This is a genomic window from Blastococcus atacamensis (assembly GCF_002938425.1).
GTDB lineage: Bacteria > Actinomycetota > Actinomycetes > Mycobacteriales > Geodermatophilaceae > Blastococcus > Blastococcus atacamensis.
On sequence record NZ_POQU01000019.1, the window covers coordinates 1 to 46018 of the forward strand.

Genomic DNA, 46018 nt, shown 5'->3' on the forward strand with positions numbered 1-46018 from the left:
TTCTTGTGTGTTTTTGTATCTTGTTGGTGACGCGACGTCAGATAGCCTGTTCTACACTCTCCGCATCGTCGGCAGTGTCTGATGTGTAGAATGGCTGTGGACGACGCCGGGGGACGGGCGGTCCATCGGTCACGCTGCCGCCATGAGCAGGCGCTACCTGAGCGGGGTCTGCCTCGGCCCGCACGCGGTAGCGGCCGGGGCGGCTTCCGGCAAGCAGCTGGAGTCAGGTCTCCACCGCCACCTGCTGCACGACGTGCAGGCCGACCCCGCGCTGACAGCGGTCCACCAGCTGTTCGCGCGGGGCGCTGCCCTGGTGCTGCCCCACGACGTCGTCCGTGGTCGTCGTGCCCCGGGAGTCCCCGTGGCGCCCAGCGGGCGGCGACGGGCGCCGTCCCCTGGGGGAGCGGCGCCCGTCACTGCACTGCCGTCGGCCTCGCGAGGAGGTCGACGTCTTTACTTGAAGACGTCCTTGACCTTCTCGCCGGCCTGCTTGAGATTGCCCTTGGACTCTTCCTTCTGCCCCTCGGCCTGCAGGTCGCGGTTGTCGGTGGCGTCACCGACGGCCTGCTTGCCCTTGCCGGAGACCTCTTCGATCTTGTCCGTCAGCTTGTCCGTGCCGCTCATCGCGCTACCTCCGTGGTCGTCGTCGATCGTGCGCAACCCACCTACCCGGTGGTCGAGCGCCCGACACCCGTGGCACGGATGGGCTGAAAGGCGTCCGGCGGACCCCGACCGGGGCTGGAAGGAACTGCGCGGACCGTCGCCGGGAGCGCGGAACTTATGGTTGTCGCGCGAATCGTGAGCCCAGGTCACAACTCGATGACGTCCGTGGACACCTTCTCCGAGGCGTGCCTAGGGTCCACCCGTCGCAGCCGGATGCGTGATCGTCCGGTTGCGTTCGGCTCGTGACCAGTCAGTCGTCCACACGCCCGTCGGGCCGTGGGACGACCTGTCCGTTCCCCCCGCCATGCGGGACGAGGGAGGCATTGCACGTGAACTTGAGCAAGCGCAGAGGTGCGCTCGTCGCGGCCGGCGTCGCCGCCGCGATGGTCCTGTCCGCCTGTGGCGGTAGCGACGACAACGGCGGCGGTGAGGGTGGCGGCGCGACCGGCGGCACCTTCAGCATGTACATCAACGAGCCCGAGAACCCGCTGGTGCCCGGTAACACCACCGAGAGCGAGGGTTCGCAGGTCGTCAAGTCCCTGTGGACCGGCCTGATCCAGTACGGCCCCGAGGGCGAGGTGGAGTACACCGGCGTCGCCGAGGACATCACCTCCGACGACAACACCACCTGGACCGTCAAGCTCAAGGACGGCTGGACCTTCCACGACGGCACCCCGGTGACGGCGCAGTCCTTCGTCGACGCGTGGAACTACACCGCCTACAGCCCCAACGCGCAGGGCGCCTCGTACTTCTTCTCGAACATCGAGGGCTACGACGCGCTGCAGGCCCCGACCGACGACGAGGGCAACGTCACCGGTGAGCCCACCGCGACGGAGATGACCGGCCTCACGGTCGAGGACGACACGACCTTCACCGTCACCCTCACCGACCCGTTCGCCCAGTTCCCCGTGACGGTCGGCTACAACGCCTTCTTCCCGCTCCCCGAGTCCTTCTTCGAGGACCCGGAGGCCGCCGGCATGAACCCGGTCGGCAACGGCCCGTTCAAGGCCGACGGCGAGTACGTCCCCGGCACCGGCATCACGCTGTCGAAGTACGAGGACTACGCCGGCGAGAACGAGGCGCAGGCCGACGGCGTCGAGTACAAGGTCTTCGCCGACCTGAACACCGCCTACACCGAGGTGCAGGCCGGCAACCTGGACATCACCCGGGACGTGCCGCCGGACGCCATCGCCACGGCGGCCGACGAGTTCGGTGACCGGTTCCTCGAGTCGCCGTCGTCGCAGTTCACCTACGTGGGCTTCCCGACCTACGACCCGCGCTACCAGGACAAGCGGGTGCGCCAGGCCTTCTCGATGGCGATCGACCGCAAGGCCATCACCGACGCCATCTTCAACGGCACGCGTGCCCCTGCCGACTCGGCCATCGCGCCGGTCGTCGACGGGTACCGCGAGGGTGCCTGCGAGTACTGCGAGGTCGACGTCGAGCGCGCCAACGAGCTCCTCGACGAGGCCGGCTTCGACCGCACCCAGCCGGTCGAGCTGTGGTTCAACTCGGGCGCCGGTCACGACGCCTGGATGGAGGCCGTCGGCAACCAGCTGCGGGAGAACCTCGGCGTCGACTACCAGCTGCGTGGAGACCTCGACTTCTCGCAGTACCTGCCCCTGGGGGACGAGAAGGGCTTCACCGGTCCGTTCCGCCTCGCGTGGGCCATGGACTACCCGAGCCCGCAGAACTACCTGGAGCCGCTGTACTCCACGGCCGCTCTGCCGCCGGCCGGCTCGAACTCCGCGTTCTACTCGAACCCTGAGTTCGACGAGCTGGTCGACGAGGGCAACCGCGCCTCGAGCAACGACGAGGCGATCGAGTTCTACAACCAGGCCGAGGACGTGCTCCTCGAGGACATGCCGATCATCCCGATGTTCTTCGGGCTCGAGCAGGCGGTCCACTCGGAGAACGTGTCCGGCGTCTTCGTCGACGTGTTCGGCCAGGTCGACACTTCCCAGGTGACCGTCAACAGCTGACGCTCGCCCAGCACGACCCCTGCCGCCGCCGGGGGTGCTGTCCGAACGGACAGTCGCCCCCGGCGGCGCGCGTGCGGGGCACTTTGGCACGATGTCTCCGCGTCACCGCTGAGCCGGTGACGCGCTCACCCGAGGGGGAACATGGGCCGCTACGTTGCGCGCCGCCTGCTGCTGACGATCCCCGTCCTGCTCGGCGCCTCGTTCCTCATCTTCGCGATGGTCTACGCCCTGCCCGGCGACCCCATCCGTGCCCTGGGCGGTGATCGCCCCCTCGCGCCGGCCGTCGTCGCGCAGCTGAAGCAGGAGTTCAACCTCAACGACCCGCTCGGCATCCAGTACCTCAAGTATTTGGGTGACATGGCGCAGGGCGACCTCGGCACCGACTTCCGCGGCCGGCCGGTCCTCGACACGATCTCCCAGCGGCTGCCGATCACGATCAAGCTGACGGTCGTGGCCATCGCCATCGAGGCCGTCATCGGCATCGCCGCCGGCGTGCTCGCCGGCATCCGTCGAAACAGCTTCTTCGACAACGTCGTCCTGGTGTCGACGACGCTGGTCGTCTCGATCCCGATCCTGGTGCTGGCCTTCATCGCCCAGTTCGTGTTCGGCCTCAGGCTGGGGCTCTTCCCGATCTCGGGGGTGCAGGAGGGCTGGTACAGCTTCCTGCTCCCGGGCTTCGTGCTCGCCTCCGGATCGCTGGCCTACGTCGCGCGGCTGACCCGGACCAGCGTGGCGGAGAACATGCGTGCGGACTACGTGCGCACCGCCCGGGCCAAGGGGCTGCCGAACCGGACCGTCGTCATCCGCCACACGCTGCGCAACAGCCTGATCCCGGTGGTCACGTTCGTCGGCGCCGACATCGGCACGCTGCTCGGCGGGGCCATCGTCACCGAGTCGGTGTTCAACCTCCCTGGCATCGGCCGAGCGATCTTCGACGCGGTGCGGGCCCAGGAGGGTGCGGTCGTGGTCGGCATCGTCACCCTGATGGTCTTCTTCTTCATCTTCTTCAACCTGGTCGTCGACGTGCTCTACGCCGTCCTCGACCCGAGGATCCGCTATGAGTGACCAGCAGCAGGCCGATCTGCGCAAGGACGAGGTCGAGGCCGGCACCACCACGGGTCTGGCCAGCCCGTCGGTCGACGTCACCAGTGATCGGCAGAACAGCCTGTGGAGCGACGCCTGGAAGCAGCTGCGGCGCAACGTCCTCTTCTGGATCGGCGCCGTGCTGGGGCTGCTCTTCCTGTTGATGGCGCTGTTCCCGAAGGTGTTCTCCCGCGGTGCCGATCCCCGCGACTGCAGCCTCTCCCGCTCGGGCCAGGCGCCCTCGTCGGAGCACTGGTTCGGATTCGACCAGCAGGGCTGCGACTACATGGCCAACGTCGTTCACGGCGCGCGGAACTCGCTGATCATCGGCCTGCTGGCGGTGGTCGTGATCCTGCTCCTGGGCGTGGTGGTGGGCGCGATCAGCGGTTTCTTCGGCGGGTGGGTCGACAGCCTGCTCTCCCGCGTGGCCGACATCTTCTACGCGCTCCCGCTGATCCTCGGCGCGCTCGTGGTGCTGCGCAGCGGCTTCCTCGGCCGGGGGGTCGTGGCGGTGGCGATCGCGCTGGCCGCCTTCGGGTGGATGACCGCGATGCGCCTCGTGCGCTCCCAGGTGATCGCGGTCAAGAGCTCGGACTACGTGGCCGCGGCCCGCGCCATGGGTGCGTCCAACGGCCGGATCCTGCTGCGGCACATCCTGCCCAACGCGATCGCGCCGGTGCTGGTCTACGCGACCATCACCATCGGCGTGCTGATCGCGGCGGAGGCCACGCTGACCTTCCTCGGCGTCGGGCTGCAGCGCCCGGCGATCTCGTGGGGGCTGCAGATCGACGCCGGTCAGCGCCTGCTGCGCGTCGCCCCGCACCTGGTCTTCTTCCCCAGCCTGATCCTGACCATGACGGTGATGGCGTTCGTCATGATGGGCGACGCACTGCGCGACGCCCTCGACCCGAGGCAGCGTTCATGAGCACCGCGTCGACATCCGCACCGTCCGGCTCCGCCCGCGCCGGGTTCGGCCCGATCCTCGAGGTCCAGGACCTGCGGGTGCAGTTCCGCACCGGGTCCGGTCTGGTCAACGCCGTCAACGGCGTGAGCTACACCGTGTCGGAAGGGGAGACCCTCGCGATCCTCGGTGAGTCCGGCTCGGGCAAGTCGGTCTCCGCGCAGGCGATCATGGGCATCCTCGACGTGCCGCCGGCGGAGATCACCAGCGGCCGGATCCTCTTCGAGGGCCGGGACCTGCTCACCGTGTCGGCCGAGGAGCAGCGCAAGGTGCGCGGTCCCGGCATCTCGATGATCTTCCAGGATGCGCTCTCGTCGCTGAATCCCGTCTACAGCGTCGGCTTCCAGATCGGGGAGATGTTCCGCGCGCACCGCGGCATGTCCCGCAAGGACGCCAAGAAGCGGGCCGTCGAGCTGATGGACCGGGTCCGCATCCCGGCCGCCGCGCAGCGGGTGAACGACTACCCGCACCAGTTCTCCGGCGGTATGCGCCAGCGCGTCATGATCGCCATGGCGATCGCGCTGGACCCGCGGATCCTCATCGCCGACGAGCCCACGACGGCGCTCGACGTCACGGTGCAGGCGCAGGTCATGGACCTGCTCAAGGACCTGCAGCGCGACACGGGCATGGGTCTGGTGCTGATCACCCACGACCTCGGCGTGGTCAACGAGGTCGCGGACAATGTCGCCGTCATGTACGCCGGTCGTATCGTCGAGCGGGGCACGGTCGACGACGTCTTCGGCGACCCGGCCCACCCGTACACCGACGGTTTGATGAGCTCCATCCCCCAGCTCGAGGCGAAGGGCGGGCGGCTGCTGCCGATCGGTGGCCAACCGCCGAACCTGGCCAACATCCCGTCGGGCTGCCCCTTCCACCCGCGGTGCCCCAAGCGCCGGATCGGCGCCGACGCGCTGCCCGGCCGGCACTGCGCCGAGGACGTTCCGCCGCTGCGGCTGGTCGTCCCGGGCCGCGAGGCGGCCTGCCACTACAGCGAGGAGGTCCTCGGTGCCTGAATCCACCGGCAATGCGGTCGCCCCGGGCGAGCCCCTGCTCGAGGTCAAGGACCTCAAGAAGCACTTCCCCCTGACCCAGGGCATCGTCTTCAAGCGCACCGTCGGCCACGTCCGCGCGGTCGACGGGGTGAACCTGACGCTGCGCCGCGGCGAGACGTTGGGCCTGGTGGGCGAGTCCGGCTGCGGCAAGTCGACCGTGAGCAAACTGCTGGTCGCGCTGGAGAAGCCCACGAGCGGGCAGATCCTCTACAAGGGCCGCGACGTCGCGAAGATGGGCGGCCGCGCGCTCAAGGACTACCGGCGCGAGGTCCAGATCATCTTCCAGGACCCGTACGCCTCGCTGAACCCGCGGATGACCGTCGGCGACATCGTGGCCGAGGGCTGGTCGGTGCATGCCGACATCGCCCCGCGCAAGGGCCGGCTGCAGCGCACCCAGGAGCTGATGGAGCGGGTCGGTCTGAACCCCGACTTCGTCAACCGTTACCCCCACCAGTTCTCCGGTGGTCAGCGGCAGCGCATCGGCATCGCTCGGGCCCTGGCCCTGCAGCCGGAGATCATCGTGTGCGACGAGCCGGTCAGCGCGCTGGACGTCTCGGTGCAGGCCCAGGTGGTCAACCTGCTCGAAGACCTGCAGGACGACTTCGGGCTGTCCTACCTGTTCATCGCCCACGACCTCTCGGTCGTCCGGCACATCTCCGACCGCGTGGCCGTGATGTACCTCGGCAGCGTGGTGGAGGAGGGCACCGACAGCCAGGTGTACACCTCGGCGTCGCACCCCTACACACAGGCGCTGCTGTCCTCGGTACCGGTCCACGAGCCGCACCTGCGCGGCCTCAAGGAGCGGATCCTGCTGCAGGGCGACGTCCCGAGCCCCGCGAACCCGCCGTCGGGCTGCCGGTTCCGCACGCGCTGCTGGAAGGCGCAGGACATCTGCGCCACCGAGGCGCCGGCGCTCGTCGACCGTGGACAGGGCCACCCCTCGGCCTGCCACTTCGCCGAGGCGCGCACGGTTGTCCCGTTGGAGGGTTGAGCGACCCAGCGGCTCGACCCTCCCAGGGGGCGGTGGGTGATCACAATGCGATCCGGCAGGATCGCACCGTGACCGCATCTCGCCGCCTGCTCCTCGTCCACGCCCACCCGGACGACGAGACGATCAACAACGGCGCCACGATGGCGCGCTACGTCGCCGAGGGCGCCCACGTCACGCTGCTCACCTGCACGCTCGGGGAGGAGGGCGAGATCCTCGTGCCGGCGCTGGAGCAGCTGGCGGCCGACCAGGCCGACCAGCTGGGCGGCTACCGGATCTGGGAGCTGCGGACGGCGATGGACGCCCTCGGCGTCACCGACATCCGGTTCCTCGGCGGCGCCGGGCGGTACCGCGACTCCGGGATGATGGGCGTGGCGTCCAACGGCCATCCGCGGGCCTTCTGGAACGCCGACCTCGACGAGGCCGTCGCGCACGCCGTCGCGGTGGTGCGCGACGTGCGCCCGCAGGTGGTGGTCACGTACGACGAGAACGGCGGCTACGGCCACCCCGACCACATCCAGGCGCACCGGGTGGCGATGGCTGCCGTCGCGGCAGCCGCCGACCCCGCCTACCGGCCGGACCTGGGCGAGGCGTGGACGGTCGCCAAGGTCTACTGGTGCTGCATGCCGCGGTCGGTGCTGCAGCGCGGCATCGACGCGCTGGCCGCCGCGGGTGACCAGACCTTCTTCGAGGGCGTGACCAGCGCCGACGACGTCCCGTTCGCCGTGCCCGACGAGCTGGTGACGACGGCGGTCGACGGCAGCCGCCATGCGGCGGAGAAGGACGCCGCCATGCGCGCGCACCCCACCCAGATCATGGTCGACGGGCCCTTCTTCGCGCTGTCGAACAACCTGGGCCTGGAGATGATGGCCGTGGAGTACTACCGGCTGGTGCAGGGCGAGCGCGGGCCTGCGGGGCCCGGCCCGGAGGGGTGGGAGGACGACCTCTTCGCCGGTCTGCCCGGATGACGTCGGTGCGCACTGCCGGCTGGGGGGTGTGCGCCGTCGTCGTCGCCGGGTGGCTGGCCGTGGTCGAGGTGTTCTGGCTGCCGCTGCGCATCGGGGGGATGCCGGTCCCCGTGTCGGTCCTCGCCGCGGTCGTCGGCAACGTGCTGCTCGTGCGGGTGGCGCTGCGCGTGTCGGGCTCGCGGGTGGTCGCGGTGCTGCCGGCGGTCGTCTGGCTCGCGGTCGCGGTGGCGGCCATGGGCCGGCGGGCCGAGGGGGACCTGGTCATCGTCAGCAACGGGCTGAACCTGACCTTCCTGGCGCTGGGCGTGGTCGCCGCCGCGCTCTCGGTGGGGCTGGTGCTGGGGGAGCCGCGCGGCCGGGTCAGCGCAGCGCCGGCGCCGTCCGGTAGTGGTAGCGGTGGTGCTCGGTGAAGCCCAGCCGCTCGTAGAGGGCCAGGGCCGGCGCGTTCGAGGCGGCGACCTGCAGCAGGCAGGCGCGCCCACCCCGCGCACGCGCGTCCGCGCCCAGCGCCGCCATCACCGCGATGGCCAGGCCGCGGCGGCGGTAGCGCTCGGCGACCGTCACAGCGCTGATCACCAGCCATCCGTCCTCCAGGACCCCGCGAGCGACCGCCGCGAGCGGCGCCGGCCGGTCGTCGAGGCGGACCGAGGCGAAGACCGGGCGGTTGCCGGTGCGGAGCACCGCCGCCGCAGCCGGGGGCAGGGCGGCCCCCCGGTAGCGGTAGCCGTCCAGCCAGGCATCGTCCGGCTCGGCCGCGAGGGTCACGGGGGTCGACGGTGGCCGCTCGGCCCAGCCGACGAGTGACGAGGCGAGCACGAGGTTGTCCTCGTCCCGGGTCCAGCCGGCGGCGGCGAACGCCGCGTCGGCCTGCTCGCCTCCCGGCATCGGGACGGCGGCGCACGGGCGCAGGCCCCGCGCGCGGTACCACCGGGTCACCTCGGCGACCGCCGACGACGGGTCCGACGGCGGAGCGCCCACGACGAGCACCGAGTTGGCGCGGCCGGTGAACCCTCCGCCGGCGCGCAGCAGCCAGTCGCCGTGCGCCTCCTCCTCGGAGCCGCGCCAGGTGCGGGCCGCCAGCCGCTCGAGATCGTCAACGGGAACCAACGGCAGCGCGGCGGACACCGCACGATCATGCCGCGCGGCTCAGGTGGCCGACGGTCCGCCCATCAGGGGGACGGCCGGGGCGGGGTGCGCGTCGAGCCAGCGGACCACCTGCTCGGCCGGCATCGGCCGGGCGATGTGGTAACCCTGCGCCACGTCGCAGCCCCAGGTGCGCAGCGCGGCGAGCGCGGCGGCGTCCTCCACGCCTTCCACGACCATGCTCATGCCCAGGTCCCGGCTCAGCTGCAGGGTGCTGCGCACGATCGCCGCGGCACGGGAGTCGGTCGTCAGGTGGGTGACGAAGCTGCGGTCGAGCTTCAGCTCGTCCACCGGCAGCGCGCGCAGGTATGCCAGCGAGGAGTAACCGGTGCCGTAGTCGTCGACCGACAGCCGGACGCCCAGGCGGCGCAGGCCGGCCATGACCTGCTGGCTGCGTGCGGCGTCGGACATGAGCACGTCCTCGGTGATCTCCAGGATCAGCGCCTGGGCGGGCACCGCGAACGCGTCGAGCAGCATCGCCACCTGGTCGGGCAGGGCGACGTCCTGGAGGTTGGACACGGACAGGTTGACCGCGACGGAGAGGTCGTGGCCCTGCGCGCGCCAGCCGCGGACGTCGCTCAGCGCGCGCTCCAGCACCCGGAGAGCCAGCCGGCGCATCAGGCCGGCCTGCTCGGCCAGCGGCAGGAACACGTCGGGGAACAGCAGGCCCCGCACGGGGTGGTTCCAGCGGACCAGGGCCTCCACGCCGGTGATCCGCCCGGAGCGCAGGTCCAGCTTGGGCTGGTAGTGGTTGTCCAGCTGCTCGCCGTCCAGGGCCGAGCGCAGCTGCTCCAGGGTCTCCAGCCGGTCCCGGGAGGCCGGGGTGCCGTCGGGCGCCCACACCTCGAAGCCCTGCCGGCCCCGCTTGGCCGCGTACATGGCGGTGTCGGCGCGAGCCAGCAGCAATGAGCGGTCCCGCCCGTGCTCGGGGCAGAGCGCGATGCCGACGCTGGCGTCCACGTGCAGCGGCATGCCGTCGAGCACGAAGGCCTCGCGGAGGGCGGCGCCGAGCTCCGCGCCCACCTCGCGTGCGCGTGCGACGTCGGCGTCGGGCAGCAGGACGGCGAACTCGTCGCCCCCCATGCGGGCCAGGAGGTCGCCGGGGCGCAGGGCTTGTCGCAGCCGGGGACCGACCAGGCAGAGCAGGTCGTCCCCGACGCTGTGCCCGAAGCTGTCGTTGATCTCCTTGAACCGGTCGAGGTCGATCATGAGCAGCGCGCAGCTGCGCTCGCCGTCGCCGTAGACGGTGGCCTCGACCTCCTCGATGAAGCGCCGGCGGTTGGCCAGCCCGGTGAGCGGGTCGTGGTGCGCCTCCGTGGCCAGCTGGGCCAGGCGGCGCTGCTCACTGGCGCGTAGCTCCGCGTTCTCGACGACGAGTGAACCCTCCAGCGCGACCTGCCGGACGGCGTCGCGCACCGACGGCGACCAGGAGCGCGCGGCGCCCACCGAGCCGGTGACCACCAGGCCGAGCAGGCGGTCGCCGGCCATCAGCGGCACGCTGAGGTAGGAGGCGAGGTCGAGGGCGCGGCACAGCCGCGGGTCGAGCAGGTCGCTGGTCGTGGTGTCCTCGACGAACAGCGGGGTCTTCTGCTCCGCGCTCATCCGCCACAGCGGGACCTCGGTGCCATGCCGGCCCACGAGCTGGGTCTGCACGACCTCCTTGTGCGCGTCGGGCCAGTCGACGTGCCGGACCTCGACGAGGAAGTCGTCGGAGTCGACCAGGTAGGCCGCGCTGCGGTGCGTGCCGGCGAGCTGCTGCACGGCGCGGGCGACGACCTCGGCGGCCTCGGCGACGCCGGTTGCGCCCGAGCCGTCGACCAGGAGCTGGCGGACGACGCGGGCGGTGTTCAACGAGGTGGCGCGGGCCTGGCTGGTCCGGGCCTGCTCGATGACGCCGCCGAGGTGCGCGCCCGCGGCTGCGGCGAGCCGGCGCACGTCCTCGGAGAACGGTCGCACGTGGGTGCTGTCCAGGGTCAGGACGCCGGCCAGCTCGGGAGCCCGTCCCAGCGGCACGGCGAGCGCCGACGCGATGGAGAAGGAGTCGACCCACCAGCCCGACAGCAGGCCGGAGTTCCGGTCGGCGGTCCGCGGCTCGCCGGTGCGGAGCACCGTCTCGGCCAGCTCGAGGGCCACGGGCGCGTTGCGGAACTGCTGCCAGGTGGCCAGGTCGCGGCGACCGTCGGCGTAGGCGGCCATGCTGGGGACCAGCCGGCCGTCCTCCAGCAGGAAGATGCACGCCCGCTCGACCTCGCCGAGCTCGGCCAGCTGCCGGCAGGCGGAGCCGAGCAGGGAGTCCAGGGACTCGGTCTGGGTGGCGGACTCGATGAGACCGAGCAGGACCGCGGCTTGGTCCAGCCGGCGCTGCTGGGAGCGGCGCGCCCACGCCTCGGAGAGGGCGGCGGCCAGCCGGGGCGTCGTCTGCCGCAGCAGGTGCGACGACGCGGCGGCTGCGGGCTCGACGGTGAGGACGCCGATGACCTGGCCGTCGAGGATGAGCGGCTCGCCGTGGGCGGAGCGGCTGCCCACCTCGGCCAGCTGCCGGTCGGCCGCTCGCCGGCCGTCCGCCCGCGCGGTCACGGACGAGCGGGTGCGGACGACGGCGGCGAGGAAGGGGGAGTCCGCGAGCAGTGCCGGGGTGATCAGCGCGGGGTGCTGCTCGACCGCCTCGGCACCCGGGCGGACGGCCCGGCGGAAGGGCACGACGAGTTCCGTGGTGGCCTCGTGCACCCACACCGACACGCGGGTGGCGCCCGATGCGGCGCGCAACCGGCCGAGCAGGCTCTCCAGCGCCGCCTGGGCGTCGTAGGGCGACGGCGACGCGCCGGCTCGCGGCGCAGCCTCGCGGTGCGTCTTCTGCTCGGGCACGTCGTTCTCTTCGGCCGCTGCGCGCGGGTCTTGAGCAGGGACTTCGGACCCACCCCGAAGGGGTCAGAGACGCATGAGGGGGGATCCCGCCGAACGAGCGGCGATCCCGGAGGTGATACTGGGTGCGCATCTGGCGCCCCCGGTCACCGGCCGAGGGCGCCGCCGATCGTCCCCGGGAGGGAACCCCGTGACCTACGTCATCACCCAGGCATGTGTCGACGTTCTCGACAAGGCGTGCATCGACGAGTGTCCGGTGGACTGCATCTACGAGGGCGACCGGATGCTCTACATCCACCCCGACGAGTGCGTGGACTGCGGCGCGTGCGAGCCGGTCTGCCCGGTCGAGGCCATCTACTACGAGGACGACGTCCCGGACAAGTGGAAGGACTTCTACAACGCCAACGTGGAGTTCTTCTCCGACCTGGGCAGCCCCGGCGGCGCCGCCAGGACCGGCAAGATCGGCAAGGACCACCCGCTGGTCGCCGCCCTCCCGCCCCAGGGCGAAGGTCACTGACCGCTCCGGACCCCGGCGCGCCACGGGCGCTGCCGGACTTCCCCTGGGACTCGCTCGCCGGGGCGCGGGCGCGTGCCGCCCAGCACCCCGGCGGGGTGGTCGACCTGTCCATCGGCACGCCGGTCGACCAGACGCCGCAGGTGCTGCGCGACGCCCTCGCGGCCGCCGCCGACGCACCGGGTTACCCGACCGCGCTCGGTACCGACGCGCTCCGCACCGCGGCGGCGGGCTGGCTGCGGCGCCGCCTGGGCGTGACCGTCGCGGACCCCTCCGGGGCCGACCCCTCGGTGATCCCGACGGTGGGCTCCAAGGAGCTCGTCGCCCTGCTGCCCACGCTCCTGGGCCTGCAGGGCGGTGCCACGACCGTGTTGTTGCCCGAGGTCGCCTACCCGACCTACGAGGTGGGTGCCGTGCTGGCCGGGCTGGCCGTCCGCCGCTGCGACACCCCGCCCGCCGAGGCGGCCGGGATCTCCCTGGTCTGGCTGAACTCCCCGGGGAACCCGCACGGGCGGGTGCTCCGGGACGACGAGCTGCGCGCCTGGGTCGAGTGGGGCCGCGCGCACGGTGTCCCCGTCGTCGCCGACGAGTGCTACATCACGCTGGGCTGGGACGTCACGCCCCGGTCGATCCTGCACCCGGAGGTCGCCGGGACGGACCACACCGGCCTGCTGGCCGTGCACTCCCTGTCCAAGCAGTCGAACGCCGCCGGCTACCGCGGTGGGCTGCTCTCCGGTGACCCGGCGCTGGTGCGCCGCGTCTGGGAGGTGCGCCGGCACCTGGGCCTGCTGGTGCCGGGTCCGGTGCAGGCCGCCATGGCTGCTGCCCTGGACGACGACGAGCACGTCGACGCGCAGCGCGAGCGCTACCGCGGCCGTCGCGAGCGGCTGCTGGCCGCTGTGCGTGGCGCCGGCATGCGCGTGGACCACTCGGAGGCGGGCCTCTACCTGTGGGCGACGCGTGACGAGGACTGCTGGGTCACGATCGACCGGCTCGCCGGGCTCGGCATCGTCGCCGCCCCGGGGAGCTTCTACGGTCCCGCCGGTTCCCGGCACGTCCGGCTGGCGCTGACCGCCACGGACGAGCGGATCGACGCGGCCGTCGAGCGACTCGGCGGCTGAGGAGCCGTCCGGTTCAGACCGGCTCGAGGTATTCGATCGTGGTGCCGGCGCCGACGCGACGGGCCGCGGTCAGGCTGAGCGTGGCCCGGCGGAAGACCTCTCCGGCGGTCAGGTCCGGCGTCAGCGGCGCGATCGCGGCCGACGCCGACAGGCCCGGGATGCCGAGGGCGTCGATGGCGGCGAGCAGGCGGGGGCCCACGACGTGCGCGGTCGACGCCGGGCCGGCCAGGACGATGCCGAACTCTGCGGCACCGGAGGCGCCCAGCCAGTCGTCGCCCCGCACGGAGCGGGCCAGCAGCGAGGTGACCTGCGCCAGCGTCGGTCGCGGGGTGGGCCAGCCGTCGTCCCGCCGCAGCAGGCCGATCACCAGCAGGGTCACCGGCTGCTCGGCGGAGCCGGGGAGCTCGTCCGCGAGCCGGCCGAGCAGCGCCTCGCGGGTGGGCAGCAGCACCGGCATGTCGGCGACCGCAGGGCCGGGGGCCGCGGGGGGAACCGCCTGGGGGAAGTCGTTGGATGCGATCGTCATGGGCCAGGTGTCGGAGTCCCCGGCCCTGTCGTTGAGCGTCGAAACCCGTCTGCCCCTCTGCCGGGGGAGCGTGTTCGTGCGCGATGTGATCAGGTGCACTCGAGCGTGCCGGTCGCCAGGGCAGTGCTGAGCTGCTGTGCCATGGGCTCCCACTGCTGGTACAGCTCAGGGAACGCCGAGCGCTGCACGCCGTCGGCGATCTCGGTGAGCCGGCCGGCCTCCCAGCCGGGGATGGTCACCAGCCGGTCGTAGAACCGGCCGGCCGCGTAGACCGGGTCCCGCACCTCCTCCGGGCTGCCCCAGCCCTGGGACGGACGCTGCTGGAAAAGGCCCAGCGAGTCCCGGTCGCCGTAGTCGAGGTTGCGCAGCCGCGACTCCTGCTGGGCCGTCGCCAGCGCGATGACGACGGCGCGCTCGGGCAGTCCCCGGTCCCGCGCGACCTGGGCGATGGTGGCGGCGTGGGTCGCCTGCTCCGCGGTCACCACGACTGAGCCGTCGGGCACGGTGCAGCTGCTGGCCGCGGGGATGTCCGGCAGCCGATCGGTGCCCCAGGCGACGCCGGCGAAGAGGGCGGCCGCCACGAGGAGCGCCGGCCACCAGCGGGCGATGCCCCGGGCACCGCCGGGCCGACGACCCCGTGCCGACGTGCGCGGCGATCTCCGGCCGCTGCGCCGCGCGCCGCCGCCGGAGGGACCGCGACCGGTGGACGGCCGTGGGCGGGTGGTGCTGCGGGCCCGAGCGGCGGCGGGATGCGTCGCGGTACGGGGGCTGGTCATCGCCTCCGACGATAGGCGCCGAACCTGTCCGTTCCCTGTAACGGCCATGCTTCAGGGGCCCGCGTTGAGCGTGCGAAGCGTGGGGGGAAGGGTGGTCCTTCTTCTAGTTGGCGTGCAGGTCGGCGTTCAGCTCGCCCCAGGTGCCCTCGCGCTGCAATGCCTCGAGTGCGCCGGTGACGCTGTTGCGCCGGAACAGCAAACCGTTGCGGCCGGAGAGCTCCTTGCCCTTCACCACCGAGCCGTCGGACAGCGTGATCCGCGACCCGGCGGTGACGTAGCAGCCGGCCTCGACGACGCAACCGTCGCCGAGCGAGATGCCGATGCCGGAGTTGGCGCCCAGCAGGCAGCCGCTGCCGATCGAGATGACCTGGGTGCCGCCGCCGGAGAGGGTGCCCATGATCGAAGCGCTGCCGCCGATGTCGCTGTCGGGACCGACGACGACGCCGGCGCTGATCCGGCCCTCGACCATGGAGGGGCCCAGCGTGCCGGCGTTGAAGTTCACGAAGCCCTCGTGCATGACCGTGGTGCCCTCGGCGAGGTGCGCGCCCAGCCGCACGCGGTCGGCGTCGGCGATCCGCACGCCGGAGGGGATGACGTAGTCGACCATCCGGGGGAACTTGTCGACGCCGAACACGGTCACGTGCCCGACGGCGGCACGCAGCCGGTGCGCGTTGAAGCCGGCCGCCTCGACCGGGCCCGCGCTGGTCCAGGCCACGTTGGTGAGCAGCCCGAAGATGCCGGTCATGTTCGCCTGGTGCGGCCGGATCAGCCGGTGCGAGAGCAGGTGCAGCCGCAGCCAGACGTCGTGGGTGTCCACGGCCGGGGCGGACAGGTCGGCGATGACGGTGCGCACGGCGATGATCTCCACGCCCCGCGTCTCGTCGCGGCGCACCAGGCCGCCGTAGTCGGGGCCGAGTTCGCCGGACAGCTCCAGGGCCCCGAGCCGGGTGGTCCCCGACGCGGCGCCGTCGGGCGCGCCGAGGCGCGGCTCCGGGTACCAGGTGTCCAGGACGGTGCCCGACGGGGTGACGGTCGCCAGACCGGCGGCGACGGCGGAGATGGGGGCGGACGCTGCGTCAGTCACGGCGACGACGCTACCGAGCAGTCGGTGACGTGCTGGAACGGCCTCGTCCGGAGGCAGGTGAGGTGCTGGAACGGCCCTGTTGCAGGGGCCCGCCTCGAGCTGAGGTGACGTGCTGGAACGGCCTCGTCCGGAGGCTCGCCCCGAGCCCGCGAGGGGTGAGAAGGACGAGGTCCTTCTAGGCTCGGCGGTCGTGAGTCCCCTCCCGCCGCTGGACCTGTCCGCCGACGTCCTGTCCCTCACCCGCGCGCTGGTCGACGCCCCCTCGGTCTCCGGCAGCGAGCAGGCTCTGGCCGACGCGGTGGAGACGGCGCTGCGGGCGCTGGGCGGCCTCGAGGTCGAGCGCATCGGCGACTCGGTCCTGGCCCGCACCAACCTCGACCGGCCCACCCGGGTGGTCCTCGCCGGACACCTCGACACCGTGCCGATCGCGGACAACGTGCCCAGCCGGCTGGACGAGACCACCGGCCGGCTCTACGGCTGCGGGACGAGCGACATGAAGTCCGGCGACGCGGTGATGCTGGCGCTGGCGGCGCGCTTCGGCGTCCCGGACGCGCAGCCCGCGCACGACCTCACGTTCGTCTTCTACGACAACGAGGAGGTCGAGGCGGTCAAGAACGGTCTCGGCCGGGTGGCCCGCGAGCGCCGCGGGTGGCTCTACGGCGATCTGGCGATCCTCCTGGAGCCCACCGACGGCGAGATCGAGGCCGGTTGCCAGGGCACGCTGCGGGCGGCGCTGCGGACCAAGGGCCGCCGGGCGCACAGCGCGCGGAGCTGGCTGGGGGACAACGCGATCCACGGCCTGGCCGGTGCCCTGGCGGCGCTGAGCGCCTACCAGCCTCGTGAGGTGGAGATCGACGGCTGCACCTACCGCGAGGGGCTCAACGCGGTCGGCATCTCCGGCGGCGTGGCAGGCAACGTCATCCCCGACGAGTCGTCCCTCACCGTCAACTTCCGCTACGCGCCCGACCGCGACGAGGACGCCGCGGAGGCACACGTGCGCGAGGTCTTCGCCGAGGCGATCGCCGCCGGCGCCACGCTGACCGTCGTCGACAACGCCGGAGGCGCGCTGCCCGGACTGGCCGAGCCGGCCGCGGCGGCGTTCGTCGAGGCCGTGGGCCGCCCGGCCCGGGCGAAGCTCGGCTGGACCGACGTCGCCCGGTTCGCCGCCTTCGGCATCCCGGCCGTCAACTACGGGCCCGGCGATCCGCAGCTCGCCCACACCCGCGAGGAACACGTTCTCGTCGACCGGCTCCAGCCGGCTCTGGACGCCCTGACCGCCTACCTCTCCGGGAGCAGCTCGTGACCACATCCCCCGACGGCCGCCGCCCTGGCCCGACCCGGCACAAGGGACCGGTCATGCTGCGCCGCGGTGAGCCCGACCCGCAGAACCAGGGCACCACCACCGACCAGCGGCTGCTGGACCGTTCGGGCGGATCCGACTTCCTGCACACCGACCCCTGGCGGGTCATGCGGATCACGTCGGAGTTCGTCGAGGGCTTCGGCCTGCTCGCCGAGCTCCCGCGGGCGGTCAGCGTCTTCGGCAGCGCCCGCACCCCGCGCGACCACCCGCACTACGCGGCGGGTGTGGAGCTGGGCGCCGCGCTGGTCGATGCCGGCTACGCCGTCATCACCGGGGGCGGTCCCGGCGCGATGGAGGCCGCCAACCGCGGGGCGTCCGAGGCCGGCGGCATGTCGGTGGGTCTGGGCATCGAGCTGCCGTTCGAGCAGGAGCTCAACGAGTGGGTCGACGTCGGCATCTCGTTCCGCTACTTCTTCGTGCGCAAGACGATGTTCGTCAAGTACGCGCAGGCCTTCGTGATCCTCCCCGGCGGCTTCGGCACCCTCGACGAGCTCTTCGAGGCGCTCACGCTGGTGCAGACGCGCAAGGTGACCCGCTTCCCGGTGATCCTGCTGGGCACCGAGTACTGGTCGGGCCTCATCGACTGGATCCGCGACACGATGGTCGCCGGCGGCACGGTCAGCCCCGGCGACCTGGACCTGATCACCGTGACCGACGACGTCGCCGAGGCGGTGGCGGCCATCCGGGCGGCGGACGAGGCCCGCGCCGCGGGCACCGACGGCGCGGCGCGGTTCCCGGCGTACACCGGCCCGTCCGACGCCTGACGTGCTGTCGTTCCTCGTCTTCCTCCTCGCCGTGCTGCTGGTGGGGGGCGTCCTGTTCCTGGTCGGCTCGCTGCTCCTGGGCCGCGGGGAGACCCAGCCGCCGGCGGAGCTCGACCGGTCGCCGGTGGAGTTGCCCGACGACCGCGCGGCCACCGGCGCCGACGTCCGGGGGCTGCGGATCACCGTCACCCTCCGCGGCTACCGCATGGCGGAGGTGGACTGGCTCCTGGGCCAGCTCGCGCAGACGCTGGACGACCGGGACGCCGAGATCGCCGGGCTGCGCACCGAGCTGGCGGCCCGGACGCAGCAGGACACCCCGACCGATCCGGGCATGCAGCCCGCCACCGAAGGAGGAGGAGGAGCCCGCGATGCCTGAGCTGGTGGAACGGATCGACGTGGACGCGCCGCCGGAGCAGGTGTGGGCGGCGCTCACCGCCTGGACCCGGCAGGGGGAGTGGATGGTCGCCACCGACGTCCGCACCGTCGGCGGCCCGGCGCAGGGCTTCGGGGGGCGGTTGGCCGCCCGCACCGGGCTGCCGCTGCCGGGCGGTCGCCACGTCGGGTTGCTCGACACCATGGTGATCATGAAGTGGGAGCCGCCCCGGCTGGTCGAGGTGCAGCACACCGGACGGCTGGTGCGCGGGCCGGGCATCTTCGAGATCTTGCCGCGGGGCGAGCACTCGACGTTCGTCTGGACCGAGCGGTTCTACCTGCCCTACGGCTACCTGGGCGTCGTCGGCTTCGCCCTGATCAGGCCCTTCGCCGTCCTGGGCATCCGCTGGTCGCTCCGGCGCTTCGCGGAGTTCGCCCGCACCTTCCCCGGCTGACCGGGGGCGGGGCAGCGTCCGGCAGGCGCCGGGCGACCGGCGCTCCACGCGGCGCCGACGGCCGAGCCGGCCCCAGGAGGGCACACGCGAGGGTCGCGGTGGGCCCGTCCTGGCTCGCCGGCGGGGTCGTCCTCGCGATCGAGCCCGAGGTCGGCGTCCGCCTCGAGTGGTGACCGCCGGCCCGTCGTGGGCATGGGCGACGATGTCCTGCGTGCGAGACGAGGCAGGGATGACGGGGGAGCGGCCGTGAGCCGCCGGGGCTGGGCGCTGTTCCTGGCGATGTCGGTGATCTGGGGCGTGCCCTACCTCCTGATCAAGGTGGCCGTGGGGGAGCTGTCGCCCGTGGTGGTCGTCTTCGCCCGCTGCGTCGTCGGCGCCGCGCTGCTGCTGCCCTGGACGATCGCCCGCGGCCAGTTGCGCCCCGCGCTGCGGCACTGGAAGGCGCTGCTGCTGTTCACGGTGCTGGAGATGACCGGGCCCTGGCTGCTGCTCTCGTGGGCCGAGCAGTCGCTGTCGAGCTCGCTCACCGGTCTCCTGGTCGCCGGGGTGCCGTTCGCCGCCGCTCTGGCCGCGCGGCTGGCCGGCGAGGAGGACCGGCTGACCCCCATGCGGCTGCTCGGCATGGCGATCGGCGTCGTCGGCATCGCGGTGCTGCTCGGCCTGGACCTCGAGGGCGCCCAGCTGCTGCCGATCCTCGCGGTGGCGCTCGTCGTGGTGGGCTACGCGACCGCGCCGATGATCGTCTCCCGGGCGCTGCCCGATGTCCCGGGGGTGGCGGCCAGCTCGATCGCGCTGTTCGTCACCGCCGTCGTCTACGCGCCGTTCGCCATCCCCCGGCTGGACCAGGTGGGGAAGGCCTCCTCGGAGGCGCTGCTGTCACTGGTGCTGCTCGGGGTGGTCTGCACCGCGGTGGCGCTCGCGCTGTTCTTCGCGCTGATCCGGGAGGTCGGCCCCCAGCGCGCGCTGGTCATCACCTTCGTCAACCCGGCGGTCGCGGTGCTGCTGGGCGTGTGGCTGCTCGACGAGCCGTTCACCCTCGGCATCGCCCTCGGCCTCCCGCTGGTGCTGGCCGGCTGCGTCCTGGCCACCGGCCGCGGTGCGCGGGGAGCACAGCCCGACGTCGAGGCGCTGGACGCCGCCGCCCGCTGACTCAACCCAGCCGGCGCAGCTGCGGCCAGATCTGCGACCAGGGCACCTGCCGGCCGGTGGCCAGCCAGACGGTCTCGCCCTGCTCCTCGTTGTCCAGCCCGACGCCGTTGTCGATCCGCCCGGCTGCCTCCACCGAGCCGAACCACCGTTCGAGGTCGCCCCGCGGCAGGCCGACGACGACGGCGGCGTCGGCGTCCTCGGGCGGCGGCCCCCAGTCCCCGTAGGCGTTGTGCCCGCTGAAGGCCGGCCCCAGCTGCGGCGCGTACCTGTCGACGGCGCCGGCCTCCCCGTAGTTGCCGGTGAGGACGACGACCCGGGCGCCGGCGGGCAGCTGGTTCCGCGCCCGCTCCACGGCTGCGGCGAACCGCGGCCAGCCGACGGTCTCCGCGGCGTCGTAGTTGAGGTCGGGGACGGGGGTGTCCGCCAGGCGGTCGACGGGGACCAGTGGCAGGCCCAGCGTCGCGTCGATCGCAAGGCTCAGCGCCAGCGCGGCGGTGAGCAGCCCGACCCGGAGCCGGCTCGCTCCGCGCCGGACCCAGGAGAGCACCGGCGCCGCGCCGGCGGCCAGCAGCACCGGGTAGAGCCCGGCCAGGTAGTACGGCTTGCCGCCGGTGAGCAGGAAGACGACCGCCAGGACGGCGTAGGCCACGGCGAACGCCCGCCAGGTGCGCAGGTCCGGGTCGCGCGCCAGCCGCCACAGCCCCGCCGCCCACACGGGGACCAGCAGCGGGCTGACCATCACCAGCTGGAACGGGAGGAACAGGTACCAGGGTTCGCTGGTGCCGGAGCTGCCGGCGGCGAGGGCCTCGGCCAGTTCCAGCTGCGGCCAGCCGTGGGTGGCCTGCCACACGGGGTTCGGCGTCCACACCGCCAGGGCGACGAGCCCGCCGAGCCACGGCCACGAGGACCGCAGCGCCGCCCGTGGGCCCGCGGCGAGGACGCCGAGCAGGACCGCGGCGAGGAGGAACGCCGGCTGCACCTTGTTCTGCAGGGCCACTCCCGCCAGGGCCCCCGTCGCCAGCCAGATCGCGCCCCCGTCGCGCAGCGAGCGGACCAGGAGCCACGACAGCGCCGTCCAGGCCAGGAGGTCCAGGGTCGTCGTCGACAGCACATGGCCGACGATCAGCACGATCGAGGAGACCGCGATGCACGCGGCGGCCAGCAGCTGCCCGGCCTGCGACGCCCGGAACTCGCGGGCGAGCAGCCCGGTGAGCACGACCACCAGGCCGGCGGCCAGCGCCGAGGGTGCGCGCAGCGCCGTCAGGGAACCGGGGAACAGGCCGTCCATCAGCCGGGCAACCGCCGGTGTGAGCGGAGGCTGGTCGACGTAGCCGAACGCGAGCTCCCGGCCGGCGCGCAGGAAGTACAGCTCGTCCCGGGAGTACCCGTACCGGCCGGCGACGCCGAGCAGCAGCACGGTGACCGCTGCTCCGAGGGCGACCAGCGGCCGGATCGCGGCGGCGGGATGCGCGGCGGTGCGTCGATCGGCCTGCAGCACCGCGGTCACCGCGCGGACGCTAGTGGATCCGGGGCCCGCCGAGTGCCGCTCGCGGCACTCCCAACGGGTGGACCGGCTCAAGGCCGTGGCCGTGCCTGCCGAAAGGGATGCGGCAGTCGTGCGCGTCCCGGGAACCGCGGAGAGGAGGGCTCGTGCAGCAGTCCGACACCAACCCCCACATCGACCACTACCGCCGCGATTTGGCCGGTGGCGCGGCCGGCCCGCTGGTGCTGGTCACCTCCGACGCCGACGGCCGCCCCACGACGGGTCCGGTCGGCGCGGTGTCCTCGTCGGAGTACGGCCGGCTCACCGCCCTCTCCGGCGACCGCGTCGTCGTCACCACCTCACAGGCGCTGGTGTCGGCCGACACCAACCGCCTCCGCGACCTGTACGGAAAGGACCTCGTCAGCGGGACCGTCTCCTCCCCGCTGGGGTGACGGGCCTGCCGGGACCGTCGGTGCCCCGCACTAGCGTCGTCCCGGTGGAGGTGGGGAGAACGCGGTGCGGCTGGGCGACCAGCGCGCCCGAGTACGTCCGGTACCACGACGAGGAGTGGGGGTGGCCGCTGCGCGGGGACGACGCGCTGTTCGAGCGGCTCTGCCTGGAGGCGTTCCAGTCCGGCCTGTCCTGGATCACCATCCTGCGCAAGCGGCCCGCCTTCCGGGCCGCGTTCGAGGGCTTCGCCGTCGACGCCGTCGCCCGGTTCACGGCCGACGACGAGGAGCGGCTGATGGCCGACGCCGCGATCGTGCGCAACCGGGCCAAGATCCGTGCGGCGATCGGGAACGCCCGTGCCGCCCAGCGCCTGCCCGAGGGGCTGTCGGAGCTGCTGTGGTCCTTTGCACCCACCGGCCCCCGGTCCCGGCCGGCCACGCTCGCTGACGTCCCCGCGACCAGCCCCGGGTCCGTGGCGATGGCCCGCGAGCTGAAGCGCCGGGGGTTCGTGTTCGTCGGCCCGACGACGGCCTACGCGCTCATGCAGGCCACAGGAATGGTGGACGACCACGTCGCGGACTGCTTCCGCGCGACCGCCTGAGCACAGCCCGAAAGCGTGGCGCTCAGGGCCTCATGTTGGACGGATCGCGGTGATACGGGATCATTGCTGAGGAGCTCACAGCATCGGACACCGCGCGCCTGCTCACGAAGCAGGAACGCGGCTGGCGAAGGAGGCACGCATGGCGGCCATGAAGCCGCGCACGGGTGAAGGTCCCCTCGAGGTCACCAAGGAAGGGCGCGGCCTGGTCATGCGGGTTCCGCTGGAAGGTGGTGGTCGCCTGGTGGTCGAGCTGTCGCCCGACGAGGCGGCGGCACTGTCCGAGGCATTGAAGGGCGCGACCAGCTGATCCCTGCGGGGCGGCCTTCCCGGCCGTTCCGCGCAGAACGTGCACACGGCCCCGGCCGTCGGCTTCCCGCCGGCGACCGGGGCCGTGGCGTTCCCGCCGATCACCCGGGCTGCCGAGCAGCGCCGCGCCGGTGGATGCTGTGGGCGTGGTGATCGACTGATGGCTGATGAGGACCGCGGGGTCCAGTTCCCCACCGGGCCGGACGGACGGCGCAGCACCAGCGCGCTCGGCCGCGCCGTCGTCGCGGACGCGCTGCGGCCGGTCGACGCGGCCGGGGCGTTGGCCGCGGAGCACGAGACGAACTGGCGGGCCGGCTACCTGACCCACTTCCGGCGGCTCGTGGAGGCCGGACTGCCGTCGGCCGAGGCGGCGCGATCCATCGCCGCATCGGGGCTGGGCTCGTTGCACGCGCGGATGCGGGTGGCGGGGCCGGACGGCGAGTCCGACCTCGGGGCCCTGACCGGCGCACCGGCCGGCCGGTCCCTGCGCACCGTGGAGGTGACCGGCACGGCCGAGCCCGAACGCGAGCTCTCGGTGCCCTTCCACGGGGACCGCCTGCGCGGCGACGCACTGCTGCGCCGGCTGGACCGCTGGGTCGACGGTGGCGTCGTGGAGCCGTCCTGTGCGGAGGCGGTGCGGACGGTAGCGGCCAATCCCGGGTGGCTCGCCCTTCCGGACAGCACCGTCGTCGTCCTCGGCGCAGGAGCCGAAATGGGTCCGCTGACCGCGCTGCTGCGCTGGGGTGTCCGCGTGGCCGGGGTCGATCTGCCGCGGGCGCCGCTGTGGGAGCGGGTGCTGGACACCGCGCGCAGCGGGGCCGGCACCCTGCTGGTGCCCACGGAGGGGCCCGGGACCGACGCCGATCCGCGCCGTGCGGGCGGCGACCTCGTCGCCGAGGTGCCGGCGATGGCCGACTGGATCACCGATCTGCCGGGGCGGCCGGTGCTCGGCAACTACGTCTACGCCGACGGCGCCACCAATGTCCGGGTCTCCACGGCCGTGGACGCGCTGACGGTGCGGGTCATCGCGGCGCGGCCCGAGGTGGCGCTGGCCTTCCTCGCCACGCCGACCGACGTCTTCGCCGTGCCCGCCGAGGCCGTGGAGCAGTCGTCGCGGGCCTACACCGCTCGGTCCCGGACGGCGAAGCTGCTCGGCCGCCCGCTGCGCACGGTGTCCGGGGGGCGACTGCTGCGGCGCGCCTACGTACCCGGCACCGACCCGGGGGTCGCCGACAGCCTGGTGGCGCAGCAGGGGCCCAACTACGCGCTGGCCAAGCGGCTCCAACGGTGGCGGGCGACGGTGGCGCGCGCGTCCGGCAGCACGGTCTCGATGAACGTGGCGCCACCGACGCGCACCCGCTCGGTGGTCAAGAACCGGGCGCTGGCCGCGGCCTACGCCGGTGCGCACCGGTTCGGCGTCGAGATCTTCGAGCCGGCCACGGCCAACGTGCTGATGGCCGCCCTGCTGGTGCACGACCTGCACACCGGTGGTGGGCCGGCCCACGCGCACCCCTGGCAGGACGAGGCCTACGGGGCCGCGCACGGCGGTCTCTGGCGGGCTGCCTACGCCCCGCGCAGCGCGCTCGGGCTCGCGGCGCTGCTCGGCTACGGGGCCGCCCGGGCCTGAGCCCGGGCGCGGGCGAGGCACTGGTACGCGTCCGCCGGTCGGGCCAGAGTGTGCTCACCGGCCGACCCCAGGAGCGCACGTGCCCCGGATGTTCAGCGCCCGCACGCTGCTCACCGTCCTGCGGGCGGGGAATGCCGGGGGCCCGTCTGCGGGCCACCCGCGACGGCCAGGCCGCGGTGCGGCTGCACGTCGCAGCGGCGGGCCTGGGCACCGGCGTGCTCGACGCAGTGCGGGACGGGCCCGCGGCGACGGCCGACCTGGCCCGAAGCCTCGGGGAGGTGAGGAAGGACCTGCTGGAGGCCTTTCTACGGGTCCTGCGCGGGGCCGGCCTGATCCGCGAGGAGGACGCCCGGTGATCGCTGGCCCCCGCCGGGCGAGCCGTGGTCTCCGACGACCTGGTGCGCGCCTCCTACGAGGCGTTCGCCGGGTTCCACACCGGCGTCTACCGCGACCTGGGTGGCCTGCTCGCCGGCGGGCCGGGGCGACGCGACGTCGTCGAGCAGGGGGCGGTCACCGCACGGGTGTCGGCCGCCTTCGAGCCGTTCGTCGACGACGCCCTGCGGGAGGTGGTCGCCGAGGCGTCGCCCCGGATGGTGCTCGACGTCGGCTGCGGCGCGGGGCTGCAGCTGGCCACCATGCTGGAGGCGGCTCCCGGAGCCGAGGGCCTCGGGGTCGACACGGACGAGGCCGCCGCCGCGCTGGTCCGGCGGACGCTGGACGGCCGGGGACTCGGCGGGCGTGGACGGGTCCTGCGCACCGACGTCCGGGACCTCCCCGTCGAGACAGCGGGGTCGTTCGACCTCGCGCTGGTGGCGAACGTCGTCTACTACGTGCCGGCCGAGGAGCGGGCCGCCCTGCTGACGGGCATCGGCGCGTTGCTGGCGCCGGGAGGAACGCTGCTGATCGTCACGACGGTCGCGACGCCGCAGCTGTTCAGCCGGCACTTCGACCTGCTGCTGCGCGCCCAGGAGGGAGACGTGTCGCTCCCGGACGCCGCCTCCCTCGTGACCGGGTTGCGGCGGGCCGGCCTGCTGCCGGCGAGCCGCGGCGGATCGCGCCCGGGGCCCCGCTGGTCGCCGTGGCAGCCACCCGGCCCGGCTGACCCTCAGGCCGGTCCGACCAGCCGGGCCACGATCTCGGCCGAGAGCATCACCAGTGGCAGCCCGCCGCCGGGATGGGCCGAGCCGCCGACGAGGAACAGCCCGGGCACCGGTGAGGCGTTCGCCGGGCGGAGGAACGCCGCGCGGCCGCCGTTGCTCGAGGTCCCGTAGATCGAGCCACCGGGGCTCCCGGTGTCGCGCTCGAGATCCGCGGGGGTGCGGACCACCCGCCGGCGCACCCGGTCCCGCACGTCGAGGCCGCGCGCGGCCATGACGTCCAGAACCCGGTCGGCGTAGCGGTCGGCCAGCCCGGGGGAATTCCAGTCCACCCCCCGCTCGGGGTCGTGCCGAGGCGCGTTGACCAGCACGAACCAGGACTCGCTGTCGGCGTCGGGCATCAGCGCGGGGTCGTCGGGGGCGCTCACGTACACCGTCGGGTCCTCCACCGGCACGGGTCGTCCGGCATGCCGCCCTGCCCCGAAGACCGCGTCGAACTCGGCGTCGTAGTCCTCCGGGAACAGCACCGTGTGGTGGGCGAGCCCCGGTGTGCGACCGCGCAGCGCCAGCAGCAGGACGAACCCGGCCAGCGACGGCGTCGCGCGCTCCAGGTCCCGGCGGACTCCGCGGGTCCGCCGGTCGTCGGGCAGCAGGCGGTCGTGCAGGACCGTGGCGTCGACCCCGGACACGACGACGTCGGCGGGCACCCGCGCGCCGCCGCCCAGCTCCACCCCGGCGGCCCGGCCGCCCTCGACGAGCACCCGGTGGACGGGACTGCCGGTCCGCAGCACGGCGCCGTGCGCGAGGGCCCGGTCCAGTACGGCGAGGGCCAACCGGTGGAGCCCGCCGCGCACGTACCAGGACCCGAAGGCCTGCTCGGCGTAGGGCACGGTGGCCAGCACCGCGGGCGCGCGCCGGGGGTCGGAGCCGGAGTAGGTGGCGTACCGGTCCAGGAGCGTGCGCAGGTGCGGGGAGTCCAGGTAGCGCCGGCCGACGCCGCGCAGGGACTGCCAGGGCGCGATCGCGGCCACGTCGGCCGGGTGGCGGGCCAGCCGGGCCAGGGTCGCGGCGCCGGCGAGGGGGGAGCGCAGGAACGGGCCCTCGCTGATCCGCCACATGGTCGCGGCCCGGTCCATCAGCGCGCTCCACTGCCGGCCGGCGCCGTCGCCGAGGGCCCGGTCGAGGGCGGCGGGAACCTCCTCGGACCGGCCGGGCACGGTCAGGCGGGTGCCGTCGGCGAACCGGTAACCGACGGCCGGGTCGAGGCGGACCAGGTCGACGGCGTCCTCGAGCGTGCCCCCGGTGGCGGTGAACAGGTCGCGCAGCACCTGGGGGAGGGTGACCAGGCTGGGCCCGGTGTCGAAGGAGTGCCCGTCGCTGCTGGACCAGCCGAGCTTGCCGCCGGGCTCCGGGGCCTGCTCGAGCACCGTGACCGCATGGCCCAGGGCGGCCAGCCGCGCAGCCGCGGCCAGGCCGCCCAGCCCGGCGCCCACCACCACGACGCGCGTCACCGCTCCACCGTAGGGAAAGCGGCGGTCGATGCTGCGGATCTGGAGCCGGCGCCCGTTTGGCGGACGACTGACCGCGATGAAGGCACCCGGTCGGCTTCGGCTTTTGGGTTCAGACTGAGGCTTGACACGATGCGAGCGACATCACACAGTGAGCGCCATCTCCATTCACGACGTCATACGGACGGCTGTCCGCACCGCACGCCGTGACATTCCTTCCCGTTGAAGAGGACTGCTCATGACCGATCTGCAGATCCCCGTCCTCGTCGTGGGCGGCAGTCTCACCGGGCTGACCACCTCGGTGCACCTGGCGTCGCAGGGTGTTCCACACCTGCTGGTCGAGCGGCACAGGGGGACGGCCGTGCACCCCCGTGCCGCGTCCTTCCACCAGCGCACCATGGAGATCTTCCGCGGGGTCGGGTTGCAGGACGCCGTGGAGGCCGCCGCCGAGAAGGACTTCCTGCAGGACGGCGCGATCGTGTCGGTCTCGTCGCTGAGCAGTCCGGAGATGCAGTTCTTCTACCGGTCGTTCAACGAGGGGGTCGAGGACCTCAGCCCCACCCGGCGCCTGTTCATCACCCAGATAGGCCTGGAGCCCGTGCTCCGGGAGCGGGCCCGGGACCTCGGTGCCGACCTCCGGTACGGCACGGAGCTGGTCGGTTTCGAGCAGGACGACGAGGGGGTCACCTCGGTGCTCCGGACGCGCGACGACGGGAAGGAGATCACCGTCCGATCGGACTACCTGGTGGCGGCCGACGGCGCGCACAGCCCCGTCCGTGCCCGGTCCGGCATCGACATGGCAGGCCGGCCGCCGTTCGCCCAGTGCGCAACCATCTACTTCCAGGCCGACATGCGGGAGCTGATCGGCGACCGGAACCTGAGCGTGGTGTACGTGAACCAGCCCGACCTGCTGGGCTTCTTCAGATTCTCCTTCACCGGCGACTCGGGGTTCCTCGCCGTCTTCTCCTCGACGAACCCCGACGGCACGAAAGACACCCATGTGTCCGAGGACCTCGACGAGCAGCGGTGCGTGGAGTTCGTGCGCAAGGCGCTGGGCGCTCCGGAGATCGCGGTGCGGATCGACGACGTGCAGCGCTGGACGGCGGCAGCGGCACATGCCGCGTCCTTCCAGGACCGCCGGGTGTTCTTGATCGGCGACGCCGCGCACGTGATGCCCCCGACCGGGGGGTTCGGCGGGAACACCGGGATCGCCGACGCCCACGGACTGGCCTGGAGACTGGCGATGGTCTCCCGCGGCCTGGCCGGTCCTGGCCTGCTCGACAGCTACGACGAGGAGCGGCGTCCGGTCAGCGACCTGATCGTCGAGCAGGCATACACCCGGTACGTCCTGCGGGTCGATCCGTCCCTTCCGCGCGAGGGGCTCGCCGCGCCGCTCGACGACCCGTCCATCGAGCTGGGGCCGATCTACCGGTCGCGAGCGGTCGTGCCCGACGGCGACGACGACGGGGCTCTCCTGGTCGATCCCCGGCAGCCCTCCGGCCGGCCGGGCACCCGCGCCCCGCACCTCTGGGTCGAGGTGGCCGGTGAGCGCGCGTCGATCCTGGACGTCTTCGGTGACGGTTTCGTGCTGCTGGCGGCCGCCGAGGGCCAGACCTGGTGCGACGCCACGGAGGAGCTGGTCGGTGGGGCGCAGCTGCCGGTGCGTGCCCTCCGGGTGGCAGCCGGGGAGCGGATCCACGACCCGGCGGGCGCCTTTCCGGAGGCGTACGGGATCGGTCCCACGGGTGCCGTGCTGGTCCGGCCCGACGGCATAGTCGCCTGGCGGTCGGCCGGCTCGCAGGAGCGGCCCGCCACCGTGCTGCGTGAGGTGTTGGCGCGGCTATTGGCACGCTGACCCGGGCGTGGAGCCTGCTCGCCCGTTCCCGGTCCGGTCCTCCGCCGGGCACGGGTGGCGCGCCGGACGAACATGGAAGGCAGCACCGCGTGTCAGGATGCCGGCCCGGTGTCGCCGCGATCCCGGTCGTGCCGTCCCTGGTCGCTCGCGGGGACTGCCCGACGACGACGTGCGCGCCACGGTCCTATCACACGGCCTCCGCGGGGGAGCGCTGCGACCTCCTGGCGGCCGCCACCCTCACCACCCTCGAGGACCACGAGTCGCCCTGCCCGAGGTCCTGCCGCAGCTGCCGCTGGACACCGGCACCCTCGAGTCGGTGGAGGTGTGGGGCGAGGGGGCGCAGGTGCGGCTCGCCGTCGGCTCGTTCGTCGTCTTCACGGTGTATCTGCGGCAGCGGGGGTCACCGGAGTCCGAGCCGGTGGGCGCCGCACACGTGGACACCGGTCAGACGGGGTGACCGGTCAGACGGGGTGACCGGTCAGCGCGGGACGGTGAGCGCCAGGACGGCGAGGTCGTCGTGCTCGTGGCGCGAACCCGCCAGCTGCTGCTCGACGGCGGCCGCGACCGCGCCGACGGTCGCCTCGGCGTCCAGGGGAGCGCCCGCGACCACCCGCAGCAGGCCGTCCTCGCCGAACTGGCGGCCGGCGTCGTCCCGCGCCTCGGTGACCCCGTCGGTGTAGAGGACCAGTGTCGAGCCGGGCGTCAGGTCGAGCTCGATCTCGGAGAAGCTCACGTCGGCGTCGATCCCCAGCGGGCGCCCGGGAGTGCCGACCTCCTCGGCCGAGCCGTCGCTGCTGCGGAGCACCGGCAGCGGGTGGCCGGCGACGCTCAGCCGGGCACGCTGCCCTGAGCCGGCCGGTTCGAGGACGAGGCAGCAAGCGGTGACGAAGCGCAGCGGGGCGTCACCCTGCTGGTGCAGGAGCGCGGCGTTGACCGCAGCGAGGATCTCGGCCGGACTGCCGACGGCCGAGGCGGCACGCGCGGTGTGCCGGGTGACCGCGGTGACCGCAGCGGCCTCCGCTCCCGTGCCGCACACGTCGGCGATCAGCGCCATCCACCGCCCGTCGGGCAGCGGCATCACGTCGTAGGTGTCGCCGCCCACCAGGGCGGCGTCGGCGCCGGGGCGGTACCGGGCGGCGAGCTGGAGTCCGGGGATGACCGGGAGGTGGGAGGGCAGCAGGCTGCGCTGCAGGGTGTCGGCCAGCTGCCGCACGTGGGACTCGGCCCGCAGCCGGTCGAGGAACTGGCCGATCTGACGGCCGGCGTGCGCGAGCACGTCGAGCAGCTCGGGAGGCACCGGGCGGGGCCCGGTCGAGAACAGCTCGCACACGGCCAGCACGGTGTCGCCCCGGAGCACGGGGAACGCGACACCGGTGCGCAGCCCGTCCGCCCGCACGGCGTCCTGGCGCACGACGGCGGGGTCGGTGCCCAGGTTCTCCATCACGACCGGCACCCGCCGCTGCCACGCACGGCCGGGGAGCCCTTCACCTCGGCGGAAGAGCCGGCGCGGCGCATCGGCCGCGAGCGCGGGCACGTCGGCGCCCGGGGCGGTCCAGGTTCCGGCATGCCGGAGCCGTCCCCGGTCACCGTCGGCCTGCCAGAGCAGGGCGGCATCCCAGTCGAGCTCGGTGCACAACGTGGGCAGCAGCTGCTGGAAGGCGACGTCGGCATCGGGTGCCTCGGTCAGTGCCGCCGTCACCCGCAGCGTGGCGGCCAGGTAGCGGCTGACCTCGAACTGCCGCTCCAGCAGGATCGTCGTGCTCGCGTCGCGCAGGACGGCGACCACGAGGGCGTCACCGGGCTCGTCGTCGGCCGACGGCGTCAGCCGGGAGAGGGTCAGGTCGATCGGCACCTCGTGCCCGGCCGCGTGCAGCGCCGGCACCTGCGTGGTGGCTCCCACGAGCTTTCCCTCGCCCGTGGCGCGGTAACGGGAGAACCCCTCGGTGTGCCCGCGGCGCAGTCGTTCGGGCATGAGCACCTGCAGCGGGCGGCCCACGAGCGCGGCCGCGTCGTGACCCAGCAGCGTCGTGACCGACGGGCTCACGTAGGCGATGCGCCCGTCGCCGTCGGCCACCACCACGGTGTCCGGAAGCGCCGCGAGCAGCGTGCCGGCGGATATGCCCGCCGTGTTCTCAGGCACCTCGTCCCCTCTGAGCCGTTGCATCCCCCGTGCCGGGCGGCGAGGCCCGGTCGAGCCACCATCTCATACGCGCGGTGAGGGAATGAACACAAATCGTCAATATGTGGCCATGTCGACATGGAGACGTGGCGACCTGTCGATCAGAAGGCGTAGCGGACCCGGAGCCACGGGGCGTCGCGGGCGATCAGCTCCCGCAACCGGACCAGGGTGGCCCGTTTCACGTCCGCCCGGTACCGCACGTTGTCCTGGCCGTTCTGGCTCCGCTTCGGCTCCTGCAGCTCCGGGCGCCAGAGCAGCTCCTCTGCGGTGGGGTGCCAGCCGAGGTTCACCTCGTGCAGCGCCTCGTTGTGCGTGAGCAGGATGACCTCGGCGGCCGCCTGCGCCTTGGCGGCCGGTCCCAGGACGTCGTCCAGCTGCCGAAGCAGCCCGGCCCACGCGTCCTCCCAGCCGTCGCGGAGCACGACGGGGGAGAGGTTGAGATGCACCTCGTAGCCGGCCGCCACGAAGTCGTCGACCGCGGCGATCCGCTCCGCCACCCGGCTGGTGCGCACGTCGAGCACCCGGGCGTCGTCGTCGGGCGTCACCGAGAACCGGATGCGCGTGCGCCCGGCAGGATCCAGGTCGAGCAGGTTCCGGTTGACGTACTTCGTCGCGAACGAGGCCTTCGCCGTCGGCAGGTCGCGGAAGGTGGCCACCAGATCGGCGACGTTGTCGCTGACCAGCGCGTCCACCGAGCAGTCGCTGTTCTCGCCGATGTCGTAGACCCAGCTCTCCGCGTCGCGCTGGTCGGGCTCGGGTTTGGGGCCCTGGCTGGCGACGTGCCGGCGCAGGTGGGCGGTGATCTGCTCGATGTTGGTGAACACCGTGATCGGGTTCGCGAAGCCCTTGCGCCGGGGGACGTAGCAGTAGGCGCAGGCCATGGCGCACCCGTTCGCCAGGCCGGGGGCGATGAAGTCGGCGGAGCGCCCGTTGGGCCGGGTGGTCAGCCCCTTGCGGACGCCCAGCACCAGCGTCTCGGTCTTGACGCGCACCCAGCGGTCGACGTTGCCGGCGTTGCCGTGCAGCTCCGGGATCTGCCAGTGGGAGGGCACCTCGACCACCTCGGCGTCCGGGAACCGGCCGAGCACCTGGCGGCCGCGGGCCGACTCCAGGGCCGCGGGCTCGGCGTAGATGCGGCGGACCGCGAGCAGGCGGTTGGGTGGCATGGGCGTCGGCGGGGACCCGACGTCGAAGAGGGTGAGCGGCTCCGCGGCTGCCATGCCAGGTGCAGCACGCGGTGCGGAGGGGGCATTCCTGGCGGTGGGCGCGTCGGACCTGCGGTTGCGGCCCTCCGACCCCGGGCACTCCGGAACCGGGCGGCACCCGGATGGGGTGCCCGACGACGGGAGTCCCATGAAGGCAGTGACCTGGCACGGACAGCGCGACGTACGAGTCGAGGAGGTGCCCGACCCGATCGTGGCTGAACCGACCGACGCTGTCATCCGGGTGACGACGTCGAACATCTGCGGCTCGGATCTGCACCTGTACGAGCCCTTGTCGCCGTTCATGGGGGTGGGGAACATCCTCGGCCACGAGAACATGGGTCAGGTCGTGGAGGTCGGGTCGGCAGTCTCGAACCTCAGGGTGGGGGACCGCGTCGCCATCCCCTTCCAGATCTCCTGCGGGCACTGCTGGATGTGTGAACGGCAGCTCTACACGCAGTGCGAGACCACCCAGGTGCGCGAGCACGGCACCGGCGCGGCGCTGTTCGGCTTCTCCAAGCTCTACGGCGAGGTCGCCGGCGGGCAGGCGGAGTACCTGCGGGTGCCGCAGGCCCAGTTCACCCACATCCCGCTGCCGGACGGGCCGCCGGACGACCGGTTCGCCTACCTGTCGGACATCCTCCCGACGGCGTGGCAGGGCGTGGAGTACGCGGCGGTGCCCGAGGGCGGCACGCTCGTCGTCCTGGGCCTGGGGCCCATCGGTGACTTCGCCTGCCGGATCGCGCAGCACAAGGGCTACCGCGTGATCGGTGTCGACCTGGTGCCGGAGCGGCTGGAGCGCGTGCGGGCCCGCGGGATCGAGGTGGTGGACCTGAACGAGGTCGAGGAGATCGGCGATGCCATCCGCGATCTGACCGGCGGCCGCGGTCCGGACTCCGTGCTGGACGCCGTCGGCATGGAGGCGCACGGCTCGCCGGCCACGAGCTTCGTCCAGAAGGCGGCCGGTCTGCTGCCCAAGGCGATCTCCGCGCCGCTCATGGAGCACGCGGGCGTCGACCGGCTCAACGCGCTCTACTCGGCGATCGACATCGTCCGGCGCGGCGGCACCATCTCGCTGTCGGGCGTCTACGGCGGCGCCGCCGACCCCGTGCCGCTGATGACGATGTTCGACAAGCAGATCCAGCTGCGCATGGGGCAGTGCAACGTCAAGCGCTGGATCCCCGAGATCATGCCGCTGCTCACCGACGCCGACCCCCTGGGCTGCGACACGTTCGCCACCCACCGGGTGCCGCTGTCGGAGGCGCCCGAGATGTACAGCAAGTTCCAGAAGAAGCAGGACGGCGTGGTGAAGGTGCAGCTGAAGCCGGAGCTCTGAGTTCCCCGGCGCCCCACCGCACGGCGGGGCGCCGGCCACCCGCCCGGTGCGACACCGCGCCGGTGGCCGGCATCGATCCGGACGCCGACCTCGGGGGGCGCGAGCGGGGCGCTGGACGACGCCGTGGTGCACCACGAGGCCCGGGCGGGCGCGGTGGTGCAGGCGGTCGCCGCCTTCGACCCGGGGGCTCGCGGGCGCCGGGGCTGCCGGCTCGGTCCTGCTCCGGACGGCAGGCGGGGCTGGTCCCGCGCGCGGGCGGGGCTCCAAGTGGCGCCGTTCGCCTCCCGAGCGGTCAGCCGGCGGGGCGCAGGTCCGCCGCCACCCGCCGCCCGGCCAGGAGGTCGGCCGCGACGTCGTCCACCACCCGGCCGGTCGCCGCGGCGTCGGAGCGCAGCAGGGCCAGGGCGTCCTCCGTCGAGACGTCGAGATCCATGCTGACGCGGCCCATGGCCTCCCACACCCGGGCGCGGGCACGAGGGGCCGGCCCCCGGAGCCAGTCGGGGCTCCCGCCCGCCGGCCACGACGCCCAGATGGTGGCGTCGCTCAGGGCCGCGCTGACCAACTCGCCGACGGCGGTGGCGGCGAACACGTCCAGCCCGGCCAGCGAACCGCCACCACGCAGGTACAGGTCGAGAGCCCCCCGGCCCCAGGGAGCGGGGCCCAGGGGCAGCGCGACGAGGGCCCGGTAGGGCGTGCCCGACCGGAGCAGGTCGGCGAACGCGGGCCACCGGCGGCCGAGTTCCTGCTCGTCCGCCAGCACCGGCTGCCCGATGGCACGGGCGGTCCGGCAGGGGCCCTCGCCGGCGGTGAACTGCAAACGCTCGGCGACGCCGGCGTCGTGGCCGCTGGCGCCCAGCGGCCACCAGTGGCCGTGCTCGCCGGTCAGGCCGAGGCCGACCCCGTCCACCCCGAGGACGGCGGCACCGGCGCGGCTCAGCCGGACCGGCAGCAGCTCCGGCCCGGCGGTCGCGGCCTCGGACACCGCCGCCAGGGCGGCAGTGAACCGGTCGGCGATGCTCACACCCGATTGTCCCGCTCCGCGCGGCAGGCGCCACACCGCGGAGCGGCGGCTCAGGGAACCGAGCCCTCCGGCCGGTAGGTGTAGGCCGCCTGCCGCACCGTGTCGTCGCTCTCCAGCCCGGCGCCCAGCGCGCCGCCGACTGTGGCCAGGGAGCAGGTGAGCCAGGCGAGCTCGAGGTAGTCGCTGAAGCCGGCGGGGTGTCCCAGCCCCTCGCTGAACAACGGCTCCACCACCAGGAACAGCCCGCCGAGCAGGGCCAGCACGAACAGCGCCAGGTACAGGGAGAGGACGCCGATCGTCACCGTCGCGGCCGTCGCGATGTTGAACAGCAGCACCTGCTTGCGCACCCGGCGGGACCGCGGCCGCTCCCACATCTCGGCGCCCACGATCAGCGTCACGGCGATGGCGACCACGGAGCCGACTCCGACCAGCAGCAGCCGCAGCCAGCCGAAGGCGTCCGCCAGCCGCCAGATGTCGGCGGTCACCAGCGCGAAGACGCCGGCGGCGATGGCCGCGGTGAGGGCGCGGGAGAGCCGCACGGCCAGCCGCCAGGGGCGGTTGGCCCGCACCATCCCGCTGAGCAGCCGCACGTTCCCCGAGAGGACCCGCGCGGTGAACCGCACCCCGTCGGCGGAGTCGGCCGGATCGGTGGCCAGCTGCCGCAGCCGTCGGGCCAGGTCCGCGCGGTCGTCGGGGTCGTCGGGGTCGTCGCCGCCGTCGCTCACCAGCGCCTGCACCAGCCCGACCGCCGTCTCCAGCGCGCGCTTGCGGCGGCCCACGGCGCCGAGCGCGGGGAGCGAGAGCACCCCGACGCCGTGCAGCGGGCTGGCGTGGCCGGTCACGGGCCGACGGTCGACCTCCAACGGCACGTCGGTCAGGCACACCGCCAGGTCCCAGTCGGCCGACAGCAGCCGCTCGCGGGTCGCGGCCACCAGCTCGGCGTCGTCGGCGGGGGGCTGGACCAGCCCGTCCTCGACCATCGGCACCTGCCAGGTGACCTCCGGGTGACGGTGGCCGAGCTCGGCAGCCAGATCGGTGGCCAGGCCCTGTGCCAGCTGCGCGGGCGCGCCGGGCGCTGCCACCAGCCCGACCACGACCACCGGAGCCGAGGTGTCGGCGACCTCGTCGATCTCCCGTGCGTCCAAGGGGACGTCCGCCGGACTCACAACTGCAACTGCTTCTCTCGCCCGCTGCGCCACTCGACGAGCACGATGGAGGCGTCGTCCTGCAGCTTTCCCGCCTGGTGGTCGAGCACGTCGCGCATCAGGCGGCGGAGGGTCTCCGGCGGCGGGTCGCCCGCGGCCTCGGCCCGGACCACGAAGTCGGCCAGCCGCTCCTCGCCGAAGAACTCTCCCTGCGGGGAGCGTGCCTCGACGATCCCGTCCGTGTAGAGCAGGACCCGGTCGCCCGGGCGCAGGTCGAGCGAGCACACGTGCGCGGGACCGGTCTGCAGCCCGAAGGGCAGCGAGGACCGGCAGGGGTGTGCTGCGAGCAGCACCCCGTCGCGGACGACCAGCGGCGACGGGTGGCCCGCGTTGACCCAGCTGAGCACCCCGCTCTCCAGGTCCAGCCGCGCGAGCAGCCCGGTGGCGAACTGGCTGGCGGTGAACTGCGCCGCGATCGCCCGGTCGATGCGCGCGGCGATGTCGCTCAGCGAGAGCTCTGCCCGCCGGCCGGAGCGGTAGGCCCCGACGGCGACGGTGGACAGGAGGGCGGCCGGCAGGCCGTGCCCGACCGCGTCGAGCATCATGAGGTCGGCGACCGGCCCGTTGACGGCGTAGTCGAACGTGTCACCGCCGATCTCGTAGGCGGGCTCCAGCGTCCCGGCGATCACGATGCGCTCCGTGCCGAAGGTCAGCGGGGGGATGAGCTGCCACTGGATCTCCGCCGCGATCGTCATCGGCCGGTTGCGGCGCAGCCGGGTGAGGACGTCGCTGTACGCGTCCCGCGTGACGCACAGCTCGGCCACCAGGGCGGCGAACGCCCGGACCTCCTCGGCGTCGTGCCGGAGGTGTTCGTCGTCGAACCCCAGCTCCAGCACCCCGAGCCGCTGCGAGCCGTCCAGCAGCGGGACCCACAGGGTGGGCGCGGCGCCGGCCGGAGCGGGAACGCTCTCCACCCGGCGGAAGGCCGCACCGGCGAGCGACCCGTCGACGTCCTGGGCGTCGCGGTCGGGGACCTCGGGCCCGGTGAGGGGGACGAGGGACTGCTGCTCGTAGTCGGCCAGGTAGACCACCGCGAGCCGGGCACCCAGTCGCGGGGCGAGCCGAGAGACGGCGGTGCCCAGCTGATCCGCGCGCAGGTGGTGCGATGCGCGCAGCAGCGCCTGCACCGGGTCCTGCCCCTGGGAGATCGGCGAAGTCACGAGAGCCGAGCATTCCATCCGCGGTCCAGGTCGGCTGGGCAGGAGTGCCAGGAGCGCTCCACGTCACGCCGTCGGGTGAGCGGATGCCCGATCATGGGCCGGCGCACCACCCGCTCCCGGGACGGGTCGACCGCGATCCGCCGGTTCTGCCGGGGCCGGAGAGGTCCGGGCAGGCGGCGGAGCGGCTCCACGGAGCTGGGGACGGCCGTCGGTGCGGGTCGTCCGGAGGACGCCAGGGTCAGCGCACCGGCAGCACGGCCGGGCCGGAGGGGCCCTGCACCACCTCGGCGCGGGCGCCGTAGTGGGCGCTCAGGGCCTCGGCGGTGAGCACCTCGGCGGGGCTGCCCTCGGCGACGACGCGCCCCTCGGACAGCAGTGCCAGCCGGTCGGCGTACTGGCCGGCGAGCGTCAGGTCGTGCAGCGTGCTGACGACGGTGAGCCCGTCCTGGCGGCGGAGCCGGTCGACGAGGTCGAGCACCTGCTGCGCGTGCCCGAGGTCCAGTGACGCCGTGGGCTCGTCGAGCAGCAGCACCCGCGGCTGCTGGGCCAGCGCGCGGGCCAGCACGGCGCGCTGCTGCTCGCCGCCGGAGAGCGTGGAGAGCTGCCTCTCGGCCATGGGCGCGAGCCCCAGGCGCTCCATCACGTCGACGACCACCCGCCGGTCCACCGCGCGCGGGGCGGCCAGCAGCGGCCGGTGCGGCGTGCGACCGAGGGTGACGTAGTCGCGGGTCGTCACGCCGTCGGGCAGGACCGGGGTCTGCGGGGCGTAGGCCAGCGAGCGGGCGCGCTCCCGGCGCGGCATGCCGGTCAGGGGGACGCCGTCGACGCGCACCTGTCCCTCGTGCCGGTGGAACCCGAGCATCGACCGCAGGAGAGTCGACTTGCCCGAACCGTTGGGGCCGATGACGGCCAGCCAGCCGCCCGGCTGGACGGTCAGCCGCACGGCTTCCAGGACCTGCCGGCGGCCGTAGCCGGTGGACAGGCCGACGACCTCGACCCGGGCACCGGTCGCGCGGTCCTCCGCTGCTGGGCGGTTCATCGCTGCCGCGCCCCGATCCAGAGCAGCCCCGCGAAGAAGGGCGCCCCGATGAACGCGGTGACCACGCCGATCGGCAGCTCCCCGGGAGCGATCACCACCCGGGCGACGACGTCGGTGAGGACGAGGAACGCCCCGCCGATCAGCAGCGAGACCGGCAGCAGCCGGGCGTTGGAGCCGCCGACGAAGCGGCGGGCGATGTGCGGCACGACCAGGCCGACGAAGCCGATGAGGCCGCTGACCGCGACCGCGGAGGCGGTGGCCAGCGACGCGGCGACGATGACCAGCAGGCGCAGCCGGCCGGGGCTCACCCCGAGCGAGGACGCCTCGTCGTCGCCCACCGCCAGCACGTCGAGCGCGCGGCCGCACAGCAGCAGCACCAGGCAGGAGGCGCCGAGGTAGGGGAGCACCATCGCGACGTCGGACCACTGCGCCTTGCCGAGCTGCCCGAGCAGCCAGCCGTAGATCTCGCGCAGGTCGTCGGTGTTCCGCTGCTGGACCAGTGTCTGGCCGGCCGACAGGAACGCGGCGACGGCGATGCCGGCCAGCAGCAGGGTGGGGCCGTGCGAGCCACCGGTGACCGCGCCCAGGACCAGCGCGCACCCCACGCCGAGCAGCGCCCCGGCGAAGGCCGCCAGGGGCACGATGCCGACCGGTCCGATGGACTGGACGGGGGAGTAGGCGATCACCAGGGTGGCGCCGAGGCCCGCGCCGGCGGCAGCACCCAGCAGGTACGGGTCGGCCAGCGGGTTGCGGAACACCCCCTGGTAGGCGGCGCCGGCCACGGCCAGCCCGGCGCCGACGAGCGCGGCGAGCAGGACCCGGGGGAGCCGCAGCTGCAGCAGCACCGCCTCCTCGGTGCCGCTGAGGCCGCCGGGCACGTCGATGCCCAGCGGCCCCAGCAGGCGGTCGAGCAATGTGGCGACGACGGCGCCGGGGGCCAGCGGCAGCGCGCCCACCCACACCCCGGCCAGCACGGCGAGGACCAGCGCCGCTCCGCTGGCCAGCAGGACCAGCCCCGGACGGCGGCGCCCCCGAGGGTCGGCCGGCGGAGGGATGCCCGGTTGGGAACGGGTGCCGCTCCCCGCCGTCACCGTCATCGCTGCGATCCCTGGTCCGTCAGCCCTGGAGGGACTCGGCGACGGCCTCGGCGAAGTCCGCGATGCGCGGGCCCCAGCGGGAGGCGATGTCGTCGTCGGCCTCCAGCACCCGGCCCTCGGTGACGGCAGGAACGGTGTCGAAGGCGGGCCGCTGCGCGACGGTCGCCGCCGACTGGGCGCAGCACTTCGTGTCGGCGAGCACGATGAGGTCGGGAGCCTCCGCGACGACGTACTCGGGTGACAGCTGCGGGTATCCGCCGGCCGCCTCACCGGGTCCGTCGGCGATGTTCTCCAGGCCGAACATCGTGTAGATGCTGCCCACGAAGGTGCTGCTGTCCGCGGAGTACAGCTCCGGGCCGAGCTCGTGGTAGACGGTCATGCCCTCCACGTCGTCGGGCACCGAGGCGACCGCGTCGGCGATCCGCTCCTGGACCTCGGCCACCACGGCACCGGCCTCCTCGGCGTGACCGGTGGCCTCGCCGAGGGTCTCGATCTGGGCGTAGGTGTCGTCGACGCTCACAGCCGCCTCGAGCAGCAGGGTGGGCACCGCCAGGGCGTCGAGCGCGTCGACGATGCCGTTCTGGTCGTTGCTCAGGACCACCAGGTCCGGCTCGTACCCGGCGATCGCCTCGGCGTTCGGGGTGAAGCCCGACAGTTCGGTGACGGGGGCGTCCTCGGGGAAGTTCGAGTAGTCGTCGACCGCCTTCACCTGGTCGCCCGCGCCGATGGCGAAGAGCATCTCCGTCGCCGAGGGCGACAGCGAGACGATGGACCCGGGCTGCTCCTCGAGGATCACCTCGCCGTTGGAGCCGGTCACCGTCACCGGGAAGGGCGTGGAGCCGGAGGTCTCGGCGGCGCTCTCGTCGCCGGAGTCGCCGCCCCCGCAGGCGGTGAGCGACAGGACCAGGGCGAGCAGGAGGGCCGGCAGGGCGGCGGGGCCGACCCGGCGCGCGTCCCGGGACGTCGTCCGCCGGGAGTGGGATCGGGGCAAGAGAAGCCTCCAGTGGAGGCGGGAAGCGTCGCCCATGATCTGCCGCCGGCAGGATGCGCGACCCTTACCGCGAGGGTCGGTGACATGCCGCAGGGCAGGCGATCTGGCTCAGGCCGCCGGGCTCCGGAAGGCCATCACAGTTGCGGGACAGCGCCGGTATTGCACCGGACTTCGCTGCCGTGGCGACACCGACGCAGAGGTCGGCGGGGCGAACCTACCAGCGCTGGTCAGTCCCGGGCCGCCAGGACGGCGGAGTAGACCTCTGTGGTGCGCTGGGCGATCGCGGCCCACCCGAACTCCGAGAGCACCCGTTCCCGGCCCGCGGCGCCCATGGCCGCGGCGCGGTCCGGATCCGCCAGCAGCTCGCTCATGCGCGCGGCCAGCCCGGCGGCGAACCCGGCGGGGTCGGCCTCGTCGTAAGGCACCAGCAGGCCGGTCCGGCCGTCGTCGACGACCTCCGGGATGCCGCCGACGGCGCTCGCCACCACCGCGGTGCCGCAGGCGGCCGCTTCGAGGTTCACGATGCCCAGCGGCTCGTAGACCGAGGGGCAGACGAACACCGTCGCGCCGGTGATCAGCGGCACCAGCTGCTCGCGCGGCAGCATCGCCTCGATCCAGACGACGCCCTCGCGGCGGGCCTGCAGGGCGGCGACGGCGTCGGCCACCTGCTGGCGCTCGGCGGGGGTGTCGGCCGCGCCGGCGCAGAGCACCAACCCGACGTCGCCGGGCAGCTGCTCGGCAGCGGCCAGCAGGTGGGGCAGGCCCTTCTGCCGGGTGATCCGGCCGACGAAGAGCGCGTAGGGCCGGTCGGGGTCGACCCCCAGGCCGCGGACGACGTCCGGGGATTGCACCGGGCGATAGGCGTCGGGGTCGACGCCGTTGTAGACGACGTGCACCCGGGCCGGGTCCAGCTCCGGGTAGACGGCGAGGACGTCGTCGCGCATGCCGCCGCTCACCGCGATGACGGCGTCGGCGGCGAGATAGGCCGTGCGCTCCGTCCACGAGGAGAGCCGGTAGCCACCGCCCAGCTGCTCGGCCTTCCACGGCCGCCGTGGCTCGAGGGAGTGGGCGGTGATCACGTGCGGGACGCCGTGCACGAGCGAGGCGAGCAGCCCGGCGCCGTTGGCGTACCAGGTGTGGCTGTGCACCAGGTCCGCGCCGGCGAGCGCGGCCGCGATCTCGACGTCGGTGCCCCAGGCCTGCAGCGCCCCGTTGGCCTCGCGCAACGGCTCCGGCACGGGATGCCCCGTCGCGTCGCCCCGGGGATCGCCGAAGCAGTGCACGTCCAGCTCCGGTCCTGCGGGCAGCGAGCGCAACGCCGCGACCAGATGTTCGACGTGCACCCCCGCGCCGCCGTAGACGGCCGGTGGCCACTCCCGCGTGACGATCCCGATGCGCACCGCGTCACCCTAGAAGGACCCCGTCGCCCCCCGACACTCGCTCCGCTCGCGCCGGGTCCCTGAGAGGGGGCCGTTCCATCCCGTCACCTGTTCGGAGCGGGCCTCCTGAGAGGGGGCCGTTCCATCCCGTCACCTGTTCGGAGCGGGCCTCCTGAGAGGGGGCCGTTCCATCCCGTGACCTGTTCGGAGCGGGCCTCCTGAGAGAGGGCCGTTCCATGCTCACCCGCTGCCGATCCATCGCGCCGCCGGGGCCGTTCCCGGGGGTTGAGCCGCGGCACCTGCCGATGAGCCGGGTCGTGCGGCGGCTCGAGGGACGGCGGACCGGCTCGACCCGGTCCGCCGAACTCGGCATGGGACCCCGAAGGGTGGCCTGGACGGGTGCGAAGGCGTGAACGGCGGCGGTAGCGGATACCGTGCGTCACATGCGCGGCGGTCCAAGGGTTCTCGGCATCGTCCTCGCCGGTGGCGAGGGCAAGCGGCTCGCGCCGTTGACGGCCGACCGGGCCAAGCCCGCGGTGCCCTTCGGCGGCAACTACCGGCTGATCGACTTCGTGCTGTCGAACCTGGTGAACGCCGAGATCCGGCAGATCGCCGTCCTCACCCAGTACAAGAGCCACAGCCTGGACCGGCACATCACCCAGACCTGGCGGATGTCGCAGCTGCTGGGCAACTACATCACCCCGGTTCCGGCGCAGCAGCGGCTCGGCCCGCGCTGGTACACCGGCAGCGCCGACGCGATCTTCCAGAGCCTGAACCTCATCTACGACGAGCGGCCGGAGATCGTCGTCGTGTTCGGCGCCGACCACGTCTACCGGATGGATCCGGCGCAGATGGTCGACCAGCACCTGCAGACCGGTGCCGGGGTGACGATCGCCGGGCTGCGGGTGCCACGGAAGGACGCCACCGAGTTCGGCGTCATCGACGCCACCGCCGAGGGCAAGGTGCGCGGATTCCTCGAGAAGCCGGCCGACCCGCCCGGTCTGCCCGACTCGCCCGAGGAGAGCTTCGCCTCCATGGGCAACTACGTCTTCACGACCGACGCCCTGTTGGAGGCGCTGCGCACCGACGCGGCGGACGAGAACTCCGTCCACGACATGGGCGGCTCGATCATGCCGATGCTCGCCGACGCCGGTGAGGCGTGGGTCTACGACTTCTCGACCAACATCGTCCCCGGCGCGACCGAGCGCGACCACGGCTACTGGCGCGACGTCGGGACCATCGACGCCTACTACGACGCGCACATGGACCTCGTGTCGGTGACGCCGGTGTTCAACCTCTACAACGACCGCTGGCCGATCTTCACCCTCCCGCCGCAGCTGCCGCCGGCCAAGTTCGTGCTCGGCGGCCGGGCCGAGGAGTCGATGGTCAGCGCCGGCGCGATCATCGGCGGGGGCTCGGTGCACAACTCGGTCATCTCGCCCGGGGTGCGCGTCGAGCGCGGGGCACGCGTCGAGGACAGCGTGATCATGGACGGCGCCTACATCGGCGAGGGAGCCCACGTGCGGCGGGCGATCCTGGACAAGAACGCCGTCGTCCCCGCCGGGGCCCGGATCGGGCTCGACCCGGAGCTGGACCGGCAGCGGTACCACGTCAGCGCCGGCGGGGTCACCGTGCTCGGCAAGGGCTTCCGCGCCTTCCTCTGATGCGGCCCCGTCCAGAGGCTCGCCCCGAGCCTGCGAGGGGTGAGGAGGACGGGGTCCTTTCTCCCCCCGACCCTCGCTCCGCTCAGGCCGGGGCCCTGCCCGAGGGCCGGTCCAGCACCTCACCCCTGGTCGTCACGCTGCTGCTGGACGAAGCAGCGCAGGCGCGGTTCGACCGGCTCCGGGCGGAGCACTTCCCACCGGAGCGCAACCACCTCCAGGCGCACGTGACGCTCTTCCACGCCCTGGGCGGCGAGCACGTCGACGCCGTCCTGGCCGACCTGCGGGCGGCCGCGGACCGGGAGGCGTTCGAGGTCGACGTCACCGCCGTGCGGTTCCTGGGACGGGGGGTGGCGTTCGCGCTGTCCTCCGCGGAGCTGTCCGGGTTGCGGAGCTCCCTCGCCAGGGGCTGGGATCACTGGCTCACCCCGCAGGACCGGCAGCGGCACGCCCCGCACGTGACGGTGCAGAACAAGGTCGGCCCCGCTGTCGCGCGGGCGCTGCACGACCGGCTGACCTCCGAGTTCGTGCCGTACCAGGTGCGCGCCCGCGGTCTCGGCCTGTGGCGCTACCTCGGCGGCCCGTGGGCGCCGGTCGAGGAACTGCCGTTCCGCTGACGCCCGCCGGAAGGACACCTGGCGCAGGGCGTCGCGGCGATGACGGTGCGCACCGCGCCGGTCAGGTGGTCGGCGGAGAGGAGCGCTTGGTGGCGACCAGCAGCCCGGTGCCGATGGGCAGGACGGCGGACAGCAGCGTCTCGTCGTCCCGGACGGTGCGGGCGATCTCGCGGAAGGCCACCGACTGCGGGTCCCGCGCGGTGCGGTCGGCGACCCTGCCACCGGCCAGCAGCCCGTGGCAGGTCAACGACCCGCCCACGCGGACCAGCCCGAGCAGGGCGGGCAGGTGGTCGCTGTAGTCCCGCGGCGGGCCGGCGACGCAGACCAGGTCGTAGGCGCCGGGCGACAGCCGGGGGAGGACCTCGGCCGGGGTGCCGAAGATCAGTCGCGCCCGGCTGGCCGGGATCCTGGCCTCGGCGAGCGCCTTGCGCGCGGCGCCCAGCTGCTCCGGGTCGCCGTCGAGCGCGGTGAGGACGCCGTCGGGTCGCATGCCGCGCAGCAGCCAGAGGGCGGCAAGGCCGCCGCCGCTGCCGATGGAGACCACCGACCGGGCCCCCGCGGTGGTGGCGAGGACGGCGAGCGTCGCGCCCACCGCCGGCTCCACGGGCGGAGGACCGGAGAGGAAGTGCGCCCGGTGACGGGCGGCGGCCATCTCGGGCGTCTCCGCGGCGAAACGGTCGGCGTAGGCGGCGCCCGGATCGGTGCCGCCGCCGGGCGGCGGTTCCTGGGCGCTCATCACCGGCCGAGGGTAGTGGCCGGGGCACCCGCCCTCCGTGCGGCGGCGTTCCCTGTGCGTCTCCTGGGAGTCGCGGTGCCCGGGAACACGGCTGTGCTGCCCGCCCGTTAACCTGGATGTGCGCGTGAAGCCAGCGGTGCCTGCCGGATTCCCCCGTGCCGGGGAGGTCGCGGCGGCTCCCGTCTGCGATCCTGATGACGTGTCCGAGGCCACGCCAGAGCAGCCGGTAGCCCCTGGGGCCAACCCGGAGGTCTGGGTGGCGCCCTCGTGGGAGCAGGTCGTGCGCGACCACTCGGCCCGCGTCTACCGCCTGGCCTACCGGCTGTCGGGGAACGCCCAGGACGCCGAGGACCTCACCCAGGAGACGTTCGTCCGGGTGTTCCGGTCGCTGGCCAGCTACTCGCCCGGGACCTTCGAGGGCTGGCTGCACCGCATCACCACCAACCTGTTCCTCGACATGGTGCGCCGCCGCCAGCGCATCCGGTTCGACGCCCTGCCCGAGGACACCGAGCGGCTGCCGGGCCGCGCGCCCAGCCCGGAGCAGGTCTACGCCGACACCCACCTCGACCCGCAGGTGCAGGCTGCGCTCGACGCGCTGGCGCCGGAGTTCCGCGTGGCCGTCGTCCTCTGCGACATCGAGGGACTCACCTACGAGGAGATCGCCGCGACGCTGGGGATCAAGCTCGGCACCGTCCGCAGCCGGATCCACCGTGGCCGCGTCCAGCTGCGCCAGGCGCTGGCGCACCTCGCGCCGCGCCGGCCCGTCGCCGGGGAGGTCGGGGCGTGAACATCCCGGAGAGCCACCTCGCCCAGGAGGCCATCACAGCCCTCGTCGACGGCGAGCTGACCGCCGGCCCCGCCGGCCGGGCGGCCCGCCACCTCGCCGGGTGCATGCAGTGCCGGATGGCCGTCGAGGCCCAGCGCGAGGCCAAGGAGGCACTGCACGGGTCCGCCGACGTCGCGGTGCCCGGTGACCTGATGTCCCGCCTGTGCGCGATCCCGTTCACCGCCGAGGTGCCGGGCGCCGGCTCCGGGCCCGGCGCGATGAGCGCCGGACCGGGGGAGCTGACCCTGACCGGCAGCAACGGCTCCTGGTCGCTCGACCTGACCGAGCCCGCACCGCGTCGCGGATCCCTGGGCGCGCGCTGGCTGCGCCGGGGCGTCGCCGGCACGATGGTCGGCCTCGGTGCCGGCGTCACCGCGCTGGTCCTGAACCTCCCCGGCGACGGTCCCCGCGACGCCGGCGGCCCCGCCGCCGACAGCGTCCGCCCCGTGCAGCACTCCGAGGTGGCCCCGCCGGCGCTGCGCACGGTCACCGTCGGCACCGCTCCCACCGCGCCACCGGGCGGCACCCCCTGAGCACTCCCGAGCAGTCGGCAGCCGGCGGGGACGCCTTCGTCCGGCCGTCGGGTCAGTCCGGCCCGTTCGACGAGGCGGCCGCGCGGAGGCTCGACCCGCGACCGGTCGCCGCACCCCCGACCAGCCCGGCCCAGGCCGCGGCGTTCGGCCGGCCCGACCGCGTCGACGGCAGCTTCTCGGGTGACCGCCCGCCGCTGCCGTCGCGGCCGGTCCCGCCGCCCCCGCCCGAGGCGCTGCTGCGCGCCTTCGGCCCGCCCACCCCGGGCCGGGGTGGGCGGGCCGAAGG

At 73.7% G+C, this 46018-nt stretch carries 44 protein-coding genes and 2 pseudogenes; 27 read left to right on the forward strand and 19 right to left on the reverse strand.

Annotated elements, in window-relative coordinates; all coding sequences use genetic code 11:
* Nucleotides 1-453: 453 nt before the first annotated feature.
* A complete protein-coding gene (locus C5508_RS07055; RefSeq protein ID WP_104524239.1) occupies nt 454-624 on the reverse strand; it encodes a CsbD family protein in 171 nt (56 codons plus the stop codon).
* Nucleotides 625-992: 368 nt separating this feature from the next.
* Between C5508_RS07055 and C5508_RS07060 the strand changes: the two genes are divergently transcribed.
* The 7 genes from C5508_RS07060 to C5508_RS07090 all read left to right on the forward strand — a co-directional run bounded on the left by C5508_RS07060 (nt 993) and on the right by C5508_RS07090 (nt 8107).
* Nucleotides 993-2645, forward strand: a complete 1653-nt coding sequence (locus tag C5508_RS07060; protein WP_198597940.1) for a peptide ABC transporter substrate-binding protein — start codon at nt 993-995, stop codon at nt 2643-2645.
* A gap of 141 nt (nt 2646-2786) precedes the next feature.
* Entirely contained in the window at nt 2787-3710 is a 924-nt protein-coding gene (locus C5508_RS07065) for an ABC transporter permease (protein WP_104524240.1), read from the forward strand.
* Entirely contained in the window at nt 3703-4653 is a 951-nt protein-coding gene (locus tag C5508_RS07070) for an ABC transporter permease (RefSeq protein ID WP_104524241.1), read from the forward strand. Before C5508_RS07065 ends, C5508_RS07070 begins: the two co-directional genes overlap by 8 nt.
* Nucleotides 4650-5702 (forward strand): ABC transporter ATP-binding protein, encoded by a 1053-nt coding sequence (locus tag C5508_RS07075; protein WP_104524242.1) that lies wholly within the window; start codon nt 4650-4652, stop codon nt 5700-5702. Before C5508_RS07070 ends, C5508_RS07075 begins: the two co-directional genes overlap by 4 nt.
* Complete coding sequence (locus tag C5508_RS07080) at nt 5695-6732, forward strand: ABC transporter ATP-binding protein (RefSeq protein ID WP_104524243.1); 1038 nt, start codon at nt 5695-5697, stop codon at nt 6730-6732. Before C5508_RS07075 ends, C5508_RS07080 begins: the two co-directional genes overlap by 8 nt.
* Before the next feature lie 68 nt (nt 6733-6800).
* Entirely contained in the window at nt 6801-7697 is an 897-nt protein-coding gene (mshB, locus tag C5508_RS07085) for an N-acetyl-1-D-myo-inositol-2-amino-2-deoxy-alpha-D-glucopyranoside deacetylase (protein ID WP_104524244.1), read from the forward strand.
* Nucleotides 7694-8107, forward strand: a complete 414-nt coding sequence (locus tag C5508_RS07090; RefSeq protein WP_104524245.1) for a hypothetical protein — start codon at nt 7694-7696, stop codon at nt 8105-8107. The genes mshB and C5508_RS07090 overlap by 4 nt, the downstream gene beginning before the upstream one ends.
* Here the strand turns inward: C5508_RS07090 and C5508_RS07095 are convergent.
* Nucleotides 8058-8822 carry a GNAT family N-acetyltransferase gene (locus tag C5508_RS07095; RefSeq protein ID WP_104524246.1) on the reverse strand — a complete coding sequence of 255 codons (765 nt, stop codon included), beginning with the start codon at nt 8820-8822 and terminating at the stop codon, nt 8058-8060. The genes C5508_RS07090 and C5508_RS07095 overlap by 50 nt on opposite strands.
* Before the next feature lie 21 nt (nt 8823-8843).
* Entirely contained in the window at nt 8844-11705 is a 2862-nt protein-coding gene (locus tag C5508_RS07100; RefSeq protein ID WP_104524247.1) for a bifunctional diguanylate cyclase/phosphodiesterase, read from the reverse strand.
* A 187-nt stretch (nt 11706-11892) separates the two neighbouring features.
* Between C5508_RS07100 and fdxA the strand changes: the two genes are divergently transcribed.
* Nucleotides 11893-12219, forward strand: a complete 327-nt coding sequence (fdxA, locus tag C5508_RS07105; protein WP_104524248.1) for a ferredoxin — start codon at nt 11893-11895, stop codon at nt 12217-12219.
* 29 nt (nt 12220-12248) lie between these two features.
* The gene (dapC, locus tag C5508_RS07110; protein ID WP_269801770.1) at nt 12249-13337 is read left to right on the forward strand and encodes a succinyldiaminopimelate transaminase; all 1089 of its coding nucleotides are present in this window, start codon (nt 12249-12251) and stop codon (nt 13335-13337) included.
* 13 nt (nt 13338-13350) lie between these two features.
* On the opposite strand, the gene C5508_RS07115 is transcribed toward dapC, so the two are convergent.
* From C5508_RS07115 to dapD, 3 genes are all read right to left on the reverse strand, one after another.
* Nucleotides 13351-13863, reverse strand: a complete 513-nt coding sequence (locus tag C5508_RS07115) for a nucleotidyl cyclase domain-containing protein (protein ID WP_104524249.1) — start codon at nt 13861-13863, stop codon at nt 13351-13353.
* Between the two features lie 89 nt (nt 13864-13952).
* On the reverse strand, nt 13953-14639 hold the full coding sequence (locus C5508_RS07120; RefSeq protein ID WP_157944019.1) for a hypothetical protein: 687 nt from the start codon (nt 14637-14639) through the stop codon (nt 13953-13955).
* A gap of 103 nt (nt 14640-14742) precedes the next feature.
* Nucleotides 14743-15723 carry a 2,3,4,5-tetrahydropyridine-2,6-dicarboxylate N-succinyltransferase gene (dapD, locus tag C5508_RS07125; protein ID WP_104524251.1) on the reverse strand — a complete coding sequence of 327 codons (981 nt, stop codon included), beginning with the start codon at nt 15721-15723 and terminating at the stop codon, nt 14743-14745.
* Between the two features lie 190 nt (nt 15724-15913).
* On the opposite strand from dapD, the gene dapE reads away from it, so the two are divergent.
* The 5 genes from dapE to C5508_RS07150 all read left to right on the forward strand — a co-directional run bounded on the left by dapE (nt 15914) and on the right by C5508_RS07150 (nt 19823).
* Nucleotides 15914-17026: a succinyl-diaminopimelate desuccinylase gene (gene dapE / locus C5508_RS07130; protein WP_104524252.1), complete on the forward strand. Its 1113-nt coding sequence runs from the start codon at nt 15914-15916 to the stop codon at nt 17024-17026.
* The gene (locus tag C5508_RS07135) at nt 17023-17847 is read left to right on the forward strand and encodes an LOG family protein (RefSeq protein ID WP_232796974.1); all 825 of its coding nucleotides are present in this window, start codon (nt 17023-17025) and stop codon (nt 17845-17847) included. Before dapE ends, C5508_RS07135 begins: the two co-directional genes overlap by 4 nt.
* A gap of 1 nt (nt 17848) precedes the next feature.
* The gene (locus C5508_RS07140; RefSeq protein WP_232796975.1) at nt 17849-18223 is read left to right on the forward strand and encodes a DivIVA domain-containing protein; all 375 of its coding nucleotides are present in this window, start codon (nt 17849-17851) and stop codon (nt 18221-18223) included.
* Entirely contained in the window at nt 18216-18674 is a 459-nt protein-coding gene (locus tag C5508_RS07145) for an SRPBCC family protein (protein ID WP_104524254.1), read from the forward strand. The genes C5508_RS07140 and C5508_RS07145 overlap by 8 nt, the downstream gene beginning before the upstream one ends.
* A 246-nt stretch (nt 18675-18920) precedes the next feature.
* Nucleotides 18921-19823 (forward strand): DMT family transporter, encoded by a 903-nt coding sequence (locus C5508_RS07150; protein ID WP_104524255.1) that lies wholly within the window; start codon nt 18921-18923, stop codon nt 19821-19823.
* A gap of 1 nt (nt 19824) precedes the next feature.
* Here the strand turns inward: C5508_RS07150 and C5508_RS07155 are convergent, their stop codons facing one another.
* Nucleotides 19825-21330 carry an ArnT family glycosyltransferase gene (locus tag C5508_RS07155; protein WP_104524256.1) on the reverse strand — a complete coding sequence of 502 codons (1506 nt, stop codon included), beginning with the start codon at nt 21328-21330 and terminating at the stop codon, nt 19825-19827.
* Between the two features lie 143 nt (nt 21331-21473).
* On the opposite strand from C5508_RS07155, the gene C5508_RS07160 reads away from it, so the two are divergent.
* The 6 genes and pseudogenes from C5508_RS07160 to C5508_RS20245 form a co-directional block, all read left to right on the forward strand.
* The gene (locus C5508_RS07160; RefSeq protein WP_104524257.1) at nt 21474-21758 is read left to right on the forward strand and encodes a hypothetical protein; all 285 of its coding nucleotides are present in this window, start codon (nt 21474-21476) and stop codon (nt 21756-21758) included.
* 20 nt (nt 21759-21778) lie between these two features.
* Nucleotides 21779-22357, forward strand: coding sequence for a DNA-3-methyladenine glycosylase I (locus C5508_RS07165; RefSeq protein WP_269801768.1), 579 nt, complete (start codon nt 21779-21781; stop codon nt 22355-22357).
* A gap of 139 nt (nt 22358-22496) precedes the next feature.
* On the forward strand, nt 22497-22664 hold the full coding sequence (locus C5508_RS07170; protein WP_012947303.1) for a DUF3117 domain-containing protein: 168 nt from the start codon (nt 22497-22499) through the stop codon (nt 22662-22664).
* A gap of 159 nt (nt 22665-22823) precedes the next feature.
* Nucleotides 22824-24290, forward strand: coding sequence for a hypothetical protein (locus tag C5508_RS07175; protein WP_104524258.1), 1467 nt, complete (start codon nt 22824-22826; stop codon nt 24288-24290).
* Between the two features lie 131 nt (nt 24291-24421).
* On the forward strand, nt 24422-24646 hold the full coding sequence (locus tag C5508_RS20240; protein ID WP_232796976.1) for a hypothetical protein: 225 nt from the start codon (nt 24422-24424) through the stop codon (nt 24644-24646).
* Between the two features lie 234 nt (nt 24647-24880).
* Nucleotides 24881-25261 (forward strand): annotated as a pseudogene (locus C5508_RS20245) (class I SAM-dependent methyltransferase); the annotation flags it as partial.
* A 134-nt stretch (nt 25262-25395) separates the two neighbouring features.
* Here the strand turns inward: C5508_RS20245 and C5508_RS07185 are convergent.
* Nucleotides 25396-26898, reverse strand: coding sequence for a phytoene desaturase family protein (locus C5508_RS07185; protein ID WP_104524259.1), 1503 nt, complete (start codon nt 26896-26898; stop codon nt 25396-25398).
* 235 nt (nt 26899-27133) lie between these two features.
* Here C5508_RS07185 and C5508_RS07190 point away from each other — a divergent pair, with 235 nt between their 5' ends.
* The gene (locus C5508_RS07190; protein WP_104524260.1) at nt 27134-28750 is read left to right on the forward strand and encodes an FAD-dependent oxidoreductase; all 1617 of its coding nucleotides are present in this window, start codon (nt 27134-27136) and stop codon (nt 28748-28750) included.
* A 316-nt stretch (nt 28751-29066) separates the two neighbouring features.
* Entirely contained in the window at nt 29067-29207 is a 141-nt protein-coding gene (locus tag C5508_RS19860; RefSeq protein ID WP_198597941.1) for a DUF6766 family protein, read from the forward strand.
* 21 nt (nt 29208-29228) lie between these two features.
* Here the strand turns inward: C5508_RS19860 and C5508_RS07195 are convergent, their stop codons facing one another.
* Both C5508_RS07195 and C5508_RS07200 read right to left on the reverse strand, forming a co-directional pair.
* Complete coding sequence (locus tag C5508_RS07195) at nt 29229-30890, reverse strand: SpoIIE family protein phosphatase (RefSeq protein WP_104524261.1); 1662 nt, start codon at nt 30888-30890, stop codon at nt 29229-29231.
* Between the two features lie 140 nt (nt 30891-31030).
* Entirely contained in the window at nt 31031-32149 is a 1119-nt protein-coding gene (locus tag C5508_RS07200; protein WP_104524262.1) for a spore photoproduct lyase family protein, read from the reverse strand.
* A 196-nt stretch (nt 32150-32345) separates the two neighbouring features.
* On the opposite strand from C5508_RS07200, the gene C5508_RS07205 reads away from it, so the two are divergent.
* Entirely contained in the window at nt 32346-33467 is a 1122-nt protein-coding gene (locus tag C5508_RS07205) for an alcohol dehydrogenase catalytic domain-containing protein (RefSeq protein WP_332872182.1), read from the forward strand.
* A gap of 292 nt (nt 33468-33759) precedes the next feature.
* Here the strand turns inward: C5508_RS07205 and C5508_RS07210 are convergent, their stop codons facing one another.
* From C5508_RS07210 to glgA, 7 genes are all read right to left on the reverse strand, one after another.
* Nucleotides 33760-34488, reverse strand: coding sequence for a GAF domain-containing protein (locus C5508_RS07210; protein WP_232796977.1), 729 nt, complete (start codon nt 34486-34488; stop codon nt 33760-33762).
* Between the two features lie 50 nt (nt 34489-34538).
* A complete protein-coding gene (locus C5508_RS07215; protein ID WP_232796978.1) occupies nt 34539-35633 on the reverse strand; it encodes a hypothetical protein in 1095 nt (364 codons plus the stop codon).
* A gap of 17 nt (nt 35634-35650) precedes the next feature.
* Nucleotides 35651-36853 (reverse strand): PP2C family protein-serine/threonine phosphatase, encoded by a 1203-nt coding sequence (locus tag C5508_RS07220; protein ID WP_232796979.1) that lies wholly within the window; start codon nt 36851-36853, stop codon nt 35651-35653.
* Between the two features lie 238 nt (nt 36854-37091).
* Nucleotides 37092-37892: an ABC transporter ATP-binding protein gene (locus C5508_RS07225; protein ID WP_104524265.1), complete on the reverse strand. Its 801-nt coding sequence runs from the start codon at nt 37890-37892 to the stop codon at nt 37092-37094.
* Entirely contained in the window at nt 37889-38989 is a 1101-nt protein-coding gene (locus C5508_RS07230; protein ID WP_104524266.1) for a FecCD family ABC transporter permease, read from the reverse strand. Before C5508_RS07230 ends, C5508_RS07225 begins: the two co-directional genes overlap by 4 nt.
* A gap of 19 nt (nt 38990-39008) precedes the next feature.
* On the reverse strand, nt 39009-39980 hold the full coding sequence (locus C5508_RS07235) for an ABC transporter substrate-binding protein (protein ID WP_232796980.1): 972 nt from the start codon (nt 39978-39980) through the stop codon (nt 39009-39011).
* Nucleotides 39981-40207: 227 nt separating this feature from the next.
* A complete protein-coding gene (gene glgA / locus C5508_RS07240) occupies nt 40208-41380 on the reverse strand; it encodes a glycogen synthase (protein ID WP_104524268.1) in 1173 nt (390 codons plus the stop codon).
* A gap of 422 nt (nt 41381-41802) precedes the next feature.
* On the opposite strand from glgA, the gene glgC reads away from it, so the two are divergent.
* Together glgC and C5508_RS07250 are read left to right on the forward strand one after the other, a co-directional pair.
* Nucleotides 41803-43023 carry a glucose-1-phosphate adenylyltransferase gene (gene glgC / locus C5508_RS07245; protein ID WP_104524269.1) on the forward strand — a complete coding sequence of 407 codons (1221 nt, stop codon included), beginning with the start codon at nt 41803-41805 and terminating at the stop codon, nt 43021-43023.
* A complete protein-coding gene (locus tag C5508_RS07250; protein WP_104524270.1) occupies nt 43023-43637 on the forward strand; it encodes a 2'-5' RNA ligase family protein in 615 nt (204 codons plus the stop codon). The genes glgC and C5508_RS07250 overlap by 1 nt, the downstream gene beginning before the upstream one ends.
* Nucleotides 43638-43698: 61 nt before the next feature.
* Here the strand turns inward: C5508_RS07250 and C5508_RS07255 are convergent, their stop codons facing one another.
* Complete coding sequence (locus C5508_RS07255; RefSeq protein ID WP_198597942.1) at nt 43699-44373, reverse strand: O-methyltransferase; 675 nt, start codon at nt 44371-44373, stop codon at nt 43699-43701.
* Nucleotides 44374-44572: 199 nt separating this feature from the next.
* On the opposite strand from C5508_RS07255, the gene sigE reads away from it, so the two are divergent.
* Both sigE and C5508_RS07265 read left to right on the forward strand, forming a co-directional pair.
* A complete protein-coding gene (gene sigE / locus C5508_RS07260) occupies nt 44573-45160 on the forward strand; it encodes an RNA polymerase sigma factor SigE (RefSeq protein ID WP_104524272.1) in 588 nt (195 codons plus the stop codon).
* Nucleotides 45157-45732: an anti-sigma factor family protein gene (locus C5508_RS07265; RefSeq protein WP_104524273.1), complete on the forward strand. Its 576-nt coding sequence runs from the start codon at nt 45157-45159 to the stop codon at nt 45730-45732. The genes sigE and C5508_RS07265 overlap by 4 nt, the downstream gene beginning before the upstream one ends.
* 52 nt (nt 45733-45784) lie before the next feature.
* Here the strand turns inward: C5508_RS07265 and C5508_RS20250 are convergent.
* Nucleotides 45785-46018, reverse strand: a pseudogene (locus C5508_RS20250) (hypothetical protein); the annotation flags it as partial.

Bases quoted from the DNA above. Each gene is read 5' to 3' on its own strand.
- C5508_RS07070 (WP_104524241.1), top strand. From the start codon at position 3,703: ATGAGTGACCAGCAGCAGGCCGATCTGCGCAAGGACGAGGTCGAGGCC.
- C5508_RS07115 (WP_104524249.1), bottom strand. From the start codon at position 13,863: ATGACGATCGCATCCAACGACTTCCCCCAGGCGGTTCCCCCCGCGGCC.
- C5508_RS07055 (WP_104524239.1), bottom strand. From the start codon at position 624: ATGAGCGGCACGGACAAGCTGACGGACAAGATCGAAGAGGTCTCCGGC.
- C5508_RS07255 (WP_198597942.1), bottom strand. From the start codon at position 44,373: ATGAGCGCCCAGGAACCGCCGCCCGGCGGCGGCACCGATCCGGGCGCC.
- C5508_RS07200 (WP_104524262.1), bottom strand. From the start codon at position 32,149: ATGGCAGCCGCGGAGCCGCTCACCCTCTTCGACGTCGGGTCCCCGCCG.
- C5508_RS07250 (WP_104524270.1), top strand. From the start codon at position 43,023: ATGCGGCCCCGTCCAGAGGCTCGCCCCGAGCCTGCGAGGGGTGAGGAG.
- C5508_RS07065 (WP_104524240.1), top strand. From the start codon at position 2,787: ATGGGCCGCTACGTTGCGCGCCGCCTGCTGCTGACGATCCCCGTCCTG.
- C5508_RS07170 (WP_012947303.1), top strand. From the start codon at position 22,497: ATGGCGGCCATGAAGCCGCGCACGGGTGAAGGTCCCCTCGAGGTCACC.
- C5508_RS07120 (WP_157944019.1), bottom strand. From the start codon at position 14,639: ATGACCAGCCCCCGTACCGCGACGCATCCCGCCGCCGCTCGGGCCCGC.
- C5508_RS07175 (WP_104524258.1), top strand. From the start codon at position 22,824: ATGGCTGATGAGGACCGCGGGGTCCAGTTCCCCACCGGGCCGGACGGA.
- C5508_RS20240 (WP_232796976.1), top strand. From the start codon at position 24,422: ATGCCGGGGGCCCGTCTGCGGGCCACCCGCGACGGCCAGGCCGCGGTG.
- C5508_RS07225 (WP_104524265.1), bottom strand. From the start codon at position 37,892: ATGAACCGCCCAGCAGCGGAGGACCGCGCGACCGGTGCCCGGGTCGAG.
- C5508_RS07190 (WP_104524260.1), top strand. From the start codon at position 27,134: ATGACCGATCTGCAGATCCCCGTCCTCGTCGTGGGCGGCAGTCTCACC.
- glgC (WP_104524269.1), top strand. From the start codon at position 41,803: ATGCGCGGCGGTCCAAGGGTTCTCGGCATCGTCCTCGCCGGTGGCGAG.
- C5508_RS07090 (WP_104524245.1), top strand. From the start codon at position 7,694: ATGACGTCGGTGCGCACTGCCGGCTGGGGGGTGTGCGCCGTCGTCGTC.
- C5508_RS07145 (WP_104524254.1), top strand. From the start codon at position 18,216: ATGCCTGAGCTGGTGGAACGGATCGACGTGGACGCGCCGCCGGAGCAG.
- C5508_RS07075 (WP_104524242.1), top strand. From the start codon at position 4,650: ATGAGCACCGCGTCGACATCCGCACCGTCCGGCTCCGCCCGCGCCGGG.
- C5508_RS07230 (WP_104524266.1), bottom strand. From the start codon at position 38,989: ATGACGGTGACGGCGGGGAGCGGCACCCGTTCCCAACCGGGCATCCCT.